We start from the raw sequence: 57,479 nt of genomic DNA on the forward strand, positions 1-57,479 counted from the left end.
TTCTGGAAACCTTCATCCGGCGCCATAGCCATTGAAATGACTGAACGGAGAGGTGCCGAATTGGCCTCTCTGGCCCATTGACCCGTCAATCAAGTCATGGGGCTGGCCCGGGCAAACGGTCATAATCAGCAATACTGAACACCCTTACATAACAAGAACAGTCGCTGACGAGGAAACCCATGCGCGTCTCAGTTTCTACTGCACAGGATCTGGGCATGCCGGCCATCTACCTGCATACCCTGGCCGAATTGCTGCATACCATTGGAGTGGACGAAAGGGATCTCATTCTTCGGGTCGGTCTTGACCCCACCCGCCTGAACTCAACGGAAGTAAGAGTCAGCCAGGCCCAGGCCAGCGAGTTTGTCACCCGCGCCATTATTGAGAGTGGCGAGCCGGGCCTTGGCATCATGCTCGCCCGGGAGCTCAAGCTCCCCCTGCACGGCGCCCTGGGAACGGCGGTCATGAGCAGCCGAACCCTGGAAGAGGCGCTGGAGCTGATGACCCGCTACCTGACGCTGCGAGCGCCCCACCTGAAAGTTCAGAAACGGGTATCCGGGCAGAACGCCTGGTATAACGTGACCTGCGACATCGAGCTGGGGCCACTGCAGGGTTTTGTGCTGGATGCGGTTCTGTTTGGCTGCGTCACCATGGGCGCCCAACTGACCGGCACCCTGGTGCCCGGCACACGGGTGCTTCGGCGCGGGCCAGAGCCCAACCACTTCCACCGCTTTCGCAATCGTATCGGGGTGCCGGTGGAATACGGCGCGACCGAGAACGCGCTTATCGTGCCCGTCAGCCAGCTTTGCCTGCCAGTGCGATTCAGCGACGACCAGCTTGCTGCCAGTTCACGGGCGCAGTGCGAGGAAGCCCTGAAGCAGTTAAAGGAGGATGCCGGCTTTGCCTGCCGGGTTCGACGGGTCATCGAGACCAGTCATCCGTTTCCTCCAAAACTGGCGCGGGTAGCCGCTACCCTGTTTGTGTCCGAGCGCACCCTGAAACGCCGCCTCCAGGAAGAAGAGGCCAGCTTCCAGCAACTGGTGGATCAGGTTCGCCTTGAGCGGGCCAAGGAACTTCTGGAAAACACGGGCATGAACCTGAGCCAGATTGCCGATGCCCTTGGCTATGCCGATGCGGCCAACTTTACCCGGGCCTTCAAGCGTTGGACCGGTCTGAGCCCCAGCCATTTCCGCACCCGGGAAACGGCCCTGCGCCGAACGGCCTGAAGCATGACCGGAGAGTGCCTGCGGGGCTCACCCGGGCATTCGGTCAGTCAATGCCCAGGATCTTGTGCATTTGCAGGGTCAGGCGCCATTGCGGATGCGCCAGGCAATACTCGGTCGCTTTGCGGGTGTTGCTGCGTTTGACCGGGTCATCATTCTGATCCGGCACAGACGGCGAGGCCATCGGTGACAGGAAATAGTGCCTGGCCCGAATACCCAGAAACCGTTCCGGCTGGGCCAAGGGCTGGGGATACACCAGTTTCAGCTCATCACATTCGGTAATCACCACCTCGGCGTCGGCCTTTGGGCTGACACACAACCAGTCAATTCCCTCCGGTGCCGGCAGGGTACCGTTGGTTTCCACCCCTACTTCGAAACCCGAAGCGTGGAAGGCATCAATCAACGGCTTGTCCAGCTGCAACAGGGGTTCCCCACCGGTGCAAACCACGTAGGGTCGGCCCGGGGCGTCGGGCCAAAGCTTACGAATATGTTCGGCCAGCTCCACAGCAGTCTCGAAACGACCGCCATTCTGGCCGTCAGTACCGACAAAATCGGTATCGCAGAAGTTGCAGACAGCCCCCGCCCGATCCTTCTCCCGTCCGGTCCACAGATTGCATTTGCTAAACCGGCAGAATACCGCTGCCCGGCCCGCCTGGGCACCTTCACCCTGCAGGGTGTAAAACGCTTCCTTTACCCGGTACATCAGGCGCGACTCTCGTAAGCCAGGGGATCTTTCAGGCCATGAGCCGCAAACGCCTCCAGGCGTTCAACGCAGGAGCCGCAGCGACCACAGGCCAGTTCCCGGCCGTTGTAGCAGGTCCAGGTCTGGCTGTAGTCCAGGCCCAGCTTCAGCCCCTCACCCAGGATCTCACCCTTGTCGAGTGCCATGAAAGGCGCCTCAACCGCCACCGGCTGGTAATTCGCCACCCGACACACGGCATCCATTTTCTCGATAAATTCCGGCCGGCAATCCGGGTAGATGGCGTGATCACCGCCATGGGCGCCAAACCAGACCGCTTGTGCACCGGCCGTGACCGCATAGCCGGTGGCCAGCGACAGCAGGATCATGTTGCGGTTGGGCACCACCGTCGACTTCATGCTGTCTTCCTGATAGTGCCCCTCCGGCACCGCAATGTCTGAGGTCAGTGAGGACCCCGCCATCACCTCACTCATGGCGCGGATATCAATCACCTTGTGGGGAATCGCCTCCGCCTGACACACCGCAGCTGCCGCCTCCAACTCCCTTACATGACGCTGCCCATAGTTAAACGACAGGGCATGCACCTTATGGCCACGGGCCCGGGCAAGATGGAGCAGGGTAAAGGAGTCCATGCCCCCGGAATAGATAACGACAACGGTGTCAGTCATGGGGTATTCACCAGGAATAGAAGGGGATTTGTCATTGGGCTTTTACAAACCATGGCTATATTGTAACAGCGCCAGAGCCGCTTGGGTTCGCGTCACGGAAAGATCAGGGGTAAACTCGATGGAAAACGACAAACAGCCAGCAACGATTCAATGAACTCAGACAGCAGCCCGGCATTCATCGACTTTGAAGCATCCAGTCTCGATCTGATCGCAAGCTATCCGATCGAGGTTGGCGTGTGCATGCCCGATGGCAGCCTGCACAGCTGGCTGATTCAGCCGCACGTACTTTGGCAGGACTGGTCAGAGAGCGCGGAAACCATCCACGGTATATCCCGGGCACGGCTGGAGCAGGAGGGCACACAGGTATCGGAGGTGGCCCGTGCCCTGAACCGCCTCCTGCCAGAGCAGATCTTCTGCGACGCCTGGACCTTTGACAGCTTCTGGCTGCACCGGCTGTTCCGGGCCGCCGGCGAAACCCCGGAGTTCCAGCTGGAATCGGTGTCCATGCTGCTGAACCCGGCCCAGGTGCGGCAGTGGTCGGGCACCCGCCAACAAGTCATTGCCGACCTGGGACTACCGGTTCACCGGGCCGCCAACGACGCGCTGATCCTGCACAAAACCTGGGAGCGGGTTACTTGCCTGGGCGAAGCCGCAGTGCGATAACTTCCAGGCCGTCACGAACGGTGTGCAGCGTCCAGTAAGTGGCCAGGGCCATCAGGGCTGCACCCACCACGGTAAACGACAGATTTTCTCCAACTGCCTGCCCCTGGGCCATCATCAGATATACGGCCACAGCGACAATCAACGCAAGCTCAACCATGAAATCGGAACGGAATTTGTTACGGGCAGATCCGGGTTCGTCGGGCATTTTCTTCGGTTTCAACCTCTGGGTTTCGGATAATTCAATGCATTAAGTTAGTGTACGAATTATCGCAAAAACGCCCCCAAGAGGCTGTACGGACTAGTGGCTACGAACTAACCGAAACCACCCTGGCCTGCCAATATCCGGGCAAAAAAAACGCAGCCAATTCGGCTGCGTAGAAAGGAGAGATCCATTCGATACCTGATACGGAGGTACCGCGGATTGCACAACGTAAAAACACGTGACGCTGGGAATTATCCCGATCGACCTTCGCCACGTCTGTACGGGTTTGCCGAATCACCGGGGCTATTGCAAACCGGCCAATTGCCTATACACTGGTAAGTGAACCGAATCCAAAGAGCTGATATGACCAGGATGATTACCAAGACCACCGCTTACTCCGCCACCGGTTGCCGTCACGGGCAGTCTGTGCGCGCCATGGTGAAAGACATCTAACGGCTTTCGGTCAGTCCCGGGAGCCATTGCGGCGACCGGGGCAGCTTCTCTGCCAAACCCCGGTTGCCTCAGGCCCCGGGGTTTTTTGTTTTTGCAGCCGCAAAACGACAAGGAGAACATCATGAGAAGACATCCGACAACCCGTGCAGCCAATCAGCCGATCAGCAATCGTCAGGCTCCGATCAAGCGCCCGGAAAAGCTGCCGCTGCTGGATGCGATTTGCAAGAAACTGAATCAGCGTGTCAACCTGGATGACGAACAGCGGGTGCTGGGCCTGTATGAACGAGGCTGGATTTTCAAAGGGGTTCTGGGCAATCTGGATGGATCCGAAGCGCGTTACGTGCGTGCCCTGGCCACCCGTTATAACTCCTGGATTGCACGCCAGGTCGCCTGATTGCATTGACGATGCGCTGAACCGGTCAGTGGCGCCGGTTCAGCCCCTGCATCATCGCCATATCGCCGCCATGCACGATGGCGTAGTTATTCACCACATCGTGAATTTTTTCCTGGGAGTAGGGCTTGACCACATAACCATTGGCACCGGCACTGATTGCCCGCTGAATGCTTTCAATGGAGTCATCGGCGGTGACCAGCACGATATGCTGATCCTCCCGAATCTGCTTGAAGCGCGTCATTAACTCATGGCCATCTCCATCCGGCAAACCCAGATCCAGCAGAACAATATGGTACTCGCTGGCATCGAAAGCCGCCCGGGCCGAGGCCGCATCCGGGCATTCAGCCACCTGCGTCGCCCCCGCCTTGTAGAGCATTTCAACCAACCGCTCCCGCATCACGGGCTCATCTTCCACTACCAGTATTCTCAGATCCGTCATCCATTGTCTCCTGTATTATCCGCTCCGATCAGTAGCCATCGTTGCCGGTTCGTCTGGGCAAATCCAGGGGCGCGGGCCGGGGACGACCATCTTTCGACGGCGACGTGGCTTCAGACACCTCCGCCCCTGACGGCCCCTGGTTGGTACGCACCAGAATATTGGCGATGCTCACCGCCGTGGTGTAGAGCGAAATGGCCACAATCAACAAGACCGGCTGCACAAACGCCACAAATCCCGGGACCTGTGCGTTGGCTGTGATACTCAGTATCAGGATAATCGCCGGGCCGAGCACCACGAACAACGTCAAGGCAATAAAGAACACAATACGCTCTTTGTAACGCCCAAGCTCTCGATTGGTCACCAGGCCAAGCACAAATTTGCCAATGGCCAGACCCGCCAGTATCGCCGCCGCGATGCTCAGGTCCGGGCGCATCAGCGTCTGGTACAGGTTGCCATCCCACAACCGCTGCATGGCAATCACCAGAAACGGAAACAGCACGAACAGAACGTCGGCGTAGGTACCATACATCATGCTGAGGGAATACTGTTCCTGTTGTTGTCGGTTTTCACTCATTGGCCTGTTCCTGTGTTGTAGCCCATTCACCCGGCGCTCCATGCAGAGCCCGTTCAATCATCTCATCCAGTGTTCTCAGTGCTTTGCCGATTCGCGCCCAATCTGGTGGATCTTCCCGCAGCCGGCTTTCCAGACTGCTCGCCTGGCGCGTCATCAAGGGGTAACCCATGGCCCCGGCGGTGCCTTTGATCTGGTGGCTTTCCATCTGTAATGCGCTCGCATCCCTGGCCCGGAAAGCCACTCGCATACGCTCCCGCCGATCCCCGAGCCCACTGAGAAACCGGGGCACCAAATGCGCCATATCATCGGAGGTGACCGCTGAGGCTGGTGACGCCACCAGGTATCGTTCGAGAATGGCCTGCAAATGCGACTGGTCGATCGGTTTGTTCAGCACCCCATCACAGCCCGCCGCCAGCAGAGCATCGTTCTCGGTCTGATCCCCGGCCGTGAAAGCTATGATCGGCCTGCGGAAACCGGCCTGGCGCAGCAGGCGGGTGGCGGCTACACCGTCCATTTCCGGCATGTGCCGATCCATCAGGACCAGATGCACAGTGTCAGCCAGCGCAAGCCGGACCGCGAGATCACCACTGGCGACCGGAACCGGCTCAACACCAAAGCGCCGTAACATCCGCTCAACCAGCAAACGATTGTCGTCGTTGTCTTCGGCAACCAGCACCTTGCCCGAGTACTGGCGCGTATCGCCCTGATAGTCCTCGGGGCAAACCGTCAGGTACCGGGCCAGCACCTCGTAGAAGCGTTGTTTGTCGATGGGCTTGGCCAGATGCTCATTACAGCCTGCCAACCGGTACTCGGAAATGTCTTCCGTCATTACGTTGGCTGTCAGGGCGATGATTGGGGTATTTACCCCGGCTTCTCTCAAAGCCTGGGTGGCATCCCGGCCGTTCATCACCGGCATCTGGATGTCCATCAGAATCAGATCAAATCGCTCCCGGCTGGCCAATTCCAGCGCTTCGGCTCCGTTACTGACGTGCACCAGCTCGGCACCGGTTCTGTCCACCAGCATGGATACCAGGCGTCGATTCACGTCATTATCTTCAGCACACAGAATCCGGCCTTTGAGCCTGGGGGCCAACACCATGGCAATACCCCGCCGGCGCTGGTTCAACTCCGAGGCGTCACGCAGGAAATGAACGTCGGCAAGGCCCCCGGTACGAATGCAGACGTCAAATTCACTGCCCTCACCGTAGGTGCTGGATACCCGGATGCTCCCGCCAAGCAGCTCGGCCAACCGGCGGGAAATGCTGAGTCCCAAACCTGTCCCGCCGTATTGCCGGGAGATAGCCGTACTGCCCTGGGCGAAGGGATCAAACAGCCGCTCCAGTTGCTCCGGCTTCATGCCAATGCCGGTGTCCACAACCCGGGCACAGAGGATTTCAGCTTCTCGGTCACAGCGCAAAATCAGAGAAATAGTGCCTTTTTCGGTAAATTTAAGTGCATTTCCACACAGATTAATGATGATCTGCCGAAACCGGGTTGGGTCGGTCAGGATCTGCTCGGGCAGGGGAAAGTCACAGATAATGTTAAAGTCCAGGCCCTTTTCCCGGGCCCGGGGTTCGAAAAAGGCGCGAATCTCATCCAGCAAATCCGGCAGCATGACCGGAACCACATCGACATCCAGCTTGTTGGCATCGATCTTCGAGTGGTCGAGGATGTCGTTGACCAGCTCCAGCAGATGCCGGCCACTGCGCACGACGGTCTCGGCGCTGCTGCGTTTTTCCCGTTCATCAAGGTCTGGGTCCAGCAGGGTTTCGCCATACCCGATAATGGCCGCCAGCGGTGTCCGGATTTCATGGCTCATGTTGGCCAAAAACTGACTCTTGGCCTCGGCTGAGTGTCGGGCCAGCTCTTTCTCCAGGCGCTCCTGCTCACGCTCACGCTCGATTCGCTGGCGCTGGTGACTTTCAGTTGCATCAATGCAGGTACCCTCAAGGTGCAGCGGCTCGCCATCCAGATCGTAGGCCGTGTGCAACGAGATGGTGGCCCAGCGTTCAACACCACTACGGGTGAAATAGCGGGCTTCAATACCCTTGACCATGCCCCGGACCTCCAGCTGTTCCACCACCAGGCGCCGCAACCGGTCATCGGCTATACAGGTTTCCAGCACATCCGGGTTGTCCTGCAGTAACTCGCGGCTGCTGCTGTAGCCCAACAACTCGGCCATCGCCGGATTGGCGGTGACAAAGCGCCGGTCTGGCGACATCTGGAAGACCCCTTCAATGGCGTTATCAAACAGTGACTGGTAGCGCTGGAGATTGGCCAGTGCCCTTTGGTTCCAGGCCAGCGCTTCGCCCTGAACCTGCTTGATGCGATCGGCAAGGGCGAAGGAAAACAGAATGATCTGAGCCACTAACCCAAACTGGGGAGCATAGGTGGTGAAGGTGTTCAGGGGCAGATACCCCATGACCGTCAGGGCATAGATCCCAAAACCGATCAGCGCCATGGTCCAGGCAAAGAAGTAGGACCGGGCCGCCGGGTTGTAATAGCGCCATGACAGGTAACTGACCACAATCAGGATCAGGCTCAACAGAATGGACCCCACCACAATCCATTCCATCGCCACCGAGTAGGGCATGAAGAACGACAACACGAAGGTGGCCGTCACCGAATACAGGCACAGGCGGATCACATGGTCCAGGTCCGGGGAACGCTGTTGGGTCTCGAGCAGAGAACGGGCCATCAGCAACCCGAAGAACCAGGTCAGGATGATCTGAAAATGCAGGTAGGCCTTGTCCAGAATCGGTGGCCGGTTGTCCAGCAACTGAACCCCGTGCACCTGTTCGGTGCCGATAAACACCGCCGCGCAGACCAGGTACAGCACATAATAGATGTTGCTGCGTTCCCGGACTGACACAGCAACAAACAGGTTATAGGCGAGGATGGCCAGGATGGCCCCCAACAGCACGCCCCTGACCGCTTCATCGATGGAGACTTTCTCAATGTAACTGTCCGGGTGCCAGAGTGTTACCGGCAACCTGAAGGTATTGGTGGTGGTGGTTCGCAGATACACGGTGGTGGTGGCATCGGGCAACAACTGCAGACGGAAGGTCGGGTTGGGCACGGCCAGATCCCGGTCGTCCCAGTTGTCGAGGTAGCCCGCACGGCGCTGTTCAACCACCCGACCGTCACGCACCACATACAGCCAGACTTCATCCACCAGTGGCAACGCCAGTTCCAGGATCCAGTTGCTGGCAACCTGGCTGCCGCGGGTGGTCAGATCAAAACGGGTCCAGTAGGCCGAGTCGGTATAACCGAAATTGAGCACGCCTCCCCGGTGCAGGCTGAACTGCTCCTCCGGCATAGCCAGGATGTCGTCAATGGCCAGCTCATGGCCGGCGTCTTCCAGATACCAGATACAGCCATCGAGATTACGCACACTGCTGGTCGTACTATCCAGCACCACCGACCCGGCAGGACAGGCGTTTTTCGCCTGCACCAGCGATGGCAGGGAAACAACAACCAGCATCAACAGGGCGACGAGCACCCGGTTGAGCGTTTCGGAAAACCGTTGCTGCAAAATGTGATCTCCGCGCGGGTAGCTGCGTGCTTTATCGTTTATTGTCAGCACAAGTCACTTTAGCCTTTCACCCGTTTTTTCGCACCCCGGGGCCACCTGAAATGAGACATTCCTGCCTTTTTGTTGCCGTTTCCCTGTCCGTCCTCACCCTGTCGGGGTGCCGGATGGAAAGTACCGGTTCCTCCGCGTTCAACCCGGCAACCAATGTTGACCTGGTGTTCTCAACCTTTGACCTGACCAACACCGAGCAGGCGCCGGATACCCTCAGCTTCACCCGGTTCAGCGATTTCTACCAAAGCATACAACCCACTGGCGACGACGCCGACAACGAGGACCACCTGGCTACGGTGGAAGAAATCCGGCGGCATATCGATATCTTCATCGGTGCACAGCCAGACGACACCGGCCAGGACTATACCCGGGTGCGTAACCCGCTGGACCTGATGAACCAGGTGATCAGCGTGGGCGGTATTACCAACTTTGATGAAGGCCGGCGTTATATCCGGGATCGCATCGCGCTGTCCCAGGCCGGCAACTACAACACCCGCAGTGCCGGCGCCCGTATTCGCTTTACCGACCAGGCGGCGTCCTTCAGTCTCCAGCCCCTGAACGACTACGAATGGAACTACCAGACCCTCGATTGGCGATATCTGCCGGAGGGTCCCGAAGGCAGTGACCTTACCGAAAAGGTCTATCGGACCATTCAGTATGTGGCCCGAAGCGTCAACGATGATGTCAGGGAAGAGCAGCCGGAGCTGCTGAGTGTGCTGGCCGGTTCCCGCTTTGACGCCTTGCAGTTTGTTGCCAGTGGCTACAACCAGCCGGAGTATGCCACCGCCGATTACGTCAGCCGGAATCACGGGGGCATTGAACTACGCCAAACCTTTGTAACCGACGCCCAGCTCGACACGCTGTTTATCAAGAATACCGATCAGACGGTACTTAACCTGGACCGATATGAAGAAGACAACACCACCCCTGACTGCTTGCGGGTGGAGATCAACTACGCCATGGATACCGTGCATATCTACACCTCGGATGGCAAGCCTGCCCGTGTACCGGACGACGGGGCGGAAGACGACGATGCAACAAAGCAGAATCCCGATAACTGCGTCTACCAGAGCGAAGATCTCGCCATCGCCACCTGGAACGCAGCGTCGGCCTCAACCCGCAAATAGGCTCACAGGTCCCAGTTCTGCAGAAAGCCTTTCTTCCGGCTGATCATACGCTCGTAGGTGGAGATCATGATGGCCGCATGGGGGGCTTTGGTCAGGCGCAGTGTTTCGATACGGCACTCAAGGCGCTGGACCTCGTCGCAGACCTGCTGTTGCACATGGCTGCGTACGCTGTCGTGCTGGTCCAGCTTGACGCGCTGAAGTTCAGGCGGGGGAAGTTCCGGTTTGTCCATGGTGCCTCATCCTTTGAGTCTGGTGAATAATCCGTTTCAGAATGCCTGATTTTGCAGAACTGTCAGACAAAGTGCAATTAGAATGAAAAAGGTTTCACTTTTACTGACTCAGGCAGCCACCAGCCTTCGCTTGTTTTCCGGCAACACCGGGAACTGCCTGCACACAGTATAGACAAATCTGGCCAGTGCAGGTAAGTGATGACCCACGATCGGAAACCCGGTGTTGAGCAGGCTCACGGAAATATCCCGGGCCGGGTCGGCCCAACACAACTTGTTGATCAGACCGACATGGCCAAAGGCATAACGGCTCTGCTGCCCCCAGAGTCCTACCGGGTTGCCGCCCAGCATCATGCCAGCACTGAAGCGCATGGGGATCATCATGGTACGGTCTATCTGCAATGAACCGAACTGGTGGATGGCACGGCGGATGGTTAATTCACTGCAAATTCGCTGACCATTCCAGACCCCGCCATTGAGCATCATCTGGAAGAACCGGCCCATTTCCTCCGCGGTGCCACAGAGATTACCGGCGGGTATGACCGCCTCCTGGAAGCGCGGGTCGTTGGTGACTTTCTCCACCGTGCGAATGTCTCCGCCCAGGGCCCGGCTGACGATCCACGACAGCGGAAACATCGGGGTCGGGCCGGTGGCATAATTGGTAGCCAGTTCGTGCAGCTTCTCCGGGGCGATTCCGTAAGTGAACCACTTCATACCCATAGGTTTGCGCAGGTACCGGTCCAGATAATTCTCGATGGTATCGCCCGTGACCTTCTCCAAGACCCGCTGCAACACAAAGCCACCGGTAATGGCATGGTAAGCCACCTTCGCGCCATCCACCTCGACCGGTTTGGCAGCGCACAGCAGGCGCCAGATTTCATCACGCTCCCAGAGCACGTCTATGGGGGTCTCACGGGGAATCGCCGGAATACCGCCCCGGTGTGAGAGAATCTGGTGCACGGTGATGGTGCGCTTTCCGTTCTTGGCAAACTCCGGGCAGTAGTAGGAAACCGGGTCCATCAGATTCACCAGGCCCTGCTCTGCGAGCATGTGCATCAGCAGCGCCGTCACCGCCTTGGAGGCGGAGAAATAGCAGATCGGGGTTTCCGTGGTCATCGGCAGCCTGGGCAGAGCGGCGGGATCATGGGGGCCGTTGCCCCGGGTATGGCCCATGGCGCCATGCAGCACCTGCTCGCCCCGGTAACGGAGCGACAGCTGGATTCCCGGGTGCACACCGGTCCGGTACAAGCCCTCCACACTACGCCATACGGATTCCACTACGTCCTGCGGTAAACCAACCCGATCCGGGTGTTCGGTGTCACGATTGCGGAAAGTGACAGAGGTCAGGTCTTCCGGAATATCGCAGGTGTGCAGGGCACGGCGGGCGAGTGAATGCATAACGGACGCCTTTTATCGTTATTGAGAACTGGCCCCTCCCGGGACACTTGCTGAGGCCGACATTTCAGCCTTTATCAGATTTCATTATGAACCGGCTCGATCGGCTGCGCCATGGCCACACAGTTGCGACCCTGCATTTTGGCCTGATACATCGCCTTGTCCGCTGCGCTGCAAAGTGTTTCCACTGTGTGACCATGAACAGGATAAACCGCGACACCCACGCTGATGGTTAATGGCACCGAGTGGCCAGACTCCAGCGGTATCGGCGCGTTACCTACCCGCTGGCGCAAACGCTCGGCGGTATCCCGGGCACCCTCCACATCCATTTCCGGCAGCACAATAACGAATTCCTCGCCACCAAACCGGCCGACGGAATCGACACTTCTTACCCGGTCGGTCAGGATCTCGCTCACCGCACAGAGCACGGTATCACCAGCAGCGTGGCCCCAGCTGTCATTGATGTCCTTGAAGTGATCAAAATCAATCCATAGCAGCGCCATCGGACGTTCATAGCGGCGGGCGCGCTCCAACTCTTCCTCCAGGACTCTGGAGAACTCCCGCCGGTTGAGCAGGCCGGTCAAAGGATCTCGGGTGGCCATCTCCTCCAACTCGGTTTCCAGCTGTTTGCGGTCGGAGATATCCAGCACTATCCCCTCCAGGAAAACACTGCCGTCATCGTGCTCGACACCGCAGCCACGCTCCCAGACCCACACCTTACGGCCGTCTTTGCGGGTAATAGCGTACTCCAGGGAAAAAGACCGGCCTTTGCGCACCGCAATGGCGACCTCTTCGGACACCTGTTCGATTGCATCCGGATCCATCAGGCTGGCATAGCTGACGAGCTTGTTGTTGATCAGGTCGTCGGGCAGATAGCCGGTCAGCTGCTCACAGCCACCAGAAACGAACATCATGGTCCAGCTGTCGTCGTTCCGGCATCGATAGGCCATGCCCGGGAGGTTATCCATCAATACCCGCAGTTGCTGCTCCCTCTGGCGCAGCGCCCGCCGCTGGTCCAGCTGAAGCGACAGCAACAAACGATCCTTGCTGAGCAAGCGCAGCATAACGGTGAATAACACCAGCGCTGTGACCGCGACAAACAAAAACCCTTTCCAGGTTTGCATGGCTGACAGGGACCGGGGGTCCGCAAACCAGATCTCCACCATCCGGTCAGAAAACGTAATCCAGATGATACCTGCCACCAGGTACACCAGGGTGGCCGACAGGGCACGGCGCAAAGGGCTTTGACTGTTACTCCAGCCGGTTTCTTTCCCTTGCTCTGGTTGTTCAGGCTGCATAGTCTTCCTTTTGCCTTGGGGAGCTGTCCTATAGGAAAAGTAGACAGTTTCACACGTTCAGTCGAGGCAAGGTTGCATTTTCCCGGCATTTCCACAAAACTAAACGTGACACATAGTTTTGTTTTGGGCAAAAACAATGATTCAACACCCTCTGCACCATACTCACGCCAGGCTGCTGGTCATTACCAGCCTTGCCTTGATCATTGGCGGTTGTTCACCCTCCGGCCCTTCTGAACAGGCCATCCGGGACTATGCCGAAACAGCCCGTCCTCAAGACCCTGAACTTTCCGGTATCTATCAGCGCTCCTGCATGGCCTGTCACAGCCGGGGCACTTCGGATGCCCCCCTGACCGGTGACAGCGAAGCCTGGAACAGGCGCCTGGAGAAAGGCATGCGCCGCCTGGTGGACAACGTGGTGTCGGGCATGGGTGGTATGCCGCCCTACGGCTTGTGCATGGACTGCGACACCGCAGAATTTCAGGCGCTCATCGAATTCATGGCGCGGCCGGCAGAAACCTGAGGTAGATTCATATGGAACGACGGCATTTTCTGCAATTGCTGGTCAGTACCGCCATCGTCGGGCACACCCGGTCGCTGCAGGCAGCACAGCAAGCGCCGGCACAGGCACAAAGCAACGCCGGGGGCAGCAAGTCCCCTTTGCCTTGGCGTAACTGGTCTGGCTCCCAGCAGTCGGTCCCTGCCATGCGTGTTGCCCCCCGGAGCGTCACCGAGCTGCAGGAACTCCTTGCCGCCCCAAACCATCGACACCTGCCCGTTCGCCCCGTTGGCTCTGGCCATTCATTCTCCGCCCTGGTACCCACCGACGGCATTCTGGTATCCATGGCTCGCCTGAGCGGCGTTCTGGGGCATGATGACAGCCGGTGCCAGGCCAAGGTGGCCGCCGGCACCCTGCTCGGGCAACTGGGCCAACCCCTGGAAGCGATTGACCAGGCCCTGTTCAACATGCCCGATATAGACCAACAATCCCTGGCGGGCCTTCTGGCCACTGCAACCCATGGCACTGGCAGCAAGTTGATGTGCTTGTCTGGCTACGTAACGGCGATGACACTGGTCACCGCCAATGGCGAGCGTATCGAGTGTAGCCAGACCCAGCATCCGGACCTGTTCCAGGCAGCGAGGGTGGGGCTAGGCTGCCTGGGCATTGTGACTGACGTCACCCTGCAAAATACCCGCCCATATCGGCTCCGGAAAACCACCGAATGGCTGCCCATCGAGGACATTCTGGCAACGGCGGACACCCTGGCAGACCAGCATCGCAATTTTGAGTTCTATTACATTCCGTTCTCCGGCATGGGCTTCACCAGCACCCACGACATCACCGATGACCCCCTATCGGCAACCCCAGAACTGGATCAAAACGACGGCGCCCGGGATTTGCAGAAAGCCCGCGACTACCTGGCCTGGTCCCCCAAGCTGCGGCGCTTGATTCTCGGGGGTTATATGCGCACCCTGGCCCGGGAGCAGAAGGTGGCGCCTTCCTGGCAGAACTACACCAGTGACCGCAATGTGCGCTTCAATGAGATGGAGTACCACCTGCCCAGAGAAAACTGGCAAAAGGCCTTCCGGGAGGTGGTGGATATGGTTGAAAACCGTTTCCCGGAGGTGTTCTTTCCCTTCGAGGTGCGCTTTGTGCAAGCCGATGATGCCTGGCTCAGCCCATTCTATCGGCGGGATTCAGTATCCATCGCCGTCCACCGGTTTTTCGAGGATGACTACCAGCCGCTCTTTGCCGCAGTGGAGCCGATATTCCGCCGGTATGGTGGCAGGCCTCACTGGGGCAAGCTGAACACGCTTACCGCCGCTGAACTCCGGGCGCTGTACCCGAAATGGCAGGCATTCTGTGAAGTAAGGAAAAGTCTCGACCCGAACGGCCGTTTCCTGAACCCTTACCTGGCCGGCCTTTTCAGCGACAATACCTCCCACGGATAACCCACCATGGCTCACAGCGAAGCGTTCCGTCAGCAAAGGCGCAAACTCATTCTGGCCGGGATGGCGGCCGGCGGCCTGGGTACAGCCGCATGGCTCCGGCCCCCGGCTATTCGCGATGGCCACTCACACTACTTCCGCGCCCTGTCCCGGGCGCTGGATGCCAGCGGGCTGGCCACACCCACTCTGGTGATTGACCAGCAACGCCTGGACCACAACATTCAGGTGTTGCTACAACACCTTGGCCACGACTTCGACTACCGGATTGTGGTGAAATCCCTGCCTTCGGTGCCCTTACTGGAGCACGTGATGGCCAAGACCGGCACCCGGCGGCTGATGCTGTTTCACCAGCCTTTCCTCAACCAGATTGCCAGCTCCATCCCTGACGCCGACATTCTGCTGGGCAAACCGTTACCGGTCGCGGCGGCTGCCCGTTTCTATGGTCGGCACCAGGCTGACCAGAACGACTTCCAGCCCCGACAGCAACTGCAATGGCTGATCGACTCTCCACGCCGGTTGGCGCAATACGAGCAACTGGCCCGTCAACGGAGCGAGCCTATGCGGGTGAACCTGGAACTGGATATCGGCCTGCACCGGGGCGGGTTCAACTATGATCAGCTGCTATCCCGGGCGCTGTTGGACATAGAGCAATCCCGCTGGCTGAGCTTCAGCGGTTTTATGGGTTATGAACCCCATATCGTGAAAGCACCGGGGCCAACCGACTGGTTGTGGCAAAAGGCCATGGCCCGTTACAACCGGTATGTTTCACTGGCCCGGAACACCCTGGGGCGTGATCTGGCAGGGCTCACCTTCAACACCGGAGGCTCCACCACGTACCAGTTATATAAGGGCCGGGCCAACACCATTACCGCCAACGAACTGGCGGCCGGCTCCGGCCTGGTGATGCCCACGGATTTCGACCTGGCCACCCTGGCGGGCCACCAGCCTGCGGCTTTCATTGCCACTCCGGTGCTGAAACTGCAGGAAGCCAACCGGATTCCCGGCACACCGGGCATTGGCCGACTGCAGCGATTGTGGAACCCCAACCGGGCCAGGGCGGTCTTCATTTACGGGGGCAACTGGAAGGCTCGGCCGGTGTCACCGGCGGGGCTGACAACCAACCCGGTGTTCGGACGGTCCAGTAATCAGGAGATGCTTAACCTGGCCGCCGGGGTGCCACTGCAGGAAGACGACTGGGTATTCCTGAGGCCGCATCAGAGCGAGTCTGTGTTTTTGCAGTTCGGCGATCTCGCCGTTTTCGATGCCAGACTGGGGGAAATTTCCCGTTACTGGCCGGTGGTGCCAGAGGGATGACGTCGCCGGCAGTGCATGCTTTAATTCCGTCCACCATCGATCAATACGGGACCCTGCATGACCCCTGGAATTCTTGCGGCCAAGAGGGCCAAAGTGAACTACACCATACATGAGTACGACCACGATCCGGCGGCCGAGAGTTACGGTGGTGAAGCAGCGGCGAAAATGGGTGTGGCGCCGGAGCAAGTATTCAAGACGCTTGTGGTGAGCCTGGATGACAAGGAACTGGCGGTCGGCATTGTACCGGTCACCGCCATGCTGGGCCTCAAGCAGATCGCAAGGGCCGCCGGGGCAAAGAAAGCCACGATGGCGGACAAACAGCTGGTCCAGAAAACCACCGGTTATGTGCTGGGTGGTGTCAGCCCTCTGGGCCAGAAAAAACGGCTCCGAACGTTTATCGACAGCACCGCCCACCACTTCCCGACGGTGTTCGTCAGCGCCGGCAAACGTGGACTCGAGATAGAGCTGACGCCGGACGATCTGGCACGCCTGACCAATGGCCTGTTAGTGCCTCTGCAGCAGGATTGACCGCAGGAGCAAGCACAAAAAAACCGGGCGACCATGGGCAACCCGGTTTTTGTCAATCACGGCCGGAGCAGGCTCCGGCCGGCTGAACCGCTGGCCTTACTTCACGGAGTCCCGTGCATCGGCCAGGATCTTGTTGAAGGTCGCGCTTGGCTGCATCACCTCACACACCTTCTCCATGGGCGGGTGGTAGTAACCACCGATATCGGCCGGGTGGCCCTGCACCACGGTCATTTCCTCCAGGATCTTGTCCTTGTTCTCTTCCAGCTGTTTCGACAACTTGGCAAAGAACTCTTTCAGCTCCTTGTCATCATCCTGCTTTGACAGCTCTTCCGCCCAGTAACGAGCCAGGTGGAAGTGGGAACCCCGGTTATCCAGCTCACCGGTGACGCGAGACGGAGACTGGTTATTTTCCAGCAGGCGCTCGGTGGCTTTGTCCAGGGTCTGGCCCAGCAGACGGGCACGCTGGTTGTTCTGTTTCTCACCCAGCTCATCCAGAGACACCGCCGTGGCCAGGAATTCACCCAGGGAATCCCAACGCAGGTGGTTTTCCTGGATCAGCTGCTGTACGTGCTTGGGCGCAGAACCGCCAGCACCGGTCTCGTACAGGCCACCGCCGTTCAGCAACGGAACGATGGACAGCATCTTGGCACTGGTGCCCAGTTCCAGAATCGGGAACAGGTCGGTCAGGTAGTCCCGCAGCACGTTGCCGGTGACAGAAATGGTGTCCAGACCACGAATCAGGCGCTCCATGGTCCAGCGGATGGCGCGAACCGGAGACTTGATGTGGATTTCCAGACCGTCGGTGTCCAGCTCGGCCAGGTACTTTTCAACCTTCTTGATCAGCTGGGCATCGTGGGCGCGCTCATCGTCCAGCCAGAACACCGCAGGCGTGCCGCTGGAGCGGGCCCGGTTAACCGCCAGCTTGACCCAGTCACGGATCGGCAGGTCTTTGGTCTGGCAGGCGCGCCAGATGTCGCCTTCTTCAACCTTGTGCTCGGTCAGTACGGTGCCGTCTTCGGCCACCACACGCACAATGCCGTCTTCCTTCATTTCGAAGGTCTTATCGTGGGAGCCATACTCTTCGGCTTTCTGCGCCATCAGGCCCACATTCGGTACGGTACCCATGGTGGTGGGGTCAAACGCGCCGTGGGTTTTACAGAAGTTGATCACTTCCTGGTAGATGGTGGCGTAGGTGGACTCCGGCATAACCGCCTTGGTGTCCTTGAGCTTGCCGTCACGGGCCCACATCTTGCCGGAGTTGCGGATCATCGCCGGCATGGAGGCATCGACAATCACGTCGCTCGGTACGTGCAGGTTGGTGATGCCTTTAACGGAATCCACCATGGCAATTTCCGGGCGGTGCTCATAGCACGCGTGCAGGTCTTCCTGAATCTGCTCCTGCTTGGACTCCGGCAGCTGCTTGATCTTCTCAATGACGGAAGACAAGCCGTTGTTCGGGTTAACACCGATTTCCTTGAACAGGTCGCCGTATTTGTCGAACAGCTCCTTGTAGAAAACCTTCACCGCGTGACCGAACACGATCGGGTGGGAGATTTTCATCATGGTGGCTTTAACGTGCAGGGAGAACATCACGCCGGTTTTCTCGCAGTCGGCAATGGCGTCTTCGAAAAACTTCACCAGAGCCTTCTTGCTCATGAACATGCCGTCCAGCACTTCGCCTTCCTGCAGCGGCAGGTCGGGCTTCAGTACCGTCTGTTTGCCCTGCTTGTTCTCAAACACGATGTGGGCGTTGGTGGCCTTGTCCAGGGTGACCGATTGCTCACTGGAGTAGAAGTCACCACCGCGCATGTGCGCTACGTGTGTACGGGACGCCGGGCTCCACTCACCCATGCTGTGGGGGAACTTGCGGGCAAAGGCTTTTACCGCAGCCGGCGCACGGCGATCGGAGTTACCTTCACGCAGTACCGGGTTAACAGCACTGCCCAGTACTTTGGAGTAACGGGCGTGGATTTCTTTCTCTTCGTCGGTTTCCGGGTGCTCTTTATATTCCGGAACCTTGTAGCCCTGTTCGTTCAGCTCTTTGATGGCGGCACGGAGCTGGGGAATGGACGCGGAGATGTTCGGAAGCTTGATGATGTTGGCGTCCGGATCCTTGGTGTACTCACCCAATTCAGCCAGGGCATCCGGAACGCGCTGGTTTTCTTCGAGGTAGTCCGGGAAGCCTGCCAGAATACGCGCCGCAAGAGAGATGTCGCTGGTTTCAAAGTCGATACCAGCCGGCTTGGCGAAGGTTTCCAGGATGGGAAGCAGTGACCGGGTGGCGAGGGCGGGGGCCTCATCGGTCAGTGTGTAGACAATCTTGGCTTTGGATGTTGTCATTTTCGTCCTCAGGCAAATGGGTGGGTTCAGGACGGTCATGGCACGGTCAGGCGTCTTGTGAACGGCTGGTTATGCCGATGACTGATTCGGAACTTTTGATAGACCTACTAAGATAGCATTTTTTACCAAACTTTGGTTACGATCTTAGTATAAGAACGGACTAAAAATGCCTGATCTTCGGTTACAGGACGATGAAATGGCGGGAATTTACGAAACTTTCTAACATTTATCAGGTGTGGTGTCAGCGTGCCAGGGGGAGGGTTTTCCAAAACACGCTGTGAATACTTCCCTGTAAGCTCTGCTCCGCCATCCATGGCTCCGCAAGGTTTTGGAAAACCCTCCCCCTGTCACTCTCAAACGCTGTACGGGTAGTCCGATGACATCGTCTCAGGGTTCGCAGACACGGGCTGTTTTGTCAACAAAACAGCCCGTGTTGGTGCATCTCTCGCTCACATTTATCCTGATTCAGTCGGGTAATAACCCCACCTCCACCAACCGCTCACGTATCCGGTCCAAGGCTTCCGGATTGCCAAGGGCATCCCGGTTGTCCGCTTTACTTGAGCCATTGACCAGCCGGGCCACCGCGAGTTCCACCTTTTTGCCACTGCGGGTGTAGGGAATGTCGGGCACTTCCACGATGTGTTTGGGTACGTGCCGGGGGCTGGCGCCTTCGCGGATTCGGGTTTTCAGGGTTTTGATCAGGTCGTCGGTGACGGTCTGGCCGTCGGCCGGGACTACGAACAGGACCACTTCCACGTCGCCGTCGATCTGGCGGCCGACCACGAGGCTGTCTTTCACCTCGCTGATGGTTTCCACCTGGCGGTAGATTTCGGCGGTGCCGATTCTTACGCCGCCGGGGTTGAGGGTGGCATCGGAGCGACCGTAGATGATGGCGCCGCCGTGCTCGGTGAATTCGATGAAGTCGCCGTGGGCCCAGACGCCGGGGAAGGTGTTGAAGTAGGCGTCTTTGTAGCGTTCGCCGTCCGGATCCTGCCAGAAGCTGACGGGCATGGAGGGCAGCGGTTGGCGGCAAACGAGTTCGCCCCGGCCTTCGCTGACCGGCTGGCCGTCATCGCCGTAGGCGACGGCGTCCACGCCCAGGAAGCGGCACTGGATTTCGCCTCTTCGTACCGGCAGCAGTGGCGTTGATCCCACAAAGCAGCCGCAGATGTCGGTGCCGCCGGCGATGGAGCCGAGTAATACGTTGGGAGCGCCATCACTATAGACCCAGTCGTAGTCTTCCGGCAGCAGTGGGGAGCCGGTGGAGAAGACCACGCGCAGGTGGCTCTGGTCCAGGGTTTTGGCCGGTTGCAGTTCGGCTTTGCGGCAGCCGGCGATGAAGCGGGCGCTGGTGCCGTAGTGGGTCACCCGCTCTTTCGCTACGGTTTCCCACAGGAAATTAAGGCTCGGGTAACCCGGGGAACCGTCGACGGTAATGACGGCGGCGCCGGTCATCAGGGCGGAGGCCTGCCAGTTCCACATCATCCAGCCGCAGGTGGTGAAGTAGAGGAAGCGGTCGTCCGGACCCACGTCGCCGTGCAGCATAAGCTCTTTGGCGTGGTTGACCAACAGGCCGGCGGTGCCGTGAACGATGCACTTGGGTTTGCCGGTGGTGCCGGAGGAATAGAGGATGTAAACCGGGTGGTCCGGGTCCACTGGGGTGAATGAGGGGGCCTGGCCTTCGCCCGCCTTCAGGGCGTCGTCCCAGGTGGTGACCATCCCCCCTGGAATCGGGGTTTCATCTGGCAGTTGCGCAACGCTGACCACCACTTTCAGGGACGGCAGGCCAGCGATCAATTCGGCAAAGTCATCCTGGCGGGCAAACACCTTTCCGCCATAACCGTAGCCATTCACCACGATCAACGCGGAGGGTTCGATCTGGCCGAAGCGGTCGTTGATGGCACCAATGCCGAAGTCCGGCGACGCGGAGCTCCAGATGGCGCCCAAGCTGGTGGCGGCGAGCATGCCCACAAGGGCTTCGTAGCCGTTGGTGACCACGCCAGCCACGCGTTCGCCCTTCTGGATGCCTCTGCTGCGCAGGAAGGCTTCCAGGGCGCCGGCGTCGGCTTTCAGTTCGGCGTAGGTCTTGCGCAGTACCGGGCGGGTTTCGCAGTAGGCCACCACGGCTTCTTTGTCAGCATGATCGCCGTCCGCCAGCCGCAGCAGGTTGGCGGCAAAATTCAGTTTCATGCCGGGGAACCATTCGGCGCCGGGCATCTCACGGCGGCCCAGCACCCGCTTGGCGGGGGTGTCGCAGACCAGGCCACAATAATCCCAGACTTTCTGCCAGAAGGTGTCCAGTTCGGTGATCGACCACTGGTGCAGGGCGTGGTAATCGGCAAACGGGCCAAAGCCCTGTTGCTCAAGCCAGGCCTGGAACTGGCCCATTCGGGAACCGGTGAGGGTTTCCTGGCTCGGGGTCCAGACAACCGGTGATTGTTCTGTGTTGCTCATCCGTCTCTCCAGAAAATTACTGCATGTGCCAGCCGTGGCTGACCACGATCGACTGGCCAGTGAGGGCGGCGGACGGGAAGGCCGCCAGGTGCACCGCCAGCTCTGATACGTCTTCGAGGGTGGTGAACTTGCCGTCCACCGTGTTCTTGAGCATCACCTTGCTGATCACTTCTTCCTCGGAAATGCCCAGCTCTTTGGCCTGCTCTGGGATCTGCTTGTCCACCAGCGGGGTGCGTACAAAGCCGGGGCAGATGATGTTGCTACGTACCCCATGCTCGGCACCCTCTTTCGCCACCGCCCGGCACAGGCCCAGCATGCCGTGCTTGGCGGCTACATAGGGCGCTTTCAGCGGCGAGGCTTCCACCGAGTGTACCGAGCCCATATACAGCATAGTACCCCCACCTTGGGTGTACATCTGGCGCAAGGCGGCGCGGGTCACCAGGAAGGCGCCGTCCAGGTGCACGTTCATCACCTTGCTCCAGTCGGCAAAGGCCAGTTTATGCACCGGGTCAATGTGTTGGATGCCGGCGTTGGCCAGGGCCACATCGAGCCGGCCCCATTGCTCAATGATGGCGGCAACCCCCTGGTCCACCGCCTGCTCATCGGTGACATCCATGGCCAGGGCCATGGCCGTGCCGCCCGCCTGCTCGATGGCAGCGACGGTGTCGGCGGCACTTTCCAGCGTCAGGTCCGCGACCGCTACCCGGGCGCCTTCGCGGGCGTAATGTTCGGCAATGGCCCGGCCAATGCCCCGGCCGGCGCCGGTGATGAGTGCAACTTGGTTGTGAAGACGCATCACACTGTCTCCTTGTTGATGATCGGTTTGTTATTGGTCTTGTACAGGGCGGTCATATCAACGACCTCCGTAGACTTCGTTGGGCAGCCAGGTGGCCAGGGGTTCGAACCAGAAAACCAACGCCAGTCCGAGCACCTGCAGGGCAATAAACGGCAGCACCCCCAGGTAGATATGGCGTGTGGTGATCCCCGGTGGGCAAACACCCTTGATGTAAAACAGGGAGAAACCAACCGGCGGGGTCAGGAACGAGGTCTGCAGACAGATGGCGAACATCACCGCAAACCACACCGGCTCCACGCCAAGGGAGAACACCACAGGGGCAACCAGGGGCAGAATGATCAGGGTGATTTCCACCCAGTCCAGGAAGAAGCCCAGCAGGAAGGTAATGAACAGCACGGTGATCAGAATGCCAGTGGTGCCGAACGGCAAACCGGTAATGGCATCGCGAATCACATCATCGCCGCCCAGGCCGCGAAGGACGGCAGCAAATACCGTGGCGCCGATAAAGATGCCGAAGATAAAGGCCGTGGTGCGGCTGGTCTGGTACAGGGATTCCCGCAGTACCTTGACGTTAAGACGCCGGCTCAGAAGCGCCATCAGCAGGGCCCCGAACGCCCCCACGGCCGAGGCTTCGGTGGTGGTGGCAATGCCAAAGAAAATGGAACCCAGCACCGCAATGATCAGCGCCATGGGCGGCACCACTGCCAGGAATACATCGAGAAGCGCCCTGAGATCCAGCGGCTCCCGGTTTTTCGGCGCCGGGGCCAGGTCCTTTTTGATGAAGGAGGCAATCAGGATGTACAGGATATACATGGCGCCGAGCATCAGGCCCGGAATCAGCGCTCCCATGAACAGCTTACCGACAGACGCATCGGACGTGCCCAAACGATCCGCCATCAACACCAGCATGATGCTGGGGGGCACCAGAATACCCAGGGTGCCCACGGAACACGCCGTACCCACCGCCAGGGATTTGTTGTACTGGGCCTGCATCATCGGCCCCAGGGACAACATGCCCAACAACACCACCGAAGCCCCGACAATACCGGTAGAAGCCGCCAGCAGCACACCGACAATTACCACGGTAATGGCATAGCCACCGCGCAGCGGGCCGAGTACCCGCACCAGGCTGTGCATCAGCTTCTCGGCAATGCCGGAGCGGTCGAGCATGATGCCCATAAAGATAAACAGCGGTAGCGCCACCATCAGTTCATTGGCCACCACTCCATACAATCGGGCATCCAGGACGCCGATGGTGCCGTTCCAGGTGAACCAGAGGTCGGCATCAAAATGTTCAATCAGAAAGTTCGCCAGTACGGCAAACACCAGGCCTATGCCCGCCAATGACCAGGCCACTGGAAAACCCAGCAGCAACAGCACCATGAAGGCGGCGAACATGGCAATAACCAGAAGTGTTTCCAAGCCCATGATTCTTGTGCCTCGTTACGGATGCGGGTGTTCGCCGTTGCCATAGCCCTCGGGCGTGGCAATCTCGCGGGGAAATCGGAACAGCAGCGTGCAGCAACGCAGGGCCCGGGAAGCCAGGGCAATACCCACCAGGGTCATGCCGATGGGCAGCACGCTCTTGAAGATGAAGCGATAGGGCAGGCCGCTGGGGGCCTGGGAACGCTCGTTGTACACATAAGAGCTGTAGGCGTAGGGAATCAGGGTTTCCACCATCAGGTAGACGATGGGCAGCGCCAGTAACAAGATGGCCGCCAGCTCTATTCTCGCCTGCCATTTCAGGGAAAACCGTTCCCGCAACACGTCCACCCGAACGTGATCGTCTTTCACCACCGCAAAGCCCAGGGTGAGCATCATGGCGGCACCGAAGAAGTGCCAGGACAATTCCTCAAGCCAGATCGATCCGGCATTGAGAATGAAACGGCTGAACACGTTGGCCAGCACCACCACCAGCACGGCAATCCATAGCCAGGAACTGAGCTTGCCAACGCCAGCCACAAACCGGTCCAGCCACCAGGACAACCGGTTGTAGGGCAGGCCAGACCCCGCCTGAGCAGGCACGGGCGCCTTGGGGGATTCGTGCTCGTGAGTCACAATCACCTCGACATAATCAGGGAAAATTCGGGGTGGATGCCGGCAACGCCGGCATCCACAGGTTCAGGACTCGGTATCAGTCGTACTGATAGAAGTCCCGGGGCAGGTAGCCCTTGGAGTGCCAGATGGAGTGGTGTTCCATAAACTCACGCTGGCTGGTCAGAACGCGACGGAACATTTCGTCTCCGGCTGCGATCTCGTCCAGTACTTCGTTGGTGACTTTCTGCAGCTCACGCAGTACCGGCTCCGGCAGAGTCTGGGCGTTTACGCCTTCCTTCTCGTAATCCCGCAGGGCGGTGGGCTGGGCCCATTCACTTTCGGCGAAGCCTTTCAGGGTTGCCGATTCGCAGCCCATTTCGATCACGGCGCGGGTTTCAGGCTTGAGCTTGTTCCAGACGTCCTTGTTCACCAGCAGGTGAGAAGTGGTCAGAGTCTGGTGCCAACCCGGCATGATGTAGTTCTTGATGATCTGGTCCAGGCCCAGCATCTTGTCGATGGCTGGCTGGGAGAACTCGGTGGCATCGATGGTCTTGCGCTCCAGGGCCTGATACAGCTCACCGCCCGGAATCATGGTGACTGATGCACCCAGCTTTTCCAGTACCTTGCCACCGATGCCGGCAAAGCGGATTCTCAGGCCATCAATGTCATCCAGACTTTCGATCGGCTTGGCGAACCAGCCGGCTCCCTCGGGGCCGATGATGGAACACAGCATGGGATGGATGTTGCGTTTGGCGTAGATTTCTTCAAGTAACTCGCGGCCCTCACCCTGGTAATACCAGGCCAGGTAGGCAGGGGGTTCCATGTTGAAGGGGGCGCCAGAGTACAACGGCAACGCGGGAATAGTACCCTGATCGTAACCCACCCAGGTGTAACCGGCGGGGTACTTGCCTGTGCTGACGGATTCCATGATTTCAAACGGGGGTACCAGCTCGCCCGGCTCATAGTAACGAAGCTGGATATTGCCGCCAGAAACCGCTTTCAGGTTCTCAGTCAGGTGTTTGACCGGGGTAGTCAGGCCTATCAGATGCGACGGGAATGCCAGGGGCACCTGCCAACGGACTCGTTCCGATGCCAGGGCATCGCTGCTGATCAGGCTGCCGGAAATCACAGCCGCAGCGGTAATACCATAGGTAAGACGCGAGAGCTTTTGCTTGATCGACATGAAATGGATCCTTCTTGTTGTTGTCATCCACCTTTCGGTCTTGGTGCCGAAAGGCTGGTCTGAGTTGAATCAGACAACGCACGAAACCGCGACTGACCGGTTCGGGTCCAACGAATGTGCGCCAGTGTTGTTTTCGAGCGTTGTTCTGACGTCCTGCATTCAGGCTATAGCAGACACCGTGCCATCCAAACAAAGTCTTTATTTATCAATTAATTATGATCTTCCCCCATATTCCAGAAACATCGGAGCGTCTGGCTGACCGGACACTTCAAGACCTTGGTCGGAGTGAAGTGTCCTAAAAACAGGACATATGTCTTGGATTCAGGACAGCTTCGCCAGTTTTTCATAGAAAACCGACCGGGAAATGCCCAGCAGACGGGCGGCCTTGGTACGGTTACCCCGGCAGGCCAGCAGCGCCTGCTCGATGGCCTGTGCCTCCGCCTCGGCCAGGGTCTGGGCGAGCGGCCGCACCGGCCTGGGCGCCATGGCCGGCACAGTGCGCTGGCTCGCCCTCGGCAATACCTTGAAGATGGCATCGGCATCCAGCAGGTCGCCATCCTCACTCATGGTCAACGCCCGCTCCAGCACGTTGCGCAATTCCCGGATATTGCCCGGCCAGTCATAGCTGCCAAGAGCCGCCACCCCGGCATCGGTAATTTCCCCCCGCAGCCCCTGGCCCTCGCAGATTTCACCCAGCAGCGCCTCGCACAGCACCCCGAGATCCGCCAAGCGGTCCCGTAGCGGCGGTATGTTGATTTCCAGCACGTTCAGGCGGTAATAGAGGTCTGACCGAAAACTGCCCTCAGCAATCATCGATTCCAGATTCCGGCTGGTTGCCGCGATGACCCGAACATCCACATTGGCCACCTTGTTTGAACCCAGGGGTTCGATTTCCCCCTCCTGGAGGGCCCGCAGCAGTTTCGCCTGCAACGGCAGCGGCATGTCGCCCACTTCGTCCAGGAACAGGGTGCCCCCGTTGGCCAGTTGAAACTTGCCATCACGGGTACGCCGGTCAGCTCCGGTATAGGCACCCGGCGCCACACCAAAAAACTCCGCTTCCAGCAGATTTTCCGGAATGGCCGCCACGTTCACCCCAACGAAGGGTTTGTCGGCCCGGGGCGATACCGCGTGGATCGCCTGGGCCAGAACCTCCTTGCCGGTACCGGTTTCTCCCAGCAGCAGCACTGGCATGTCCCGGCCAGCGGCCAGACGGGCACGCCGTTTGACTTCCAGGGCAGCGGGACTGCCACCAACAAAGTCTCCAAGGCTGTAACGGGTGCCCCGGGCCTTCTTCGCCAGCGCCTTGCGGGCGGCGGCGAGATCACGGTGCAGGCGACGGTATTTTGATACCAGTGGCGTCAGCGGTTGCAGGTCATCATAAAGGACGAAGGCAACCGCCCCCTCGATCTCACCCTGCTGGTCGTAATAGGGCAGCCGGGTAACCACCAACTGCTGCTGGTTGTGTTCCATGATGTCCAACAGCAGGGGTTTGCCGGTTTCGACCACCTCCGGCATTCGGGTTTGGGGTATCACCTGGCGCACCGGTTTGCCGATTGCCTGGGCTGGGTCGCCAAGGCCCAGCAGGTGGGAATAGCTGCTGTTAATCCAGGTAATCCGGGTATGCCGGTCCACGGCAATGGCACCGGCACTGGCTTCCTCAAACATGGGAAACAGCGCTTCTATCAGGTCTCTTGTCAGACCACTCTTGTTTTTATCGGTAAACAGCTCGGTCATGTACCGCGTACTCACGGGCCGGAATTGGTTCATGGGGCAACCCTGGGCGTCCGGATTTCCGGACGTAGTCACGGAAGTATAGAAAGCCCCCGGTCCGGGGGCAAATCGAAAGTCGGCAGCTCGGCCTCGATCAGGGCCAGATCACTATGGGTTTCATGATCGTTCCTTGTTTGTTGTTTTTGGAAACGCCTCACGGGAGGCAAACATGCCCTTGCGGATCCTGTGCCAACACCCCAACCGACTGTTTTTATTGATTTAATCTCAAAAAGCAAAGAGTCAACAGGTGAAAGCTTCCGGATTTCCGGACATGCACAGGCTCAAATCACCTTCGATCCCCGGCAATGCGGCCTTCTCAGACGTGTCCGGCTTTTCAGACAGCGTCCTGCGAACCGGACACATACCCCATCAACATCCATCTTCAGCGGCAGCTCGTATCATCGGAATAATTGGTAAGCCTTAAGGAGGCAGGGGGGTGATCGTTCGTAATGTCAGGTATATCAGCGCCATCATGGCTATGTCCGCCCTGTTCCTGACAGGTTGCGCCAGCCACCAGCCAACGCCATCACACTCCGTTACCCTGCCGGAAACCGGGTTCACCGTTCATTCCTCACTCCAATATTCACCGGATACCTGGCCAGAGCCGCTGTACGCCGATCTCTACGTGCCTGAGCGCACTGATCCTGCCCCGGTAGTTCTGATGGTTCATGGTGGTGGTTGGGAGCGTCGCTCCCGAAGCGATATGACCTGGGTGGCGGAGTCCCTGGCCAGCCAGGGATTCGCCGTGCTCAACGTGGATTACCGGTTCGCCCCGGATTTCACGTTTCCGGCGCAGCTGCACGACCTGCAGATCGCCCGCCACTGGCTGAACCGGAATGCCGGCCGCTATGGCCTGGACACCTCCCGGGTCACTGGCTTCGGCTTCTCCTCGGGCGCTCACCTGGTGGCCCTGCTGGCCACCGTGGCCAGCACCGACAGTGATCTGAACAGGCCCCATGGCGGCCCGGAAACAGCTCTAAAGGCTGCGGTGGCCGGCGGGCTTCCAGCGGACTTGCCCGCCTTTGGCTCTGGCCGGCTATTGCGTCAGCTTCTGGGGGCTGAATTGGAAGAACAACCCGATCGTTACCAACGGGCGTCTCCGGTTACCCATGTGAGTGCAGCAACGCCGCCGTTTTTCCTGTTTCACGGCACCATGGATATGTTGGTTCCGTTCAGTCAGGCCGAGCGTTTTGCCGAGGCCCTGGATGCCCAGGGGGTGTATCACGAGATCTACCGGATGCGCCTGCGGGGCCATGTCACCAGCTTTCTGACCGCCGGCAATGCGGTCGATCAGGCGGCCCGGTTCCTGGCTCGCCAGGGCGCCGGGCCACAATCAGCCCAGGCGAATGAACGGTAACAGGCTCAACCCGAGAATAACGGCAATGGCGATGAGTGCCGCCAGGAAGGTGACCGGCCGGCGTCGAAACTGATACCAGAGCCCGGTTTCACCACGCTGGCAACGGGCCAGGTAGTCTTCGCGCTGGGCCTGAAGGCGGCGTGCCTGGTAGTCATCTAACAGCGCCCGGGCGCGCTCCGCCTCGTCATCGTCATGCACCCAGAAACCGCCCATGCTGATGCCCCAGCGGCTGGGTGGTGTTTCGTAATAGCGCACCTCATGCTCTTCGAACAGGGCGCGGATATCGTCGGCCTCGTCGTCGGGTACGTTACGCAGGTTCATCAGGTGGTGGGGCATAGGGCGTTCCGGCTGGCTTAACGGGCGTTGTTGGCTATATCCTAGCAGGAAAGCATAACCGACCGAATGCAACAGGATTCTGCATGAGCCACCACCCCCTTCGTCTGCTGCTGGAATTTGATGACCGCATCCAGCGCGACAGGGAGCAAGCCCCCGCCTTTCTGCACCGCCGGGACCGGCGTTTTGCACTGGACTGCGAACAGCAGGGCATTCGGCCCAACGCAGCGGCCTGGCTGGCACACATGCAGCGACTCAGCGGCCCCGGCAGGGCAAGCCAGGCGAACCACAAGCTCGAGTTGCAGTGGCAACGGATTCAGCATGGTTTTATCGCAGCCGGGGCACTGTTTGGGGTGATTACCATGGCCGGACTGCTGTTCTACGACGGCGGCCAGCGCATCAACATCACGGTGTTCCTGGCATTTGTACTTCTGCAGCTGTTGCTGGCTGTCGCAACCACCCTCCAGGCGGTCGCCGGCTGGCAGCCCTGGGGTTGGTTGCAACGGCGGTTGCAGCCGCAGCTGCCGGGGCAAACCCTGGCACAATTGCAACCGCTGTTGATGGCCCGTGCCGCCCACGCCGGCGGCACCGCGTTCGCCACCACAGGGCTTCTGACCTTGCTGGTGCTGCTTGTTATTCAAGACCTGGCCTTCGGCTGGAGCACCACACTCGACACGGCCGCCGGCGGGTATCACACACTGGTGCAGGCGCTTGCCACCCCTTGGGGCTGGCTGTTGCCGGCAGCTGTGCCGTCCCAGGAACTGGTCGAGGCCACGCGGTTTTTCCGGGCGGCGCCGGACAGCCCCGGCACAGCTCCGGCGCAATGGGGCCAATGGTGGCCGTTTGTCGTCATGCTGTGGCTAACCTGGGTGCTCTTGCCCCGTCTGCTGCTGCTCGCGGCCAGCCACTGGCTGACCATTCACAAGGCCGGCCAGCTTCTGCAACAGCACCCCGGCATGCAGGCGCTGGCCTGGCGCATGGAAACCCCGACCCTGGACACCGGCAATCAGCATAACGATGCCGACGATCTCCCCGACACCACCACCCGGGCCCAGACCGTCGAACTATCAGACACGGACCATATTGTCTGTTGGGCCGGTGCCGGTGAGCCGGAGTTACCGCAACAACTGCTTGGTAACCAGACCCAGATCCTAAAGGCCGGGGGGCGCGCCTCCCTGGAAGAGGATGACCGGGTGCTGGCAACCCTGGCGCAGGCCCTGTCAGAGAGCCCGGAACCCAGCGTTATGGTGGTTACCCGCAGCTGGGAACCCCCCACCGGCGAGCTGCACGACTTCCTGGACCATGCCCGGGAGCAGTGGCCAGGGGATACCCGTGTACTGGTGCTACCGCTGGCCTCCGACGCCAACCGCGCACCAGCCGACCACTTGATCCAACCCTGGTTGCGATTTACCGAGCGCCTACCGGCGGGCTTTGCCCAGGTCACCGTGCTGCCGTCCGTGCCGGATAACCCCTACCAGACCGGAACCGAAAGCCCATGAGCCAGCAGCCGGTTTTCGCCGTGGTCGGCCATCCCAACAAAGGCAAGTCCAGCGTGGTGGCCACCCTGTCCCAGAACGACGCCATCGCCATTGCCCTTGAACCGGGCACCACCCGGGCCCGACAGGCCTACCCGCTCAGTGTTGATGGCCAGCAGCTGTACACCCTGGTCGACACCCCCGGCTTCCAGCGACCCCGGCGGGTACTGCAGTGGTTGGAAGCCCACAGCCTGTCGGCCTCCGACCATCCGGAAACCGTCCGGGCGTTCGTGCTCCAGCACCAGGGCGACGATCGCTACGTGGATGAATGCGAATTGCTGACACCCGTTATCGAAGGCGCCGGGATCATTTACGTGGTGGATGGTTCCGTGCCCTACAGTACCGAGCACGAGGCTGAAATGACCATCCTGCGTTGGACTGGCCGGCCAAGCCTGGCCCTGATCAACAGCATCGGTGATGACGACTACAGCGATACCTGGCAGGCCGCACTCGGCCAGTTCTTTCAGGTTGTCCGCAAGTTCGACGCCGTTCGCGCCCCATTCGAGCAGCATCTCAGCCTGCTCAAAGCCTTCGGACAGCTTGAACCGGACTGGGAGCAGACCCTCGCCCGGGCCACCGACCTGCTGGCCCAGCAACGACAACAGCGCCGCCACCAGGCCGCCGGCCTAATCGCGCGAGCCCTGGAAGACATGATGGCCTATCAGGAGAAGCGCACACTCACCCTGGATCAGGTGGCCAGCATCAGTGATGCTTCCCTGGCTGAAACCCTGCGGGACCGCTGGTATCGGCATCAGCGCCAGCGCGAACAGACCCTGCGGGTGAACATTGAACACCTGTACCAGCATCAACGTATCCAGCGCCAGGAGGCAGAGCTGGAATGGGCCAACCAGCACGACCTGTTCTCCGAAGACACCCGGAAACACTGGGCGGTCAGCAAGAAGTATCTGGCCGGGGCCGGCTTTGGTGCGGGTGCGGTCGGGGGTGCCGGCATTGACGCCGCGACCTTCGGCACCTCCCTTGGCACCGGAGCCCTGGTGGGTGGGCTGATCGGTGCCGCCGGCAGCTACTTTTACGGTGACCGGCTGCTGCTCCCGGCACTGAACATCGGCCCCCTGAAAGACGGTTTGAAAAGCGCCACGTTCGGCCCCGTACAGGACAGCCAGTTCGGCTATGTTGTATTGGGCAGGGCAGTAGATCACTGGTGGCACATCAGCCACCGGAACCACGCCGGACGGGACCTGCTGGAGCTGGAACCGGCCGATCAGCACTGGCTGGAGCGGCTCGATAAACACAGTCGCCGGGAGATCCAGAAAGCCTTCGACCGTTGTCGCAAGCGAAAATCTCTCGGCCACCAGCAACGACAGATTCTGGCAACCGCCATTGAGCATGCCATGATGGTTTACGACGATTGGCGGTTGAATCGGCCTTAACCGGCATGTTTATACTGTACGGCTATTCCATCACACAATGAGGAATGCGAATGAAAATTGTACGAGTGCAAGACATTATCGGTACCGAGCGCGAAGTCACCGGCCCAGGCTGGACCAGCCGCCGCATGCTGCTGAAAAAAGACGGCATGGGTTTCTCGTTCCACGAAACCATTATTCCCGCCGGTGCTGAGTTGAACCTCTGGTACAAGCATCACCTGGAAGCGGTTTACTGCGTTGCCGGTAACGGCAAAATTCTGGATAAGGCCACCGGCGAAACCCACGAGATCACCGACGGCACCCTGTATGCACTCGACAAGCACGACCAGCATACCCTGTACGGCGGCACCGAAGACATGCGCCTGATCTGTGCCTTCAACCCTCCGGTCACCGGCCGCGAAGTACACGACGAAGACGGCGCCTACCTGCCCGACACCAGCGAAGACTGAACCCGCTGGTCGTGACAACCCCTTCGGCAACAACTGCACCGCCATCGCCAGCCAGGCTGCTGCCGGTGGCGGTGCTGCTTTGGCTGGCCGGTGTTTACCTGAGAATTCCGGTACTGGTGGCACCGCCACTGGCGCCATTTATTTCAGATGAACTGGCGCTTACGCAGGCCCTGACTGGCGCCCTCACCACTTTACCCATCCTGATGCTGGCCATTGGCGCCATGCCTGGCTCCCTGGCCATTTCCCGCATCGGCCCCAGAAACACCCTGGCCATGGCCATGGTGATCATGGTGATCGGCTCTGCGGGCCGCGGCCTGGTGCCAGACACCTTCACCCTGATGCTCGCCAGCGCGGTCATGGGGCTCGGCGTCGCCATGATGCAACCGGCATTACCGGCTTTGCTGCCACGCTGGCTGGCGCCCCATCACCTGGCCATCGGCTCTGCCATCTACATGAACGGCATGTTGATGGGCGAATTCATTGGTGCCGGCATCACATTACCGGTGCTCATGCCATTGCTGGATAACAGCTGGCGCGCCACGCTACTGGTGTGGTCGTTACCGGCACTTCTGGTTGCCGCAGCCCTGTTTCTGCCCAAGCGGGACCTGGCACGGCCGGTGCGCCGCAGCGCCTGGCTGCCAGACTGGAAAAACCCGCTGACCCTGCGTATTGGCCTGCTGTTGGGCTTGTCCGGCTCCATGTTTTTTGGCCTTAACGCCTACATGGGGAACCTGCTGGCACAGCAGGGGCATTTTGAGAAGCTGGCAGACGCGCTTTTCTGGTATAACTTTGCGCAAGTGGTGGCCTCGCTGCTGATGCTCAAGATGGCCCGATTCTGGGTAGGTAAGCGCAGCATGATCATCTTGATGGCGGTGCTCAGTATTGTCGGCACCAGCGGCACCATTGTCCTTGAGGGGTGGCCAGCCATATTCAGCGCCACCCTGATGAGTTTTGTTGCCGGTATCCTGCTGATTCTGCTGGTTGCGCTGCCACCACTGCTGGTACGCTCGGAGGAAACCGGGAGGTTGTCGGCCGGCACGTTTCTGGTGGGTTATACCCTGGCGTTTTCAGTGCCCATGATCGGCGGTCTGATTGCCGACTGGAGCGGGGATATCCGCCACGCCATCATGGTGATGGTAGGGTACAGCCTGCTGGTGTTACCCATAGCCTTTACTCTGGATCTGCGCCGTCGACCGGCCTGAGTATCATCTGTCAGCAAACAAACATCGTATGGAAGCCGTTAAGCCCCATGCTCAAGCAAGGACTCTGTGTTGAAACTGGCCACCCTGATTAACCAGCTCGCGGATGAAGACACCAGCGCTCTGAAAACACTCAGCCTGGTGGTGGACTGGATTCGCCCGCAACGGGGCGAAACCGTCCACAACGCCGTTGACCGCATGAAGCAACTGGAAGGTGCCCTGACCGAGAACCTGGACGTACACCTGGCAGTGTCTGGCCGGCTGCAGGAATGGCTCGACCAGGCCCAGTTTTTCCAGTTGTTGTCTGGCCTGGGGCTCTATTCCCGCCGCGGCTTCCTGAAAGAAATCGGCGAGCGCCTGTACGAGCGGATCAACCCGGCCCCCAAAGACCGCAACAACGTCAAGAACGTGTTGTTTGTGGTGTTCCACCGCAAAGACGACGCCGAATGGATTCACTGCATACCCGATGAGGCTCTGATCCGCCTGTTGACCACCCTGTGGCACTTTTCACCCTCGGCTCTGGAACGCACCCGAAATCGCATTTACAGCCAGATGCTCAACGCCCTGGAGATGATGTCCATCTGGGTCGCCGCCGAGGAACTGGAGCCCAACATCCTGCGCTTGAACCCGAAGATCATCGACCGGGAATCCGCCTTCGTGGCCCTTCAGCGGGAAATTGCCGCGCTGGTGCAATCCTGGGGGCATGCCCTGCAGGAAAAGGAATCCGTTGAGCTGGACGATGCCCACGCCCGGGTACTGATTGAACAATGCCGTGAAGAGATTGACCGACTGCAACGCAAATCCGTCACCGCCGGCTCTACCATGGCGCTGACCCACCTGCTGGAGCGGCTGCACCAGACCCTGGACCGGATTGAACACCTGCTGGATATTCTGGACCCGGCAGACCCGGTGAAGCGACTTAACCGATCCGTGGAACTGTTCAAGACCCTGGTCCAGGCCAGCGCCGAACGCCACGGCGTCAGAGCCTTGTGGCGCGCCAACCTGAGGCTGATGTCCCGCAGCGTCACCGAGAACGCCAGCGACCACGGCGAACACTACATTGCCGGCAGCCGTAAAGAATACCTGGCCATGCTGGCCTCCGGCGCCGGAGGCGGGTTTATCATCGCCTTCATGGCACTGATCAAGATCCAGATCCTCCAACTGGACCTGACCAAGGGCTGGGAAACCCTCTGGGTCAGCCTGAACTACGGCATCGGCTTCATGATCATCCACATGCTGCACTGCACCGTGGCCACCAAACAGCCCGCCATGACTGCCGCCAGCATCGCCGAAAAAGTCGAGCAGGGCGAGCAGGGCCGCGCCAACGCCCGCAAACTGGCAGAACTGCTGGTCCGGGTTGGCCGCACCCAATTCGTCGCCATCATGGGCAACGTCGCCGTCGCCCTGTCTGTGGCTTTCGCCGTTGGCTCGTTATACAGCCATTTGCAAGGCGTTCCGCTGATCAGTACCGAACGCTACGATTACATGCTCACCGGCATCCACCCCTGGCAAAGCCTGGCCTTGATGTACGCCGCCATCGCCGGTGTCTGGCTGTTCTTCTCAGGCCTGGTGGCCGGCTACTTCGACAACCGCGCCGCCTACCTGAACCTGGCCGAACGCCTGGAACAACACCCCCTGCTGCGCCCCCTGATGCCGCCGGAAACCCGCGCCCGCTTCGGCGCCTACGTGGCTGAACACTACGGCGCCCTGATGAGCAACTTCGTGTTCGGCGTGCTGCTCGGCGTCACCGGCTACATCGGCTACCTCCTGGCCCTGCCCATCGACATCCGCCACGTCGCCTTCTCCTCCGCCGACGTCGGCTACGCCATGTCCGTGTTCATCCCCGGCGCCAGCGACTTCGCCCTGTTCACCCTGTTCGCCCTGCTGATCGGCGGCGTCAACCTCATCGTCAGCTTCACCCTGGCCCTGAACGTGGCGCTCAGAGCCAGAAACACCCGGATATCCAGCTTCCCGAAACTGATCAAAGCCTGGTTCCAGGTGGTCACTGAAAACCCCATGGCGCTGATTTACCCGCCAAGAGATCCGCTGCCCGAACCGGACGACCTCAATGAGGCCCAACCCGACAGCCCGCAAACCAAGGCCGAAAACAAAGAACAGCGCCAAAAAGCCCTGCAGAAATAAAAAAGGGCCGCCAAAGCGACCCACAAAACAGTAGCAAAATAAGACTTCCCGAACCGACCCGACAGGCCGTGGGGCGGGGAGGTCTTTTCCGCCGGAAAAAAGATGTCTGAGCGAAGCGAGTTGTTTTTTCCAGAGGAAAAGACCTCCCCGCTCCGCGGCCAGACTCCCAAACTCAGATGTAGTAGTCCTTCAACGGAGGAAAGCCATTAAACTCCACCGCACTGTAAGTGGTGGTATAAGCCCCGGTCGACAACCAGTACATCCGGTCACCAATCGCCAGATTCAAAGGCAACGGGTACTTGTGGTGCTCATACATGATATCGGCACTGTCACAAGTCGGCCCCGCAATCACACAGTCCTCGCCCTCACCGGTCTTCTCAGTCCAGATCGGAAACTTAATCGACTCATCCAGCGTCTCGATCAGCCCCGAGAACTTACCCACATCGGTAAACACCCATCGGTGCAACGCGGTACGGGACTTCCGGGAAATCAGCACCACCTCACTCACCAGCACACCGGCGTTAGAGATCAACGAACGGCCCGGCTCAATGATGATCTCCGGCAGATCGTCACCAAAATCTTCCCGCAGAAAACGGGCAATTTCCTCTGCATACACCGCCAGCTCATTGGTGCGGGTGATGTAGTTGGCCGGAAAACCACCGCCCATGTTGATCATCTTCAGCTCAATGCCGTCTTCTTCCTTCAGGCGCTCAAAAATCACCTTCACTTTGTTCAAGGCGGCATCCCAGGCGCCGATTTCCCGCTGCTGGGAACCCACGTGGAATGACACGCCGTAAGGCACCAGGCCCAGATCGCGAGCCAGGATCAGCAGGTCCATGGCCATATCCGTCTGGCAGCCAAACTTGCGGGACAACGGCCAGTCTGCGGTCAGGGTGCCTTCGGTCAGAATGCGCACATACACTTTTGAGCCCGGCGCCGCTTTCGCGATGTTGCGCAGGTCGGCTTCGGAGTCCGTGGCAAACAGGCGCACGCCCTTCTCGTAGAAGGTGCGAATGTCCTTCGCCTTCTTGATGGTGTTGCCATAACTGATGCGATCACCGGTCACACCCAGGCCCATCACCTTGTCCAGCTCATACACCGATGCGATATCGAAACAGGCACCCTTATCCCGCAGCATGGTCAGAATCTGCGGCGCCGGGTTGGCTTTAACCGCATAGTAAACCTTGGCGTACGGGAACCCTTCCACCAGCTCCTCGTACTGACGGTCAATGGTCTGGGTGTCGATGACCACAAACGGGGTTTCCTTGCCGTCGGCAAAGTCCTTGATCCGCTTGAAGGTCTCGGCGCTGTAATAATCGGCGATGTCAGCGTTGGGGTTCAGATTCATGGGTGGTGTGTCCCTCCACAGGGTAAACGGGCATAAAAAAAGGGTAGCACAGCCTCGCCGTGTTACCCGTGAATAGTCGCGATCATCAGGCTTTTTTCTGACCACCGCAAATGCGCATATATACCCATAAATCCGGCAACGGAAACCGGACCTCTGGCAGAGAATTCTGTATCACACCGCCACCGGCCAAAGCGGCGTCGGCTCTGTCGGCCCGTCCGGATCCTGGGGGCAGCTCTGCCGGTTCAGATAATCCAGAATGGCCTCTTTTAGATCGCTGCCCTGGCCGAGCCCCTGGTTGCCAAACAGCCGGTTGAATTCCAGAACGTAGGGGTAGCCGTCAACCAGCGCTAGATCAAAGCCAGCGTGGTCTACTCCCAACTCTCTCGCCAACCGCAGGGCCAATTCGGTGACCACCCCTGGCACCTCGCTGGTATCAATTTTCCCACCCCGGGCCACGTTGTTGTAGAAGCCCTGTTCCGCCTGGGTTCGCCAATAGGCCGTCAGCACCCGGTCACCCACCACCACAACCCGCACATCGCGGTCGATAGGCAAGTATTCCTGAGCATAAAGTACGTGGGTACGTTCGCAGTACCGGCGCCAGTCGTCGCGGTTTTCAATCAGCCACACTCCTTCGCCCATACTGGCCTTGGGCAGCTTCGCCACAAAGGGCAGGGCCATGGTGTCCCAGATCAGATCCCGCTCCTGGGGGCCGTTGGCTTCGATCAACGTCCAGGGGGTGTGTTCCGGCGCTACGGTCTGGAACGCACGGGTCATCTCCACCTTGTCATGACCAATGCGGTAGCTGGCCTCGCTTGGAAACACGCGGCACTTGAGCCCATGGACCAGGGCGTTCAGTTGCCAGTATTCCGGGAACAGCACCCAGTCGGCGTCTCGCAGCAGGTCCTTGTGTCGAAGGAACTGCTCCGGCTTGAGTACTGTGGTGTCAGGAAAGCCAAGGGTACGGAAGATATCAAAGGAAACCAGGTGCATGGTGTCAGCGGCACTCCAGATAGGTTGCGCGCATTTTATACAGAATCCGGTTCCGGACAAGCTACCTCAGGAAAAATAATTGACCGGCGTCATGGACACAACGAATATAAATGATAATACTTTGCATTATCATAAAAGGAGCTGCCCATGACCAAGAACCTGATGTTTGCCATCCTCACCTGCGCCGCCTTCGCATTCGGCGCCAACACCCACGCCAGTGACGTCGAGCACTTCAAGGGCAAGCCCTCTGACACCCTGGAACAAGCGGTTAGCAACTTCTCGGAATACAACAATAAGTTGGAAAAGGTATTGGCCGGAGACATGACCCCCGAGGCCATGAACGAAGTCCACGAACTGACCTATACCCTGGAAAACGCCCTGGGCAAGATCAATGAGGAACTGCGCCAACTGGCGGATGTGCTGGAAGAAGTTCACGTTGCCTCCGAGCACGCTGATGGCAACGCTGTTAAAAAGCACGGGCAGAAGTACCTTGAAGTCAGTCGGGAAGTGATCAGATAACGGATTGCATATCAGCGAGCAGGGCGTTTTTTCGTTCCCTGCTGGGCCTGGGCGGTGAGTGGGTCGTCCGGCCAGGGATGTTTGGGATAGCGGCCACGCATGTCCTTGCACACCTCGGGATAGGCGTTCTGCCAGAAACTGGCCAGGTCGGCAGTAACCGCTAAAGGCCGCTGGGCCGGTGACAAAAGGTGAATCACCACCGGCACCCGACCACCTGCCACTTTCGGCGTTTCGGTCCAGCCAAACAACGCCTGCAGCTTGGCCGCCAGCACAGGGCCATTTTCAGCGCAGTAGTCCAGGGTGACATTCTGGCCGGTGGGAATAGTCAGAGATCTGGGCGCGAGTTCGTCCAGTTGTTGCTGTTGCGTGTAATCCAGCAGGGCACTCAGGGCCTGAACGAGGTTGATGCCCGCCAGGTCAGACCAGCGCTTCATGCCCGCCATAAACGGCGCTAACCAGGTTTCCAGGGTATCCAGCAAGGACCGGTCGCTGACCTCCGGCCAGTCACCGGGAAACTGCGCAGTCAGCAATCGCACCCGGGCAACCCACTGGCGTGCTGCATCGCTCCAGGGCAAGCTGTCCAGACCTTTACGGCGCACCGCGTCCAGCAGGCCCTGCTGAACCAGTTCCGGGGCCACCTGATTCAGCGGTTTCTCCGCCAGCACCAGTGCCCCGAGCTTGCGGACCCGACGGGCTACGATGGTGCCGCGTTTGTCGTCCCACACGGCTTCCTCACGTTCTTCAATATGGTTAGACAAGTCCTGCTCCAGGTCTGCGAGGTCGACCGGTGCCGCCAGATAGATGGTTGCTTCCCGGGCCTTGCCATCCAGTTCCGCCGTCACCAGCCAGTCCTGCCGAGCCAGGGGATCGTCCTCCCGCAACACCGCACCCTTGCCGTTACTCAACTGATACCGGGGCATGGCCCCTGAGCGGCGGCGGGCAATACGGTCCGGATAGGCCTGGGCCAACACCCGCCCAACGTCGGTTTCCGAGGGTAAATCCTGTGCCAGCGGGCCACGGCACAGTCGTTTTGCCGCCTGCCGAACCGCCTGCAACCGTGCGGTGTCCAGGCCGCGATGACCGCGTTCGCCCCGCAGCACCCGAATCCGTTCATGCAGATCCGCACCGGAGCCTGGCCCGAGCAAATCCCGCTCCTCCAACAGCGCGGCCAGCTCGGCCGCCAGCTGGCCCAGCCCCAGGGTACGGCCTTTGATCACCATATGGGCCAGGCGAGGGTGGAGGCCCAGCTCCCGGGCCGCCTTTCCGTGGTCTGTGATGGCTCCCTCGGCATCCAGCAGATCCAGCCACTGCAACAACTCCACCGCCTGCTGCCAGTGCGCCTTCGGCGGGGCATCAATCCAACCCACCTGCTCCGGGGAACGGGCCCCCCACTGGGCCAATTCCAGCACCAGCGGCGCCAGGTCGGCTTCCTGAATTTCCGGCGGCGTGTAGTCCGCCAACCCGAACTGCTCCGACTCACTCCACAGCCGGTAACACACACCCGGCTCAACCCGACCGGCCCGGCCCTTGCGCTGCTCGGCAGACGCCTTTGATACCCGCCCGGTCACAAGGCGTGTCATACCGCTGTTGGGGTCAAACACCGCCCGGCGCTGCTGACCGGCATCAATCACCACCCGCACGCCTTCAATAGTCAGACTGGTCTCAGCAATCGCCGTGGCCAGCACAATCTTGCGGGTACCGTCCGGCGCCGGCGAAATCGCCCGGTCCTGTTCTTCGGACTTTAAATTACCGTACAATGGGGCCAGCAGTACGTTAGCCGGCAACTGCCCCGCCAGCTGCTGCGCCACTCGCCGAATCTCCCCGGCTCCGGGCAGGAACACCAGCAGGGAACCGGTCTGATCCCGCAGGGCCTCCTGAATCACGGCCACCACTTGGTCCACTATCCGAGCATTACGAGGCAAAGGGCGGTAAAACACCTCCACCGGAAACGCCCGCCCCTCGCTGGTGATCACCGGTACATCCCCCAGCACCCGGGCAATAGGCGCGGTATCCAGGGTGGCCGACATCACCAGCAATCGCAGGTCTTCCCGCAGGGCCTGCTGGCTTTCCCGCACCAGTGCCAATCCCAGATCGGCTTGCAACGACCGCTCATGAAACTCATCAAACAGCACGGCGGCATAGTCTTCCAGCATCGGATCGTTCTGAATCAGGCGCGTCAGAATGCCCTCGGTCACCACCTCAATCCTGGTGCTGCCTGACACTTTGGTATCCAGACGAGTCCGATACCCCACCGTCTGCCCCGGCGCCTCCCCAAGCTGCTTCGCCATATACCGAGCCGCCGACCTGGCCGCCAGCCGCCTGGGCTCCAACATCAGGATCTTCCGGTTGTCCCGCCAGGGGGCGTCCAACAGAGCCAGCGGGACCCTTGTCGTTTTACCGGCACCCGGCGGGGCCTGCAGTAAGGCTGTGGTGCCTTGGTTCAGGGTTTGTTTTAGCTCTGGGAGTATGTGTTCTATTGGGAGCATGGGGTGTGGTTGGGTTTAGCCTGGGAGTTTTGGGGGTGGCGCGGGGGTGTTTAGGTTTTTTTGGCCGAAAAAGAACTCGCTTCGCTCAGACACCTTTATTCGGTCAAAAAAACCTAAACACCCCCACACCCTGCATAACTTTAAGGGTATATCCAGAGGTTACCATGGTCTGTCTGAGGTTAAGCCTTTCACCCTCTGCATCTCACTTCAGGTTTCAACAAAACTCCGCTCTCCGGCGAACATCACTGGCGGTGAAACACCAACCCTTCAACCCGCACTCAGAGTATCCGTCAAACACACCCAGCAATTTTTTCTTCAGCGGAACCGCCGTGGTCAGCTAGAGCGGGGTGGTGGGGTATTTTTTTCCGCCGGAAATGAATGTCTGAGCGCAGCGAGTTTCATTTCCAAGGCAAAAATACCCCACCACCCCGATCAATCCCCCACAACCCACAGTCTGGGTCCACACCACATCAAGACCGCGAACGCCACAAGTCAGCCCGGGGCACAAAGAACGCAAACAAAAGCCCAAACGCCAGCGCCGCCACCCCAATACCGAAGGCAGACCCCAGGGTACCGCCCGCATCCAGCCATTGTTTGGTGAGCCACGGCCCAACCATCTGGGTGAAACCGTAAAGCGCCACCATCGCCGCCGACAACCGGGGCCCCTGATGAGGATGCAACGCCCGCCCGATACGCTGGGTCAGCAGCACCGTACCCAGGAACGTGCTGCCCACCAGCGCTGCACAAAGCACCAACCCCACGGGCCCCGGCCAGACTACTGCCGCCAGCACCCCTGCCAGCTGGATCAGAAAATTCAGCCTCAATGCCGGCAGATCCCCCATCAGGGCTCCCAACTTGTTCCAGAGCCAGGGTGCAGGAATGGTAAACAGGGCTACGATCACCCAGGTGCCGTTCAGTAGCCCGTGGCCCTGGGGCAAGGTCATCTTGGCCAGGAGCGGCAGGAAGGTCATGGGCAGGATGTACCCCAGTCCAGCCCCGGCATAGGACAGGAACAACGGAATACTCGCGCGATCCAGTAACGGGGTGTTGCTGACCACCTGCCCGGAATCGTCGTGCTGGCGCACAGGTACCTCCAGCCTGCGCAGCTGCATGGCGCCCCACCAGGCTATTGGTATCGACAACAGCGCCGCAGGCCACCAGCGCTCGGCGCCTTCAAGCAGGGTCGCAGAACCGGTGACCAGTCCGCTGGACACCAGCAGGCCGATGCCCACACCGATATAGACCAGGCCGCTGAGCGAGGCCCTGTTGCGCAACACCAGCCACTCCAGTATCAACGCGGGTGCCTGCACGAACACCACGCCGTTGGCCACGCCGTTCAGCCAGCGGCTTGCGGATATGACTGTGAGGTTGTCGGTCTGGGTTATGACCAGTGTGGTGACCACATGGATCGCCAGGAACAGCGGCAGCATGACACGGATCTGGTCAATCCGATGCCAGCGAATGGCCAGCATGGCGCCCATCAGGTACCCAAGATAGTTCCAGGTGGCGACGGCAGCGCCATCTGCTGCGCTGAATTGGCCGTCGGCCACCAGATAGGGCAACAGCGGGGTGTAAATAAACCGGCCGAGGCCATGCACCACCAGTAGCACCAGGGCGCCGGCGGTCAGGACGGTAAACAGCTGTCTTGGGTCAGCAGAGTGCGAGTTGGTCATAGCGCAGCCCGGAGGTCGTGTCGATCAATGAAACGGCCGAGCAGTGTAGGTCACTACCGATTAATTGTCAGTGTGACTTTGGCAGGATAAGGCCCAACCAGCAGGCCCGCAGGGCGGGCCACCAGTTCAGGAGCCGGGGTTGCGGGCCTTGGCCCACTGGGTGATGCGCTGGTAGGCCTGGGCCAGCTCCTGGGGCTTGTGGGGCGGCTGGATCAAAGCCTGAAGCTGGCCCTCGGGGTTAAGCAAGGCAAAGTGGCCACTGTGGTCCACCAGCAATTGCCCGTCCACCTCACGATGAACAAACACCGCACTGACACTCTTCGCCAGTTCACGCAGGGTCTCCAGGTCGCCGGTCAGGCCATGGAAGTTTTCACCGAAAAAGCCGGTGTAGGCTTTCAGCTGTTCCGGCGTGTCGTGTTCCGGGTCTGCCGTGACCAACAGGTAGTCCGGTTTGGGCACATCCGCAGACAACAGCTTATCGGTCTGGCGCAGGTTGGCCATGGCCGCCGGGCAGATATCCGGGCAGTTGGTGTAGCCCACAAACACGAACGTCCACTGGCCCTTCAGGTCATCGCGGGTGACGGTTTCACCCTGTTCGTTGGTAAGGGTGAACTCCGCCAGGGGTCTTGGCTGCTCGTACACATAAGTGTTGTACTGGCTCAGGTCGGGCGCCGCCACTGGCGATTCACCGGCTCCTTTCAGGAACACCTGCCGGCCAACTGTCAGGCCGAATACCAACATGACCACCAGGAACAAGACAAACAACGTGATGCGTAACGATCGCCCCATTGGGCCTCCACTTTATAAACCCGGAAACTGTCAATCAAAAATAGACAAAATGATCCACCAGCAGCACCACAAATAGCGCCATCAGGTAAGTGATGGAGTATTTGAAAGTGTTCAACGCCACCCGCCGGTCATCGCCCTTCAACAATCGGATGGCGTATTGCAGGAACCTCAAGCCTAGTGCCAGTGCACCGATCAGGTAAATACCACCTGACATCCCTGTGACAAAAGGTAGCAGGCTGACCGCCAGCAACATCAGGGTATACAGCAGAATGTGCAGCTCGGTGTACTTGTTGCCATGGGTCACTGGCAGCATGGGAATACCGGCCTTGGCGTATTCCTCTTTACGGTGAATGGCCAGGGCCCAGAAGTGCGGCGGTGTCCAGGCGAAGATGATCAGTACCAGCAGCAGGGCGTGCCCCTCCACCTGACCGGTAACGGCAGTCCAGCCCAGCAAGGGAGGCATAGCCCCCGCCAGGCCACCAATGGTGATGTTCTGTGGCGTGGCCCGCTTCAGGAACAGGGTGTAAACCCCAGCATAACCCACCAGTGAAGCCAGGGTGAGCCAGGCCGTCAGTTCATTCACCTGCCAGACCAGCACAATCATGCCCACGGCTGCCAGTACGGTGGCAAACAACAGGGCATCAATCGCAGCAATCCGTCCGGTGGCCACCGGGCGCTTGCGGGTGCGGGCCATCACAGTGTCGATCTTCTGGTCGACGACGTGGTTCACAACGGCGGCGGCCCCTGCCAGCAGGGCAATACCCAGGTTGCCATACAGCAGCACACCCCAGCCGGGCACGCCAGGCGCCGCCAGCAGCATGCCAATAACCGAGGTGAGGATCATCAGCGCAACCACCCGGGGCTTGGTCAGCTCCAGGTAATCCCGCCAGGAAATGGATTTGCTCAGGGAACTCGCATGCTCCTCGGCCGGCAGCGCTTTGACTTGCTCGCTCATGCCGTTACCTCCCGGTTTATGGTTGTTGTATGGGTTGCGGGGGATGTTTCAGGTTGTGGCAGCTGCCGGTGCTGCCAGATCAGGTGCACTATCGCCAGTAACAGGCCGGCGCCCATAGCATTATGGGCGACGGCGATAGCCAGCGGTATGTGCAACCAGACATTGGCCAACCCCAGGCCAATTTGCACCAAAAGCGCCGCCGCAACCAGCAGAATACTGCTGTCCAGCCCGCTGTCACTCCGATGGCGCCATAGCAGCGCCAGCAAAATCAGGAAATAACCCAACACAATGACGGCACCCAGTCGGTGGGTTACATGAATGGCTACTCGGCCATCCGCCGTCAACTGCCCCCCCAGATAGTTCGGGCCAACCTGCTGGGTAATGTCAAAGCCATGCTGGAAATCCATACCTTCCGGCCACCATTGCCCCTGGCAGGTAGGCAGGTCCGTGCAAGCCACGGCGGCATAGTTGGCTGCGGTCCAGGCACCCAGCGTAATTTGCATGATCACCAGCATAAGACCACCGTACAACCAGGGGCGCAGGCGGGCGAGGGCCGGCGATGCTGTGCTTGAAGGGGCAGAGCCCCGGGATCGTTTGCGCAAACGTAGCGTTAGCAATAGCAGCAGAGTAAGCGTGGTGAACCCACCCAGCAGATGCAGGGCGACCACCTGTGGCCAGAGTTTGAGGGTCACTGTCCAGGCGCCAAATGCACCCTGCAAGATGATAAAAGCGGCGATGAACAGGGGCAGCTTGACCGGCACGCCTGCCCGGCGGTTGCGTACCGCGGCGGCGGCCAGGCCAAACACCACCAGGCCCAGTATGCCTGCGGCGTAACGGTGGATCATTTCCGGCCAGCCCTTGGACACATCCACCGGCGTCTCGGGGAAACGGGCATTGGCGATGGCAATGCGGGTTTCACTCTGGGGCACCGTCAGGAAACCGTAACACCCCGGCCAGTCAGGGCAACCCAGCCCGGCATCCACCAGTCGGGTCCAGGCACCGAGCATAATCACCACCACCGCCAGCAGGCAGGCAGCGGTGGACCAGCGGGCCATTTTCTTAACCGTTTGAGCAGATTGCTCCCGGGAAAACTGTTGCGTCACGTTCCGTTCTCCCTGGTCAGCCAATCTGCGACAACTTCAGCAAATGCTTGAGGTCTTTGAGCATTTGCTTGCCAGTGTGCTCGGTGCCGTAATGCATCATCACGTTACCGAAAGGATCGATCAGCAAGATCCGGGGAGCTGTCTCGGGTGACACGCCAGTGGGCCAGGCCGCTGCCGCGCCGGGTGCCGGGCGCAGTCGCTCCATGGAGCTGTACTCTGCCTGCCAGCGTTGCTCGAGCCCGGCTGGCACAGAGCCCAGCGCTGCTGCCCGGCTGACCCGAGGTGCATTTTTGCCAAGGGCGATGTTTACCTGGCGGGCTAGATACAGAAGCTCCTCACAATCGGTGCCGCAAGTACCTGAGACCACAAGCATAAGCCAGTTAGGGTCGACCTGATCAGCGCCGAAGCGCTCTGCCAGCGGCACCCCGTTTGAGGTTTCCAGGTTCAGTGCCTGCACCGGCACCGGCGGCATCAGGAGTTCGCCTTCGTTGGTATGACCAACCGGATTCAACCAGCCGGTATAAAACATGATGGTGGCCAGAATCATCGGCCCAAAACCCACTGCAAACAGCAGCAGGGCGGTGCGCCTGCCACGACGAACCTGTTCCGGGCTGAGGGGGTCCTGCCCGGTCACGGAATCAGCCGTTGTCGTTGTCATTATCGGCTCCTGTCTTTCGGATTCTTTCATTTTTTTTATAACTCGCCACTAACGTCAATATAGTCAGTGCTGCAGCAAGCGCAAACCATTGCACAGCATATCCGTAGTGGGTCTGTGGGCCCATTACATCCGGTGCATGATCGGCGCGGTAAGCACCGGGCTGCTCGGAGTCTGAGAGCTTGAGGATCATCCCGGCCGGACTAGCCACCGTGTCTTCAACAGTGGCTGCAGGTAATGCCTGTACCCGTCTTGGCCAGCCACTGGCTGGGCCCGCATCCTCAGCCAGCACGGGGGGCACCGGATAATCATCCAGCCGTCCCTCCAGGGTAAACAGTCCGCCCGGGGTGTCGATTTCCGGCAGTTGATCCCGAGTGCGGGGGCCGCGAACCCAGCCACGATTGACTACCAGTAACGGCCCCTCTACCGGCGTAAACACGGTCAACACCTCGTATCCGGGCACACCATCACGGGTTCGGTTATCCAGCAGCCAGGTGTATTCGGTATACCAGCCGGTCAGAACAACCGGCTGCCCTTTCTCTAATCCGCCTGAGACCAGTTCTGGCCAGTCGGCCTGGCTGGCCTGTTGCTGCCAGGCCGCCAAAAGCAACTGCTTTTCCTCGGCCCGGTTGAGTTGCCAGACTCCCAGGCTCAGGAGCACGGGCAACAGCAGCCCGCTGAACATCAGCAATCGCCAGTCAAACTGCCATCGGCGATTCATCAACCGCACCTACCCATGCTTTGCTATAGTGATATCAGGTTCCCATCGTGCACCGGGGACTCTGTCCATAAAACCATTCAACAACAGGGACACCCCATGCTAAAACTTCTTATCGTCGTACTGCTGTTGGCGGTTATGGTCAGCCTGTTCAGTGGCCTGTTTTTCCTGATCCGCGACGGTGGCAAAACCAGCCGGGTGGTGAACTCCCTGGCGGTTCGGGTGGCGTTGAGCGTATTGCTCATTGCCGTGGTTCTGACCTCCCTGTGGACCGGAGATCTGGTGCTTAACCCGACCCCGGTCCCGTAATGACCAACGTTGTTGTCAAATGACATAGACGAATACAAACAGTCCCAGCCAGACCACATCCACAAAGTGCCAGTACCAGGCTGCCGCCTCAAAACCAAAATGGTTGTCGGCAGTGAAGTGCCCCTTGTTGATTCGTATCAGCATGATCACCAGCATCAAGGTGCCAAGGAATACGTGAGCACCGTGGAAGCCCGTCAGCATAAAGAAGGTACTGCCGTAGATACCGGATTGCAGGGTCAGGTCCAAATCCCGATAGGCGTGCAGGTATTCATAGGACTGCACGAACATGAACACAACCGCCAACGCAATGGTCGCCATCAACCAGAGTTTGATCTTTGCCCGGTCACCCGCCTTCATGGCGTGATGGGCAATGGTAACGGTAAAGGATGAGGTTACCAGCAGGATAGTGTTGATCAGAGGCAAGCCCCAGGGGCCGATGACTTCCGTGGGGCCCGGATAGGCTTGCGGGTCCGGATTGTTCACCAACGGCCAGCTGGCCTGGAACCCCTCCCAGAGCATGTTGGTGCTGCCCTTGTCGCCTTCACCACCCAGCCAAGGCACCACAAACACCCGAACATAGAACAACGCGCCAAAGAAGGCGGCAAAAAACATCACTTCCGAAAAGATAAACCAGCTCATACCCCAGCGGAACGAACGGTCCATCTGGGGGCTATACAGGCCGGCCCGGCTCTCACGGATGACCGCGCCAAACCAACCAAACAGCATGTACGCCATGATCAAGGCGCCTATCATGAACATGATCCAGGAGCCGGTGGTGCTTTCACCCTGTTTGCCATTGACCATGATTGAGGCCACCCCGTAGAGGGTCACCCCCAGCCCGACAGTGGCAACGATGGGCCATTTGCTCTGTTCGGGAACGTAATAGGTCTGGTTATCCGCCATAACTGTCTCCGATGGCTTAGCCGTTATTGTTAGTTGTTGTCTGCGCCCGGTCGGACTTTGAAACTTCCGCCTGCTTGCCCTGATCGTACAGGGTGTATGACAAGGTCAGTTTGGTGATGTGTTCCGGCAAGTCCCGGTCAACGATAAAGATCAGCGGCATTTCCACACTTTCCCCCGCTTCCAGCGGTTGCTGGTTAAAGCAGAAACACTCGGTCTTGTGGAAGAACAGAGTGCCTTCGGAGGGGGCCAGGCTAGGTACCGCCTGGCCAACCATGGGCTGATCGGTCGGGTTCTCGGCATAGTAATTGATGGTTACCGATTCCCCCGGATGCACTTGCACACTTCGAACCACCGGACGGAATTTCCAGGTCATACCTGGGCCGTTGCTGGCCAGGAACTGAACTGTCACGGTCCGGTTTTCATCCACCTGCTGGGTGGCACTGGCTTCATACCGGCCACCGGTTTTGCCGTTGATGCCGGTGATCTCACAGAACACCTCATACAACGGCACCAGCGCGAACCCGAAGGCGAACATGCCCACCACCCCTGACAGGCACCAGCCAATCACCCTCGCATTACTTTTACGCTCTGGCGTTTTCTCACCTGTTTGCTCAGACATGGTGCAGTCTCCCGGTCATTTCACTTCCGGTGGAGTGGAGAAGGTGTGGTAAGGCGCTGGTGACGGCACGGTCCACTCAAGACCTTCAGCACCATCCCAGGGCTTGGCGGGCGCTTTCTTGCCGCCCTTCACACACTTGACCACGATGAACAGGAACAGCAATTGGGTTGCCCCGAACATGAACGCCCCGATACTGGAGATCATGTTGAAGTCGGTGAACTGCAGGGCGTAATCCGGAATCCGGCGCGGCATACCCGCCAGCCCCAGGAAGTGCATGGGGAAGAACGCCAGGTTCATACCGATGAACGACAACCAGAAGTGCGTCTTGGCCAGTGTTTCGTCGTACATGTGGCCGGTCCACTTGGGCAGCCAGAAGTAGGCAGAGGCAAAGATGCCGAAGATGGCACCCGGCACCAGTACGTAGTGGAAGTGCGCCACCACAAAGTAAGTGTCGTGGTACTGGAAGTCCGCCGGCGCGATGGCCAGCATCAGTCCGGAGAACCCGCCAATGGTAAACAGGATGATAAAGGCCACCGAGAACAGCATCGGCGCCTCAAAGCTCAGGGAGCCCCGGAACATGGTGGTCACCCAGTTGAACACCTTCACCCCGGTGGGCACCGCAATCAGCATGGTGGCGTACATGAAGAACAACTGGCCCGCCAAGGGCATGCCCACAGTGAACATATGGTGCGCCCAGACCATGAACGACATGATAGCGATCGCACCCACCGCATACACCATGGAGGCATAACCGAACAGTGGCTTGCGGGAGAACGCAGACACAATGTGCGAGATGGCCCCGAACGCCGGCAGGATCATGATGTACACCTCGGGGTGCCCGAAGAACCAGAACACGTGCTGGAACAGCACCGGATCACCGCCACCGGAAGCATCAAAGAAGCTCGTCCCGAAGTGGATGTCCATCAGCATCATGGTGACCACACCAGCCAGTACCGGCATGACAGCAATCAGCAGGAAGGCAGTAATCAGCCAGGTCCATACGAACAGGGGCATTTTCATCAGGGTCATACCCGGCGCCCGCATGTTCAGAATGGTGGCAATCACGTTGATGGCCCCCATGATCGACGACACACCCATGATGTGCACCGCGAAAATAAAGAAGGTGGTACTCGGCGGCCCGTAGGTCGTCGACAACGGTGCATAGAAGGTCCAGCCAAAGTCCGGAGCACCGCCCTGCATGAACAGGGTAGAGACCAGAATCAGGAAGGCACAGGGCAGCAGCCAGAAGCTCCAGTTGTTCATCCGCGGCAGGGCCATGTCGGGCGCCCCCACCATCAGCGGCAACATCCAGTTGGCCAGGCCGACGAAGGCCGGCATAACCGCACCAAACACCATGATCAGGCCGTGCATGGTGGTCATCTGGTTAAAGAATTCCGGCTCGACAATCTGCAGGCCGGGCTGGAACAGCTCGGCCCGAATAACCATCGCCATGCTGCCACCCAGCAGGAACATGGCGAAACTGAAGATCAGGTACATCGACCCGATGTCTTTATGATTTGTAGTCAACAGCCAGCGGCTAATGCCTTTGGCCGGGCCATGATGATGGTCCTGGGTGTGGGTATCTGCAACCGCACTCATGAAAACCCCCGTTACCGCCGTTTGTTATGGCTGGTGATTGTTGTTATCTGGCGTTGATTACTGTTGGTTCTTGTAATCAAAAATCTCTTTGGGCGTGACCATTTCGCCGGTGTTGTTACCCCAGGCATTCCGCTCGTAGGTAATCACCGCGGCAAGGTCGACCTCGCTCAACTGGTTGCCGAAGGCCTGCATGGCGGTACCGGGCGAGCCTTTCACGACTATTTCGATGTGCGCGTCCATATCTTCCAGCGCCATCTGGCTGCCCTTCAGAGCCGGAAACGCCGGAGGCATACCGGTACCATCAGCCTGGTGGCAGCTGGCACAGGCGGTTGCATAAGCCCGTTCACCACGCTCCATCAACTCGTCGAGAGTCCAGTCTTTCTCGGTCAACTGGCGTTCCATTTCAGCCATTTCTCTCTGCTCCGCCACCCATTCGTTGTATTCCTCCTCAGGCACCGCTTTGACGACCACCGGCATAAAGCCATGGTCCTTGCCACAAAGCTCGGTACACTGGCCACGGTAGGTGCCGGGCACATCCACCCGGGTCCAGGTCTCGTTGATAAACCCGGGAATGGCATCTTTCTTCACACCAAATGCCGGCACCCACCAGGAGTGAATGACATCGTTGGCGGTGAGCAGGAAACGGACTTTCTTGCCGACAGGAATCACCAGCGGGTTATCGACCTCCAGCAGGTAATGTTCACCCTTGGCCTGACGATTGCGGATCTGGTCGCGCGGCGTCGACATGTTCGAGAAAAAACTGAAATCGTCGTCAATGTACTCGTATTGCCAACGCCACTGGTAACCGGTGATCTTGATGTCGACATCCGATTCGGTGGTGTCGTACATCTCGACCAGTGTCGCGGTGGCGGGAATCGCCATGGCCACCAGAATGGCCAGTGGGATAATGGTCCAGAGCACCTCCACCACGGTGTTCTCATGGAAGTTCGCGGGCTTGGCACCCCGGGACTTGCGGTGAGCAAAGATTGACCAGAACATGACCCCGAAAACGATGACGCCAATGGCGACACAGATCCAGAGAATGGTCATATGAAGGCTGAAAATCTGGTTACTGGTGCTGGTCACCCCGGGTGACATGTTCATGGTCCAGTCAGCCATGACAGTGACCGGCAACAACAGACCAGCGGCTAGGGCTACTGCCCGCTTGGCATGCACGCGCATACTGTGTCTCCACAGAGTGTTATTCTTGTCGGATTTTGCGTCATCCCCCTGCGACACACCCCGGCGCTCGCAACACCGGATGGCCTCAGAGTGAAAGCCTGATTATGGATACATCAGGATCGAGTATAGACACAGATCAAGAAAAGGCTAAAAAATCCTTAAATCCAAAACGGATAAACACGGAATTTTGAGAACCATAACTCATAAAAGGCCCATAATGACCAGTACAGACCATCGCCTGTGGGCACTGGCCTGGCCGCTGATGCTGACCAATCTGACCGTGCCGTTGCTCGGCCTGGTGGACACCGCCGTGCTGGGCCACCTGGATAGTCCGGAATACCTTGGTGCTGTGGCGGTCGGTGCCAACCTGTTCAGTATTCTGTATTGGACATTCGGCTTTATGCGCATGGGAACCACGGGGCTGGCGGCCCAGGCCTGGGGCAAACGTGACCCCTTCGCCCAGGTAGCGCTGCTGCTGCGCTCCATCGTGCTGGCGGTCGGCATCGGCCTGATGCTCATTGTATTTCATAAGCCCCTGATCAGCCTGGGCCTGACCCTGATGAACCCCAGCCCGGCGGTGGCCGAGCTGGCCGCCGAATACGCGGCAATCAGGATCTGGAGCGCGCCGGCGGTACTGTGCCAGTACACCCTGGTGGGCTGGCTTATTGGTACCCAGTTCCCCCGGGGGCCTATGGTGATGCTCATCATCGCCAACGGCATCAACATCGTGCTCGATGTGTTTTTTGTGACGGTTCTGGGCTGGAACAGTCGCGGCGTGGCCCTGGCCACGGTCATCGCCGAGTACGGTGCCGCCCTGATCGGTTTTGCCATCGTGTTACGCAGAATGCCCGAAGGCCAGCGGCTGACCCGGGCGCTGATCGGCCAGGTGTCCGATTACCTGGCGATTCTGCAGGTGAATCGCTACATCATGGTCAGGACCATCGCACTGCTGCTGGTGCTGGCGTTTTTCACTGCCCAAGGCGCCCGCCAAGGCGATGTGATCCTGGCCGCCAATGCTGTGCTGATTACCTTTTTGCTGGTGATCTCCAATGCCCTGGACGGGTTCGCCAATGCCGCCGAGGCACTGATTGGCGAAGCCGTTGGCAAGGGCAGCCGGCGGCGCTTTCGCCTGGCTTTCCGAAGCGCCCTGCGCTGGTCTTTATGGGGCTCGCTGATACTGACCATTGCCTTTGTCCTTGGAGGTCGATGGCTGATCAGCCTGCTCACCGGGCTGGAAGAGGTGCGCACCGCGGCCTGGCAGTACCTGCCCTGGCTGTGGCTATTGCCGCTGGCCGCGGTATGGGGTTTCCTGCTGGACGGTGTATTCATCGGCGCCACCCGCACCCGGGAAATGCAGAACACCATGCTGTTTTCGGCCCTTGGCGTGTTCCTGCCGGTCTGGTGGCTGAGCACTGGGTGGGGCAACCATGGGCTCTGGCTGTCGCTCATAGCCCTGATGCTGGCCAGAGCCGCCAGCATGGGCTGGCTCTGCTGGCGTTATACCCGCCAGGACACCTGGTTCAGCCAGAGCTGACCCTGAACCGCGTTCTGGCCGTGAAAGGTTAACTTCTGTCATAATCACAGCAGAGCCCAAAATCTTGGCTACACTGATCAGAAACGGCGGGGGCGTTTGTGATTCAGCATTGGCGCCTTTGCCCGTGTACTCCTCGACCCAGGGGGAACGCCTTGCGACCTCAACTTGTTCATACACTGGCATCTCCTGAAATGACACCAAAGGCTGTTCTCAACATCATTGACCAGGCAAGGCGAAAGGAAGCCCGCTCCGGCGCATTTCTCCGGCAGATGAAGGAGAAAGCCGCCCAACTGCCCACAGCGATCGTGGTGGACGGCTATCAGCCAGCCACGTCGTTGTTCCAGTTTGCCGTCGAATATATCGAAATGGCGCCAAGACTGATCGAGTGTGTTGATGCCTGCGCACGGGAGGCCGGCAAGTCCCAGCTGTTTCAGCCTTTCGTCGACGCCGCTATCCGCTACTTTACCCAGCCGTCCGTGCTGTTGGTGCAATACGACGGTCTGGATGGGCTTCTGATACGAGCCTACCTCTGTCATCGGTTGATGGAAGAGATGCACGACAGTAACCGCTCAATTCGAGCCAGCGAACTGGTGGATCTGGAGGCAACCCGTGCCAACCTGCTGGCCCACGAACTGATTGGCGAGCCATTCGCTAACGAACTCGATGATTCCATTACCGTCACCGTACTGCAGATCGCCGGCACACCGGATTATTACAATCTTGATCTTGACCCCTTCATCGATCAGGTCAACAACCGGGCCTGGGACTGGATGCGGCATTATTGGGAAAATCTGCTGGAACGCAATCACATCCGGTTTTCCCTCGGCTATTAACCGGGGCCCTGGGTTTTACTACAAACAAGTCACTGAATTATCAATCAGAAACACGGTATCCTTCGGCTTTCCACTCACTCATCTGGAGGCCTCCCTGTGCTTGAAAACGCCGATTTGGGAAAACTGATTGTCCGGCTCACCCTGGGCGGACTTTTGCTGTTTCATGGCATCGCGAAACTGTTGAACGGTGTCGGCTTCATCGAAGGACAGCTCGCCGCCCATGGCTTGCCCACCATTTTTGCCTACGGCGTTTACGTGGGTGAAGTCATTGCACCGCTGATGGTGATACTGGGCTACCAGACTCGCATCGGCGCACTGATTATTGTCTTCAATATGATTGTCGCCATCGCCCTGGTCCATGGGCATCAGCTGTTGAGCCTCAGCAGCAACGGAGGCTGGGCACTGGAGCTGCAGGGTTTCTTCCTGTTTATTGCCTTTGCAGTGATTTTCCTGGGGCCCGGCAAGTACAAGCTAAAAAACTGACGCTCAGGAATCGGCGGTGGGGGCCGGTTCAGCACCCGGGCGGCACTGATATATTGCCATTCATTGTTGTCTGTTATTCCCGGCGTTAGAGTCTTGAACTACACTGGAGAACGGCTTTACGGCTACAGATCCAAACCCCAGCGCCTCAGTTAAGTGTGGACGTAACTGGCGCGGGAGTCCGCCGAAATTAAGGGGTAATCCCCGGTTACCACCTGAGAGGAAGGCATGTTTGACAAAAAACACCCCATCACCCCCGGCCGATACCGCCATTACAAAGGCAAGGATTACGAGGTCATTGGCGTAGCCCGGCACAGCGAGACCGAGGAACCCCTGGTGGTGTACCGCTGCCTTTACGGGGACTACAGCCTCTGGGTGAGGCCGCTGGCAATGTTCCGGGAAACCGTGGAACTGGCCGGTGAACAGGTCCCCAGGTTCGCCCGCCTCGACACCGAGTGATCGTTACACAACCGCTTTGACTGCCGCAGTCATTTCCTGCACATTAGCGCACTTTTCGTGCTGCCGGTGCCCAAAAGGCGCCGGTAAATCTTCAATTCCTACCCGGAGTTTGCCATGAATGCCGTTGTTGCCGCGGTACTGATCATGCTCGTGCTGAGCTTGTGCCGCATCCACGTTGTCGTCGCCCTGATCATTGGTGCCATTTCCGGTGGCCTGGTGGCAGGAATGTCTCTGGAAACCACCATCAATGCCTTCAACACCGGCCTGGGTGGCGGTGCCACCGTGGCACTGTCATACGCTACCCTGGGTGCCTTCGCCGTGGCCATCGGCAAGTCCGGCCTGGCCCACGCCCTGGCCGACAAGGCCCTGGCCATCGTCGGGCGTCAGGAGGAGGGCGGCGCTGCTACCGGCATCCGGTTCATGATCATCGGCCTGCTGCTGGCCATTGCCATCTCGTCCCAGAATATCCTGCCAATCCACATCGCCTTCATTCCCCTGGTGGTTCCGCCACTGCTGTACGTGATGGCGAAACTGAACATGGACCGCCGGCTGGTGGCCTGTGTGCTCACCTTTGGCCTGATTACCCCGTACATGTTCCTGCCGGTGGGTTTCGGCGGCATTTACCTGAACGAAATCCTGCTGGCCAATGTTGGCGATAACGGCGTGGATGCCAGCGAGCTGAACGTCATGTCCGCCATGGCCCTGCCAGCCCTGGGTATGTTCATCGGCCTGCTGATTGCCGTGTTCTTCAGCTACCGGGGCGGCCGGGGCTACGACATGAAACTCATCGAACGCACCGAGCGGGTGGATGTGAAGTACAGCCCCAAAACCCTGGTGATGGCGCTGGTGGCCATTGCCGTGGCCTTCGTGGTGCAGCTCTGGCTGGGCTCCATGATCCTGGGCGCCCTGGCGGGCTTCGTGCTGTTCAACATTTCCGGCGTGGTGAAGTGGAAGGAAGCGGATGACCTGTTCACCGAGGGCATGAAGATGCTGGCGATGATCGGCTTCATCATGATTGCCGCCAACGGCTTTGCCGAGGTGATGCGGGAAACCGGCGAGATCGCCAGCCTGGTGGAGGGTTCGGTGGCCGCCATCGGTGATAACAAGGCGCTGGCGGCGTTGCTGATGTTGGTGGTGGGCCTGCTGATTACCATGGGTATTGGTTCGTCATTCTCCACCATTCCCATCATTGCGGCCTTGTATGTGCCGCTGGCCCTGCAACTGGGTTTCAGCCCCCTGGCCATCGTGGCCCTGGTGGGCACCGCCGGTGCCCTGGGTGATGCGGGTTCACCCGCGTCTGATTCCACCCTTGGGCCAACAGCGGGCCTGAATGTGGACGGCCAGCACAACCACATCTGGGATACCGTGGTGCCGACGTTCCTGCACTACAACCTGCCGCTGCTGGCCTTTGGGTGGTTGGCGGCTATGGTGCTTTGATCGATCTTTGGTGATCGTCGCCTTTTTGGTAGCCTGCGGTTTTTAGTGGGTGGTTTGGGGTTGGTGGGGGGTGTCAAAACGGAAAACGTGGTTTTCCTGATTGTTTTGACACCCCCCACCAACCCCAAACGTTGATCTTCACAGGAATCGCTAAAAAACAAGACGATGGGCCCGATTCATCATCGACTCCTGGGACGGCAAACACCCAAGCGGTTCTAAACAAGCCAAATAAAAGGGGTTCGGGAGAGGGTTCCAAAACAATCAGGAAAACCACGTTTTCCGTTTTGGAACCCTCTCCCGAACCCCGACCATTCGCCAATCAAGCAGGCTACCCGCCCATCCCCAAACCAGCAGGCCACAAGGCCAAACTCCAAAACAAGGTCAGTCCTCAGAGCCAGCCTTAAAAAACACCACCTGCTTCACCGTATGGTCATCGGTATTGGCCTTCTTGTTCACCCGGGTTTCAATCTCCGGAGCCTCCGGCTGCGGCTGGTCAGACAAGGCATCGGTATAGCCGCAGGCCACACACTCGCGAATCTGGTCACCGGCCTCGGTGGTGAACATCGTAATCTTGTCCATCTCCGCGCAGCGGGGACATACCGCGCCGGCGATGAAGCGTTTCGGACTTGCCATAACTCTACTCCAGTAACACACCCGGTTGCCGGTACGACAACCGGGGTGGATTGTATCAGGCAGCTTCGTCCGTGATGCCGGATTGTTTCAGCAGGGCATCCACCTGCGGTTCACGGCCCCGGAAGGCTTTGAACAGTTCCATGGGCTCCTGGGAGCCGCCTTTTTCGAGGATGTTGTGCAGGAAGGCCTGGCCGGTTTCCGGGTCGAAGATGCCTTTTTCCTCGAACAGGGAGAAGGCATCGGCCGCAAGCACCTCAGCCCACTTGTAGCTGTAATAACCCGCCGCGTAACCACCGGCGAAGATGTGGGAGAAGCCATTGGGGAACCGGTTGAACTCCGGCGCCTGGACCACGGCGATTTCTTCCCGCACCTTGCGGTGCATATCCAACGGATTGGTGGGGGCCACGTCGGTGAACTCCGCGTGCAGGCGGAAGTCGAACAGCGAGAATTCCAGCTGCCGCACCATGCCCATGCCGGACTGGAAGTTCTTGGCCGCCAGCAGTTTCTGCAGCAGGTCTTCCGGTAGTGGTTCGCCGG

Annotated in this window: 54 protein-coding genes (2 of these 54 running past the window's edge); 22 read left to right on the plus strand and 32 right to left on the minus strand. The window is 59.3% G+C overall.

Going from position 1 to position 57,479, the window contains the following annotated elements; all coding sequences use genetic code 11:
- Both J122_RS04385 and J122_RS04390 read left to right on the plus strand, forming a co-directional pair.
- On the plus strand, nt 1-35 hold the 3' portion of the coding sequence (locus J122_RS04385) for an alpha/beta fold hydrolase (protein WP_061331342.1). Its footprint begins 853 nt before the window's first position; the window shows 35 of its 888 coding nt (coding positions 854-888); its start codon lies beyond the left edge, outside the window; its stop codon occupies nt 33-35.
- Nucleotides 36-179: 144 nt separating this feature from the next.
- Complete coding sequence (locus J122_RS04390; protein WP_061331343.1) at nt 180-1,223, plus strand: AraC family transcriptional regulator; 1,044 nt, start codon at nt 180-182, stop codon at nt 1,221-1,223.
- 43 nt (nt 1,224-1,266) lie between these two features.
- Here the strand turns inward: J122_RS04390 and queE are convergent, their stop codons facing one another.
- Complete coding sequence (gene queE / locus J122_RS04395; RefSeq protein WP_061331344.1) at nt 1,267-1,923, minus strand: 7-carboxy-7-deazaguanine synthase; 657 nt, start codon at nt 1,921-1,923, stop codon at nt 1,267-1,269.
- Nucleotides 1,923-2,588: a 7-cyano-7-deazaguanine synthase QueC gene (queC, locus tag J122_RS04400; protein WP_061331345.1), complete on the minus strand. Its 666-nt coding sequence runs from the start codon at nt 2,586-2,588 to the stop codon at nt 1,923-1,925. Before queC ends, queE begins: the two co-directional genes overlap by 1 nt.
- Nucleotides 2,589-2,738: 150 nt before the next feature.
- Between queC and J122_RS04405 the strand changes: the two genes are divergently transcribed.
- Nucleotides 2,739-3,251 carry a hypothetical protein gene (locus tag J122_RS04405; RefSeq protein ID WP_061331346.1) on the plus strand — a complete coding sequence of 171 codons (513 nt, stop codon included), beginning with the start codon at nt 2,739-2,741 and terminating at the stop codon, nt 3,249-3,251.
- Here J122_RS04405 and J122_RS04410 read toward each other — a convergent pair.
- On the minus strand, nt 3,220-3,456 hold the full coding sequence (locus tag J122_RS04410; RefSeq protein WP_058092893.1) for a hypothetical protein: 237 nt from the start codon (nt 3,454-3,456) through the stop codon (nt 3,220-3,222). The genes J122_RS04405 and J122_RS04410 overlap by 32 nt on opposite strands.
- Nucleotides 3,457-4,027: 571 nt before the next feature.
- On the opposite strand from J122_RS04410, the gene J122_RS04415 reads away from it, so the two are divergent.
- A complete protein-coding gene (locus tag J122_RS04415; protein WP_061331347.1) occupies nt 4,028-4,300 on the plus strand; it encodes a hypothetical protein in 273 nt (90 codons plus the stop codon).
- 25 nt (nt 4,301-4,325) lie between these two features.
- Here the strand turns inward: J122_RS04415 and J122_RS04420 are convergent, their stop codons facing one another.
- The 3 genes from J122_RS04420 to J122_RS04430 are packed head-to-tail and all read right to left on the minus strand — an operon-like array spanning nt 4,326 to nt 8,848.
- Entirely contained in the window at nt 4,326-4,739 is a 414-nt protein-coding gene (locus J122_RS04420) for a response regulator (RefSeq protein WP_061331348.1), read from the minus strand.
- A 28-nt stretch (nt 4,740-4,767) separates the two neighbouring features.
- Nucleotides 4,768-5,313: a hypothetical protein gene (locus J122_RS04425; RefSeq protein WP_061331349.1), complete on the minus strand. Its 546-nt coding sequence runs from the start codon at nt 5,311-5,313 to the stop codon at nt 4,768-4,770.
- On the minus strand, nt 5,306-8,848 hold the full coding sequence (locus J122_RS04430; protein ID WP_061331350.1) for a 7TM diverse intracellular signaling domain-containing protein: 3,543 nt from the start codon (nt 8,846-8,848) through the stop codon (nt 5,306-5,308). The genes J122_RS04425 and J122_RS04430 overlap by 8 nt, the downstream gene beginning before the upstream one ends.
- 164 nt (nt 8,849-9,012) lie before the next feature.
- On the opposite strand from J122_RS04430, the gene J122_RS04435 reads away from it, so the two are divergent.
- The gene (locus J122_RS04435) at nt 9,013-10,026 is read left to right on the plus strand and encodes a hypothetical protein (protein ID WP_227510092.1); all 1,014 of its coding nucleotides are present in this window, start codon (nt 9,013-9,015) and stop codon (nt 10,024-10,026) included.
- 2 nt (nt 10,027-10,028) lie between these two features.
- On the opposite strand, the gene J122_RS04440 is transcribed toward J122_RS04435, so the two are convergent.
- The 3 genes from J122_RS04440 to J122_RS04450 form a co-directional block, all read right to left on the minus strand.
- On the minus strand, nt 10,029-10,256 hold the full coding sequence (locus J122_RS04440; protein ID WP_061331352.1) for a hypothetical protein: 228 nt from the start codon (nt 10,254-10,256) through the stop codon (nt 10,029-10,031).
- A 108-nt stretch (nt 10,257-10,364) separates the two neighbouring features.
- Nucleotides 10,365-11,651, minus strand: a complete 1,287-nt coding sequence (locus J122_RS04445) for a serine hydrolase domain-containing protein (RefSeq protein WP_061331353.1) — start codon at nt 11,649-11,651, stop codon at nt 10,365-10,367.
- 74 nt (nt 11,652-11,725) lie between these two features.
- The gene (locus tag J122_RS04450; RefSeq protein ID WP_061331354.1) at nt 11,726-12,946 is read right to left on the minus strand and encodes a GGDEF domain-containing protein; all 1,221 of its coding nucleotides are present in this window, start codon (nt 12,944-12,946) and stop codon (nt 11,726-11,728) included.
- A gap of 136 nt (nt 12,947-13,082) precedes the next feature.
- On the opposite strand from J122_RS04450, the gene J122_RS04455 reads away from it, so the two are divergent.
- Genes J122_RS04455 through ybaK form a run of 4 tightly spaced genes read left to right on the plus strand, consistent with a single transcriptional unit; the run spans nt 13,083 to nt 16,735 of the window.
- On the plus strand, nt 13,083-13,466 hold the full coding sequence (locus J122_RS04455) for a c-type cytochrome (protein WP_061331355.1): 384 nt from the start codon (nt 13,083-13,085) through the stop codon (nt 13,464-13,466).
- Nucleotides 13,467-13,477: 11 nt separating this feature from the next.
- Nucleotides 13,478-14,896: a D-arabinono-1,4-lactone oxidase gene (locus tag J122_RS04460; protein ID WP_061331356.1), complete on the plus strand. Its 1,419-nt coding sequence runs from the start codon at nt 13,478-13,480 to the stop codon at nt 14,894-14,896.
- Between the two features lie 6 nt (nt 14,897-14,902).
- Entirely contained in the window at nt 14,903-16,207 is a 1,305-nt protein-coding gene (locus J122_RS04465; protein WP_061331357.1) for a DSD1 family PLP-dependent enzyme, read from the plus strand.
- Nucleotides 16,208-16,264: 57 nt separating this feature from the next.
- Nucleotides 16,265-16,735: a Cys-tRNA(Pro) deacylase gene (gene ybaK, locus J122_RS04470; RefSeq protein WP_061331358.1), complete on the plus strand. Its 471-nt coding sequence runs from the start codon at nt 16,265-16,267 to the stop codon at nt 16,733-16,735.
- 96 nt (nt 16,736-16,831) lie between these two features.
- On the opposite strand, the gene J122_RS04475 is transcribed toward ybaK, so the two are convergent.
- The 7 genes from J122_RS04475 to J122_RS04505 all read right to left on the minus strand — a co-directional run bounded on the left by J122_RS04475 (nt 16,832) and on the right by J122_RS04505 (nt 27,279).
- Nucleotides 16,832-19,075, minus strand: a complete 2,244-nt coding sequence (locus J122_RS04475; protein WP_061331359.1) for an NADP-dependent isocitrate dehydrogenase — start codon at nt 19,073-19,075, stop codon at nt 16,832-16,834.
- A gap of 465 nt (nt 19,076-19,540) precedes the next feature.
- Nucleotides 19,541-21,529: an acetoacetate--CoA ligase gene (locus J122_RS04480; RefSeq protein ID WP_061331360.1), complete on the minus strand. Its 1,989-nt coding sequence runs from the start codon at nt 21,527-21,529 to the stop codon at nt 19,541-19,543.
- 16 nt (nt 21,530-21,545) lie between these two features.
- Nucleotides 21,546-22,325 carry a 3-hydroxybutyrate dehydrogenase gene (locus tag J122_RS04485; RefSeq protein WP_061331361.1) on the minus strand — a complete coding sequence of 260 codons (780 nt, stop codon included), beginning with the start codon at nt 22,323-22,325 and terminating at the stop codon, nt 21,546-21,548.
- A gap of 57 nt (nt 22,326-22,382) precedes the next feature.
- Nucleotides 22,383-23,753, minus strand: coding sequence for a TRAP transporter large permease (locus J122_RS04490; RefSeq protein ID WP_061331362.1), 1,371 nt, complete (start codon nt 23,751-23,753; stop codon nt 22,383-22,385).
- Nucleotides 23,754-23,768: 15 nt separating this feature from the next.
- Nucleotides 23,769-24,383: a TRAP transporter small permease subunit gene (locus J122_RS04495; protein WP_197463808.1), complete on the minus strand. Its 615-nt coding sequence runs from the start codon at nt 24,381-24,383 to the stop codon at nt 23,769-23,771.
- 76 nt (nt 24,384-24,459) lie between these two features.
- A complete protein-coding gene (locus J122_RS04500; RefSeq protein ID WP_061331363.1) occupies nt 24,460-25,545 on the minus strand; it encodes a TRAP transporter substrate-binding protein in 1,086 nt (361 codons plus the stop codon).
- A 321-nt stretch (nt 25,546-25,866) separates the two neighbouring features.
- On the minus strand, nt 25,867-27,279 hold the full coding sequence (locus J122_RS04505) for a sigma-54 interaction domain-containing protein (protein WP_061331436.1): 1,413 nt from the start codon (nt 27,277-27,279) through the stop codon (nt 25,867-25,869).
- Between the two features lie 472 nt (nt 27,280-27,751).
- On the opposite strand from J122_RS04505, the gene J122_RS04510 reads away from it, so the two are divergent.
- Entirely contained in the window at nt 27,752-28,672 is a 921-nt protein-coding gene (locus J122_RS04510) for an alpha/beta hydrolase (RefSeq protein ID WP_227510093.1), read from the plus strand.
- Here the strand turns inward: J122_RS04510 and J122_RS04515 are convergent.
- Nucleotides 28,649-29,008 (minus strand): DUF6164 family protein, encoded by a 360-nt coding sequence (locus J122_RS04515; RefSeq protein ID WP_061331364.1) that lies wholly within the window; start codon nt 29,006-29,008, stop codon nt 28,649-28,651. The genes J122_RS04510 and J122_RS04515 overlap by 24 nt on opposite strands.
- Before the next feature lie 83 nt (nt 29,009-29,091).
- Between J122_RS04515 and J122_RS04520 the strand changes: the two genes are divergently transcribed.
- The 5 genes from J122_RS04520 to J122_RS04540 all read left to right on the plus strand — a co-directional run bounded on the left by J122_RS04520 (nt 29,092) and on the right by J122_RS04540 (nt 35,718).
- Nucleotides 29,092-30,504 carry a DUF2868 domain-containing protein gene (locus tag J122_RS04520; RefSeq protein ID WP_061331365.1) on the plus strand — a complete coding sequence of 471 codons (1,413 nt, stop codon included), beginning with the start codon at nt 29,092-29,094 and terminating at the stop codon, nt 30,502-30,504.
- Nucleotides 30,501-31,931: a GTPase/DUF3482 domain-containing protein gene (locus J122_RS04525; protein ID WP_061331366.1), complete on the plus strand. Its 1,431-nt coding sequence runs from the start codon at nt 30,501-30,503 to the stop codon at nt 31,929-31,931. Before J122_RS04520 ends, J122_RS04525 begins: the two co-directional genes overlap by 4 nt.
- 50 nt (nt 31,932-31,981) lie before the next feature.
- Entirely contained in the window at nt 31,982-32,377 is a 396-nt protein-coding gene (locus J122_RS04530) for an ectoine synthase (RefSeq protein WP_008176749.1), read from the plus strand.
- Between the two features lie 11 nt (nt 32,378-32,388).
- Nucleotides 32,389-33,579, plus strand: a complete 1,191-nt coding sequence (locus J122_RS04535) for a CynX/NimT family MFS transporter (protein WP_061331367.1) — start codon at nt 32,389-32,391, stop codon at nt 33,577-33,579.
- 69 nt (nt 33,580-33,648) lie between these two features.
- Nucleotides 33,649-35,718: a site-specific recombinase gene (locus tag J122_RS04540; RefSeq protein WP_082780513.1), complete on the plus strand. Its 2,070-nt coding sequence runs from the start codon at nt 33,649-33,651 to the stop codon at nt 35,716-35,718.
- A 172-nt stretch (nt 35,719-35,890) separates the two neighbouring features.
- On the opposite strand, the gene J122_RS04545 is transcribed toward J122_RS04540, so the two are convergent.
- Entirely contained in the window at nt 35,891-37,066 is a 1,176-nt protein-coding gene (locus J122_RS04545) for a type III PLP-dependent enzyme (RefSeq protein ID WP_061331369.1), read from the minus strand.
- A gap of 171 nt (nt 37,067-37,237) precedes the next feature.
- Nucleotides 37,238-38,056, minus strand: coding sequence for an ATP-grasp domain-containing protein (locus tag J122_RS04550; RefSeq protein ID WP_061331370.1), 819 nt, complete (start codon nt 38,054-38,056; stop codon nt 37,238-37,240).
- A 147-nt stretch (nt 38,057-38,203) separates the two neighbouring features.
- On the opposite strand from J122_RS04550, the gene J122_RS04555 reads away from it, so the two are divergent.
- Complete coding sequence (locus tag J122_RS04555; RefSeq protein ID WP_061331371.1) at nt 38,204-38,575, plus strand: DUF6746 family protein; 372 nt, start codon at nt 38,204-38,206, stop codon at nt 38,573-38,575.
- Between the two features lie 11 nt (nt 38,576-38,586).
- Here the strand turns inward: J122_RS04555 and hrpB are convergent, their stop codons facing one another.
- From hrpB to J122_RS04590, 7 genes are all read right to left on the minus strand, one after another.
- The gene (hrpB, locus tag J122_RS04560) at nt 38,587-41,061 is read right to left on the minus strand and encodes an ATP-dependent helicase HrpB (RefSeq protein ID WP_061331372.1); all 2,475 of its coding nucleotides are present in this window, start codon (nt 41,059-41,061) and stop codon (nt 38,587-38,589) included.
- A 470-nt stretch (nt 41,062-41,531) separates the two neighbouring features.
- Complete coding sequence (locus tag J122_RS04565; RefSeq protein WP_061331373.1) at nt 41,532-42,734, minus strand: YbfB/YjiJ family MFS transporter; 1,203 nt, start codon at nt 42,732-42,734, stop codon at nt 41,532-41,534.
- 126 nt (nt 42,735-42,860) lie between these two features.
- On the minus strand, nt 42,861-43,523 hold the full coding sequence (locus J122_RS04570; RefSeq protein WP_058091859.1) for an SCO family protein: 663 nt from the start codon (nt 43,521-43,523) through the stop codon (nt 42,861-42,863).
- A gap of 34 nt (nt 43,524-43,557) precedes the next feature.
- Entirely contained in the window at nt 43,558-44,478 is a 921-nt protein-coding gene (gene cyoE / locus J122_RS04575; RefSeq protein WP_058091858.1) for a heme o synthase, read from the minus strand.
- The gene (locus J122_RS04580; protein ID WP_082780514.1) at nt 44,475-45,533 is read right to left on the minus strand and encodes a COX15/CtaA family protein; all 1,059 of its coding nucleotides are present in this window, start codon (nt 45,531-45,533) and stop codon (nt 44,475-44,477) included. Before J122_RS04580 ends, cyoE begins: the two co-directional genes overlap by 4 nt.
- Nucleotides 45,534-45,597: 64 nt before the next feature.
- Nucleotides 45,598-46,239 (minus strand): hypothetical protein, encoded by a 642-nt coding sequence (locus J122_RS04585; protein WP_061331375.1) that lies wholly within the window; start codon nt 46,237-46,239, stop codon nt 45,598-45,600.
- Nucleotides 46,220-46,957, minus strand: coding sequence for an SURF1 family protein (locus J122_RS04590; RefSeq protein WP_061331376.1), 738 nt, complete (start codon nt 46,955-46,957; stop codon nt 46,220-46,222). Before J122_RS04590 ends, J122_RS04585 begins: the two co-directional genes overlap by 20 nt.
- 96 nt (nt 46,958-47,053) lie before the next feature.
- Here J122_RS04590 and J122_RS04595 point away from each other — a divergent pair, with 96 nt between their 5' ends.
- Nucleotides 47,054-47,263 (plus strand): twin transmembrane helix small protein, encoded by a 210-nt coding sequence (locus J122_RS04595; protein WP_061331377.1) that lies wholly within the window; start codon nt 47,054-47,056, stop codon nt 47,261-47,263.
- A 15-nt stretch (nt 47,264-47,278) separates the two neighbouring features.
- On the opposite strand, the gene J122_RS04600 is transcribed toward J122_RS04595, so the two are convergent.
- From J122_RS04600 to coxB, 4 genes are read right to left on the minus strand one after another with little or no spacing between them, the layout of a single operon-like run.
- Complete coding sequence (locus J122_RS04600) at nt 47,279-48,166, minus strand: cytochrome c oxidase subunit 3 (protein ID WP_058091853.1); 888 nt, start codon at nt 48,164-48,166, stop codon at nt 47,279-47,281.
- Nucleotides 48,167-48,182: 16 nt separating this feature from the next.
- Complete coding sequence (locus J122_RS04605) at nt 48,183-48,785, minus strand: cytochrome c oxidase assembly protein (RefSeq protein ID WP_061331378.1); 603 nt, start codon at nt 48,783-48,785, stop codon at nt 48,183-48,185.
- Between the two features lie 15 nt (nt 48,786-48,800).
- The gene (gene ctaD / locus J122_RS04610) at nt 48,801-50,384 is read right to left on the minus strand and encodes a cytochrome c oxidase subunit I (protein ID WP_058091851.1); all 1,584 of its coding nucleotides are present in this window, start codon (nt 50,382-50,384) and stop codon (nt 48,801-48,803) included.
- Between the two features lie 57 nt (nt 50,385-50,441).
- Nucleotides 50,442-51,566 carry a cytochrome c oxidase subunit II gene (gene coxB / locus J122_RS04615; protein ID WP_061331379.1) on the minus strand — a complete coding sequence of 375 codons (1,125 nt, stop codon included), beginning with the start codon at nt 51,564-51,566 and terminating at the stop codon, nt 50,442-50,444.
- A 217-nt stretch (nt 51,567-51,783) separates the two neighbouring features.
- On the opposite strand from coxB, the gene J122_RS04620 reads away from it, so the two are divergent.
- The 5 genes from J122_RS04620 (at nt 51,784) to J122_RS04640 (ending at nt 56,309) form a co-directional block, all read left to right on the plus strand.
- Entirely contained in the window at nt 51,784-53,100 is a 1,317-nt protein-coding gene (locus J122_RS04620; RefSeq protein WP_156471720.1) for an MATE family efflux transporter, read from the plus strand.
- A gap of 191 nt (nt 53,101-53,291) precedes the next feature.
- Nucleotides 53,292-53,933 (plus strand): hypothetical protein, encoded by a 642-nt coding sequence (locus J122_RS04625; RefSeq protein WP_061331381.1) that lies wholly within the window; start codon nt 53,292-53,294, stop codon nt 53,931-53,933.
- 96 nt (nt 53,934-54,029) lie between these two features.
- Nucleotides 54,030-54,416 carry a DoxX family protein gene (locus J122_RS04630; protein ID WP_061331382.1) on the plus strand — a complete coding sequence of 129 codons (387 nt, stop codon included), beginning with the start codon at nt 54,030-54,032 and terminating at the stop codon, nt 54,414-54,416.
- A gap of 225 nt (nt 54,417-54,641) precedes the next feature.
- Nucleotides 54,642-54,872, plus strand: coding sequence for a DUF1653 domain-containing protein (locus tag J122_RS04635; protein WP_061331383.1), 231 nt, complete (start codon nt 54,642-54,644; stop codon nt 54,870-54,872).
- Between the two features lie 114 nt (nt 54,873-54,986).
- Nucleotides 54,987-56,309: a Na+/H+ antiporter family protein gene (locus J122_RS04640; protein ID WP_061331384.1), complete on the plus strand. Its 1,323-nt coding sequence runs from the start codon at nt 54,987-54,989 to the stop codon at nt 56,307-56,309.
- Nucleotides 56,310-56,690: 381 nt separating this feature from the next.
- On the opposite strand, the gene J122_RS04645 is transcribed toward J122_RS04640, so the two are convergent.
- Together J122_RS04645 and prlC are read right to left on the minus strand one after the other, a co-directional pair.
- On the minus strand, nt 56,691-56,942 hold the full coding sequence (locus tag J122_RS04645) for a YheV family putative zinc ribbon protein (protein ID WP_061331385.1): 252 nt from the start codon (nt 56,940-56,942) through the stop codon (nt 56,691-56,693).
- A 55-nt stretch (nt 56,943-56,997) separates the two neighbouring features.
- Nucleotides 56,998-57,479: the 3' portion of an oligopeptidase A gene (prlC, locus tag J122_RS04650; protein WP_061331386.1), read on the minus strand. The gene runs 1,564 nt beyond the window's last position; 482 of the gene's 2,046 nt are visible here — the last part of the coding sequence; its start codon lies beyond the right edge, outside the window — the gene reads right to left on this strand; the stop codon is at nt 56,998-57,000.

This window comes from Marinobacter excellens LAMA 842 (genome assembly GCF_001574445.1).
GTDB classification, from domain to species: domain Bacteria; phylum Pseudomonadota; class Gammaproteobacteria; order Pseudomonadales; family Oleiphilaceae; genus Marinobacter; species Marinobacter shengliensis.

Excerpts from the sequence above, each read along its gene's own strand:
- J122_RS04450 (WP_061331354.1), bottom strand. The coding sequence starts at position 12,946 with ATGCAGCCTGAACAACCAGAGCAAGGGAAAGAAACCGGCTGGAGTAAC.
- J122_RS04485 (WP_061331361.1), bottom strand. The coding sequence starts at position 22,325 with ATGCGTCTTCACAACCAAGTTGCACTCATCACCGGCGCCGGCCGGGGC.
- J122_RS04600 (WP_058091853.1), bottom strand. The coding sequence starts at position 48,166 with ATGGCGGATAACCAGACCTATTACGTTCCCGAACAGAGCAAATGGCCC.
- J122_RS04390 (WP_061331343.1), top strand. The coding sequence starts at position 180 with ATGCGCGTCTCAGTTTCTACTGCACAGGATCTGGGCATGCCGGCCATC.
- J122_RS04595 (WP_061331377.1), top strand. The coding sequence starts at position 47,054 with ATGCTAAAACTTCTTATCGTCGTACTGCTGTTGGCGGTTATGGTCAGC.
- J122_RS04490 (WP_061331362.1), bottom strand. The coding sequence starts at position 23,753 with ATGGGCTTGGAAACACTTCTGGTTATTGCCATGTTCGCCGCCTTCATG.
- J122_RS04530 (WP_008176749.1), top strand. The coding sequence starts at position 31,982 with ATGAAAATTGTACGAGTGCAAGACATTATCGGTACCGAGCGCGAAGTC.
- J122_RS04505 (WP_061331436.1), bottom strand. The coding sequence starts at position 27,279 with ATGACCGAGCTGTTTACCGATAAAAACAAGAGTGGTCTGACAAGAGAC.
- J122_RS04545 (WP_061331369.1), bottom strand. The coding sequence starts at position 37,066 with ATGAATCTGAACCCCAACGCTGACATCGCCGATTATTACAGCGCCGAG.
- J122_RS04500 (WP_061331363.1), bottom strand. The coding sequence starts at position 25,545 with ATGTCGATCAAGCAAAAGCTCTCGCGTCTTACCTATGGTATTACCGCT.
- J122_RS04465 (WP_061331357.1), top strand. The coding sequence starts at position 14,903 with ATGGCTCACAGCGAAGCGTTCCGTCAGCAAAGGCGCAAACTCATTCTG.
- queC (WP_061331345.1), bottom strand. The coding sequence starts at position 2,588 with ATGACTGACACCGTTGTCGTTATCTATTCCGGGGGCATGGACTCCTTT.
- J122_RS04515 (WP_061331364.1), bottom strand. The coding sequence starts at position 29,008 with ATGCCCCACCACCTGATGAACCTGCGTAACGTACCCGACGACGAGGCC.
- coxB (WP_061331379.1), bottom strand. The coding sequence starts at position 51,566 with ATGCGCGTGCATGCCAAGCGGGCAGTAGCCCTAGCCGCTGGTCTGTTG.
- ctaD (WP_058091851.1), bottom strand. The coding sequence starts at position 50,384 with ATGAGTGCGGTTGCAGATACCCACACCCAGGACCATCATCATGGCCCG.
- J122_RS04640 (WP_061331384.1), top strand. The coding sequence starts at position 54,987 with ATGAATGCCGTTGTTGCCGCGGTACTGATCATGCTCGTGCTGAGCTTG.
- J122_RS04480 (WP_061331360.1), bottom strand. The coding sequence starts at position 21,529 with ATGAGCAACACAGAACAATCACCGGTTGTCTGGACCCCGAGCCAGGAA.
- J122_RS04605 (WP_061331378.1), bottom strand. The coding sequence starts at position 48,785 with ATGTCTGAGCAAACAGGTGAGAAAACGCCAGAGCGTAAAAGTAATGCG.
- ybaK (WP_061331358.1), top strand. The coding sequence starts at position 16,265 with ATGACCCCTGGAATTCTTGCGGCCAAGAGGGCCAAAGTGAACTACACC.
- J122_RS04645 (WP_061331385.1), bottom strand. The coding sequence starts at position 56,942 with ATGGCAAGTCCGAAACGCTTCATCGCCGGCGCGGTATGTCCCCGCTGC.
- J122_RS04590 (WP_061331376.1), bottom strand. The coding sequence starts at position 46,957 with ATGAATCGCCGATGGCAGTTTGACTGGCGATTGCTGATGTTCAGCGGG.
- J122_RS04520 (WP_061331365.1), top strand. The coding sequence starts at position 29,092 with ATGAGCCACCACCCCCTTCGTCTGCTGCTGGAATTTGATGACCGCATC.
- J122_RS04445 (WP_061331353.1), bottom strand. The coding sequence starts at position 11,651 with ATGCATTCACTCGCCCGCCGTGCCCTGCACACCTGCGATATTCCGGAA.
- J122_RS04625 (WP_061331381.1), top strand. The coding sequence starts at position 53,292 with ATGACACCAAAGGCTGTTCTCAACATCATTGACCAGGCAAGGCGAAAG.
- J122_RS04580 (WP_082780514.1), bottom strand. The coding sequence starts at position 45,533 with ATGGCCCGCTGGTCCACCGCTGCCTGCCTGCTGGCGGTGGTGGTGATT.
- J122_RS04555 (WP_061331371.1), top strand. The coding sequence starts at position 38,204 with ATGACCAAGAACCTGATGTTTGCCATCCTCACCTGCGCCGCCTTCGCA.
- hrpB (WP_061331372.1), bottom strand. The coding sequence starts at position 41,061 with ATGCTCCCAATAGAACACATACTCCCAGAGCTAAAACAAACCCTGAAC.
- J122_RS04635 (WP_061331383.1), top strand. The coding sequence starts at position 54,642 with ATGTTTGACAAAAAACACCCCATCACCCCCGGCCGATACCGCCATTAC.
- queE (WP_061331344.1), bottom strand. The coding sequence starts at position 1,923 with ATGTACCGGGTAAAGGAAGCGTTTTACACCCTGCAGGGTGAAGGTGCC.
- J122_RS04410 (WP_058092893.1), bottom strand. The coding sequence starts at position 3,456 with ATGCCCGACGAACCCGGATCTGCCCGTAACAAATTCCGTTCCGATTTC.
- J122_RS04565 (WP_061331373.1), bottom strand. The coding sequence starts at position 42,734 with ATGACCAACTCGCACTCTGCTGACCCAAGACAGCTGTTTACCGTCCTG.
- cyoE (WP_058091858.1), bottom strand. The coding sequence starts at position 44,478 with ATGAGCGAGCAAGTCAAAGCGCTGCCGGCCGAGGAGCATGCGAGTTCC.
- J122_RS04570 (WP_058091859.1), bottom strand. The coding sequence starts at position 43,523 with ATGGGGCGATCGTTACGCATCACGTTGTTTGTCTTGTTCCTGGTGGTC.
- J122_RS04585 (WP_061331375.1), bottom strand. The coding sequence starts at position 46,239 with ATGACAACGACAACGGCTGATTCCGTGACCGGGCAGGACCCCCTCAGC.
- J122_RS04620 (WP_156471720.1), top strand. The coding sequence starts at position 51,784 with ATGACCAGTACAGACCATCGCCTGTGGGCACTGGCCTGGCCGCTGATG.
- J122_RS04425 (WP_061331349.1), bottom strand. The coding sequence starts at position 5,313 with ATGAGTGAAAACCGACAACAACAGGAACAGTATTCCCTCAGCATGATG.
- J122_RS04420 (WP_061331348.1), bottom strand. The coding sequence starts at position 4,739 with ATGACGGATCTGAGAATACTGGTAGTGGAAGATGAGCCCGTGATGCGG.
- J122_RS04415 (WP_061331347.1), top strand. The coding sequence starts at position 4,028 with ATGAGAAGACATCCGACAACCCGTGCAGCCAATCAGCCGATCAGCAAT.
- J122_RS04550 (WP_061331370.1), bottom strand. The coding sequence starts at position 38,056 with ATGCACCTGGTTTCCTTTGATATCTTCCGTACCCTTGGCTTTCCTGAC.
- J122_RS04440 (WP_061331352.1), bottom strand. The coding sequence starts at position 10,256 with ATGGACAAACCGGAACTTCCCCCGCCTGAACTTCAGCGCGTCAAGCTG.
- J122_RS04460 (WP_061331356.1), top strand. The coding sequence starts at position 13,478 with ATGGAACGACGGCATTTTCTGCAATTGCTGGTCAGTACCGCCATCGTC.
- J122_RS04455 (WP_061331355.1), top strand. The coding sequence starts at position 13,083 with ATGATTCAACACCCTCTGCACCATACTCACGCCAGGCTGCTGGTCATT.
- J122_RS04475 (WP_061331359.1), bottom strand. The coding sequence starts at position 19,075 with ATGACAACATCCAAAGCCAAGATTGTCTACACACTGACCGATGAGGCC.
- J122_RS04405 (WP_061331346.1), top strand. The coding sequence starts at position 2,739 with ATGAACTCAGACAGCAGCCCGGCATTCATCGACTTTGAAGCATCCAGT.
- J122_RS04525 (WP_061331366.1), top strand. The coding sequence starts at position 30,501 with ATGAGCCAGCAGCCGGTTTTCGCCGTGGTCGGCCATCCCAACAAAGGC.
- J122_RS04435 (WP_227510092.1), top strand. The coding sequence starts at position 9,013 with ATGGAAAGTACCGGTTCCTCCGCGTTCAACCCGGCAACCAATGTTGAC.